This window comes from Azospira sp. (assembly GCF_030247495.1).
Taxonomy (GTDB): domain Bacteria; phylum Pseudomonadota; class Gammaproteobacteria; order Burkholderiales; family Rhodocyclaceae; genus Azospira; species Azospira oryzae.
In genome coordinates this window covers 1-54,875 of record NZ_JAOTRW010000013.1, presented here as the reverse complement: position 1 = coordinate 54,875, position 54,875 = coordinate 1, and the positions used below count along the sequence as shown (strand labels likewise).

Below are 54,875 nucleotides of genomic sequence, written 5' to 3'. Positions count from 1 at the left end.
CTGCCAGACCGCTGCCGATGATGAGTACGTCAAAATGCTGGACCACGATGCGCTTTCTTGGTGTGCGGCTTGCATCCGCGACCGAACTGGACCGCGGGGACCGTAGGGCTGACAACTATAGCACGAGAGGGGCGCCGGGGCTTGTAGGCCGGCCGTTGCCGCATCCGGGCTAGTGGCTCGCGGCGGCTTGCGGGATTTCCCCACGGGGCGGGTGGGTCGTGGCCCGGCGTGGCTTGCGTTATACTTCGGCTGCCTGTGGTGTGCGATGGAGCGCGATGAGGCGCTTTTCCGCCATTACCCCTAATCCTTACAAAGGTATTCATACAGCATGAGCGAACGCGAGATTGACCAAAAGCTGGTCGAGCGGGCGCAATCCGGCGACAAAAAGGCCTTCGAGCTGCTGGTGGCCAAGTACCAGCGCAAGCTGGGCCGCCTCCTGTCCCGATTCATCCGTGACCCGGCCGAGGTGGAAGACGTGGCCCAGGAAGCCTTCATCAAGGCTTACCGGGCCTTGCCTTCCTTCCGCGGCGACAGCGCGTTCTACACCTGGCTGTACCGTATCGGCATCAATACGGCCAAGAACTATCTGGTGGCCCAGGGCCGCCGGGCGCCCACTTCCACCGAGTTCGACTCCGAAGAGGCGGAAACCTTCGATGACGGCGAGCAGCTGCGGGACATCAACACGCCGGAGAACCTGCTGCTCTCCAAGCAGATCGGCGAGACGGTGAATGCGGCCATGGATGCCCTGCCGGAAGAATTGCGTACCGCCATCATGCTGCGGGAGCTTGAAGGCCTGAGCTACGAAGAAATCGCCAAGATCATGGATTGTCCCATCGGCACCATCCGTTCCCGCATCTTCCGGGCCCGGGAGGCGGTGGCGACCAAGCTGCGTCCCCTGCTCGACACCACTCCCGACCGGCGCTGGTAGGCTGTAGCGCTTTCGCCGCCGGATTCCTTCTCCGGTCCGGGGCTCCGTCAGCTGTGATGGCCTGGTGCAAAGGCGGGCAAAATTCCTTTTCCCACATGTTTGAGCTTTCCCCATGATTGAAACCCAAGCAACCGTGACTGCGCTGGAAGGCGACTATGCCCTGGTGGAGGCCGGTCAGGGCGGTTGCGGGCGCTGCCATGAGCAGGGCGGTTGCGGCGGCAACAATGCCTCCCAGCTTTTCTGTCACGGGCCGCGCCACTTTCGCGTACTTAATCCGCTGGGCGTGAAGGTGGGCGAGAAGGTGGTGGTGGGGGTGCCGGACGGTGCCGTCTCCCACAGCGTCCTGGTGCTCTACCTGCTGCCCCTGGCGTTGCTGGTGCTCGGCGCCGTGGCCGGCGCCGCGCTCATGCCCGGGGCCCGGGACGCGGCTGCTGCCGCAGGCGCCCTGTTCGGAGGGCTCCTGGCCTGGTTCCTGGCGCGTCGCCTGCAGGCCAGGGATGTCCAGTCCCCTCGCTTTCAGCCCGTCATCCGCCAACGTCTCTGAGGTATCCCAATGTCCAGGAGTCGCTCTGCCATGAAACGTCTTGTCGTCCTCCTGTATCTCTGCTGCCTTGCAGCAGTCGCCCAGGCCGCCGATAGCCGGGGTCTGCCCGACTTTGCCGACCTGGTGGAAAAATACGGCAATACGGTGGTCAACATCAGCACCACCCAGGTGGTACGGCAGAAGCGGGGAGTCATGCCATTCCCCTTCGACGAGGACGACCCCCTGTTCGATTTCTTCCGCCGCTTCGGGCCTTCCGGCCCCTTCGGCCAGGGGCAGCCCGGCGGCGCCGTGCCCCGGGAGTTCGAGAGCAAGTCCCTGGGGTCCGGCTTCATCATTAGCAGTGACGGCTACGTGCTGACCAACGCCCACGTGGTGGACCAGGCCGACGAAATCACCGTGCGCTTGACCGACAAGCGGGAATTCCGGGCCAAGGTGATCGGCGCCGACAAGCGCACCGATGTGGCCCTGATCAAGATCGAGGCCAGCAACCTGCCCGCGGTCCGCTTCGGTGATCCGGCCGGGCTGAGGGTAGGGGAGTGGGTGGTGGCCATCGGTTCCCCTTTCGGCTTTGACAATTCGGTGACGGCCGGCATCGTCAGCGCCAAGGGGCGCTCCCTGCCCCAGGAGAACTACGTTCCCTTCATCCAGACCGACGTGGCCATCAATCCCGGCAATTCGGGCGGCCCCCTTTTCAACATGAAGGGCGAGGTGGTGGGCATCAATTCCCAGATCTACAGCCGCTCCGGCGGTTACCAGGGAATCGCCTTCGCCATTCCCATCGATGTGGCCATGGACATCCAGGGTCAGCTGCGGGCTTCGGGCAAGGTCAGCCGGGGGCGTATCGGTGTGGTGATCCAGGAAGTGACCAAGGAACTGGCCGATTCCTTCGGCCTGGCCAAGCCCGCCGGCGCCATCGTCAATGCGGTGGAACCGGGTGGTCCGGCGGAAAAGGCCGGGGTCGAGGCGGGCGATGTGATCCTCCGTTTCGACGGCAAGGCTGTGGGCGCTTCCAGTGACCTGCCGCGATTGGTGGGTGCCACCCGACCCGGTTCCCGGGTGTCCCTGCAGGTCTGGCGCAAGGGCGCAGCCCGGGACCTGACCCTGACCGTGGCCGAAATGCCGGCGGACGACAAGGCCGATGGCAAGGCGGCCAAGAAAGGCAAGGCTGTCGAGCCCCAGGTGAATCGCCTGGGCCTGGTGGTGTCGGAGTTGTCGGCCGAGCAGCGGCGCGAGCTGAAGGTGGCCGGCGGCCTGCTGGTCGAGGACGTGCGGGGTGCTGCGGCCCGCTCCGAACTGCGGCCCGGGGACATCATCCTGGCCCTCATCAGCAAGGGCGTTACCAGCGAACTGCGTTCGACGGAGCAGTTCAGCCGGCTGTTGGCCCAGTTCGACAAGGGGGCCAACGTGACCTTGCTCATCCGCCGGGGCGACATGCAGACCTTCGTCACGGTCAAGGGGCTCAATGGTGGCAACTGAGCCGATGCTGCAGACCAGGCCTGTCCTGCAGCTCCTGGGGCGGGTCTATTGCCATCTGTGCCATGACATGGAGGCGGCCCTGGCGCCGATTGCCGACGAATATGGCGCCGCCGTCGAGGTGATCGATGTGGACGAGGACGAGTCCCTGGAGCAGCGCTGGGGCGAACTGGTGCCCGTGTTGCTGCATGGCGGCGAAGAGATTTGCCACTACTTCCTGGACGAGGCAGCAGTCCGTGAAGTTTTGGCCAAAATCCGCTAGAATCCGCGCTTTCCGGCCAAATTCAAAAGGGTGCTGCACAGCACCCTTTTTACCATATGCAACACATCCGCAATTTTTCCATCATCGCCCACATCGACCACGGCAAATCCACCCTGGCCGACCGCATCATCCACCTCTGTGGCGGCCTTTCCGACCGGGAAATGGAAGCCCAGGTGCTCGACTCCATGGACTTGGAGCGGGAGCGCGGCATCACCATCAAGGCCCAGACGGCCGCCCTCAGTTACAAGGCGCGGGACGGCCAGGTCTATAACCTGAACCTGATCGACACCCCGGGGCACGTGGACTTCTCCTATGAAGTCTCCCGCTCCCTCTCCGCCTGCGAAGGCGCCCTGCTGGTGGTGGATGCCTCCCAGGGCGTGGAAGCCCAGACCGTGGCCAACTGCTATACGGCCCTGGACCTGGGGGTGGAGGTGGTGCCGGTGCTGAACAAGATCGACCTGCCGTCGGCCAACCCGGATGGTGCCCGCCAGGAAATCGAGGACGTCATCGGCATCGACGCCACGGACGCCGTCCTGGCTTCGGCCAAGACCGGCCTGGGGGTGGAGGACATCCTGGAAGCGGTGATCGCCAAGATCCCGCCTCCCGTCGGCGACCCCGAGGCGCCGCTGAAGGCCCTGCTGATCGACTCCTGGTTCGACAACTACGTCGGCGTGGTGATGCTGGTCCGTGTCGTGGACGGGGTGCTCAAGCCCAAGGACAAGATTCGCCTGATGTCTACCGGCGCCGTGCATCTGTGCGAACAGGTCGGCGTGTTCACCCCCAAGTCCCTGGCGCGCAACGAACTGCGGGCCGGGCAGGTGGGTTTCATCATTTCCGGCATCAAGGAACTGCATGCCGCCAAGGTGGGCGACACGGTCACCCTGGTGGAGCGTCCCGCCGCCGAGGCGCTGCCCGGCTTCAAGGAAATCAAGCCCCAGGTGTTTGCCGGCCTCTACCCGGTGGAATCCAACCAGTACGACCAGTTGCGCGACTCCCTGGAGAAGCTGCGCCTCAACGATGCTTCCCTGCAGTTCGAGCCGGAAGTTTCCCAGGCCCTGGGCTTCGGCTTCCGCTGCGGCTTCCTCGGCCTGCTGCACATGGAAATCGTGCAGGAGCGCCTGGAGCGGGAATTCGACCAGGACCTGATCACCACCGCGCCCACCGTGGTTTATGAAGTGGTGATGCGGGACGGTTCCGTGGTCCAGGTGGAGAACCCCTCCAAGCTGCCGGAAGTGGGCAAGTTCGATGAAATCCGCGAACCCATCATCACGGCTACCATTTTTGTGCCCCAGGATTATCTGGGCAGCGTCATCACCCTGTGCAACGCCAAGCGCGGCAACCAGGTGGACATGCACTACCACGGCCGCCAGGTGAAGCTGGTCTATGAAATGCCCATGGCCGAAGTGGTGATGGATTTCTTCGACAAGCTGAAGTCCGTCTCCCGGGGTTATGCCTCCCTGGACTACGAGTTCAAGGAATACCGGGCGGCCGACGTGGTCAAGGTGGACATCCTCATCAACAGCGAAAAGGTGGATGCCCTGTCCATCATCGTGCACCGGGCCAACGCCCCCTACCGGGGCCGGGAACTGGCGGCCAAGATGCGCGAGCTGATTCCGCGCCAGATGTACGAAGTGGCCATCCAGGCCGCCATCGGCTCCAACATCATCGCCCGGGAAAACGTCAAGGCCATGCGCAAGGATGTGCTGGCCAAGTGTTACGGCGGCGACATCACCCGGAAGAAGAAGCTGCTGGAGAAGCAGAAGGCCGGCAAGAAGCGCATGAAGCAGGTGGGCAGCGTGGAGATTCCCCAGGAAGCCTTCCTCGCCGTGCTGCGCGTCGATAGCAAGTAAAGGACATCGTCTTGAATTTCGCTCTGATCCTCTTCCTGCTGCTGCTGGCCAGCGGCGCCATCTGGGCCGTGGATTCCCTGTGGCTGGCCAAGCGGCGCCCGGCCGGAGCCAAGGACCCCTGGTGGGTGGAATACGGTGCCGGCTTTTTCCCGGTGATCCTGGTGGTGTTCGGCCTGCGCTCCTTCGTGGTCGAGCCCTTCAAGATTCCCTCGGGCTCCATGATTCCGACCCTGCTGGTGGGCGATTTCATCCTGGTGAACAAATACACCTACGGCATCCGCCTGCCGGTGATCAACAAGAAGATCATCGAGGTGAGCCAGCCCCAGCGCGGCGAAGTCATGGTGTTCCGTTTCCCTGAGGATCCGTCCCTGGATTACATCAAGCGGGTGGTCGGGGTGCCGGGCGACAAGGTGGCTTATCAGAACAAGCGCCTGTCCATCAACGGCAAGCCCCTGGACATCCAGCCCCAGGACGATTTCCTGCATTCGGAGCGGCTGTACTACTCCAAGCAGTACAGCGAAGTCCTGGGGGCGGTGGACCACCGCTTCCTCAACGACGACGATGCGCCGGCCTTCATCCGCGACGCCTCCCAGTTTCCGGGCCGGGAGAATTGTATTTACAATAACGCGGGCGTCATCTGTACGGTGCCGCCGGGACACTACTTCGTCATGGGCGACAACCGGGACAACAGCCGGGATAGCCGGGCCTGGGGTTTCGTCCCCGACGAAAACATCGTCGGCAAGGCTTTTTTCATCTGGTTCAATTTCAACGACCTGAGCCGCATCGGCCGTTTCAACTGAGTTACGGGAGAGCGCAATGCTGAGTAAGCATCAACGGGGGGTGAGTCTTTCCGGGTTGCTGATGTGGAGTGTGATCATCGTTCTCGTCCTGATCACCGGCATGAAGGTGGTGCCGCCGGTGATCGAGTATGTGTCGATCGTCAAGAACATCAAGGCGATGACCGCCGACAGCCAGCTGGCCGGAGCCACGGTGAGCGATATCCGCAAGGCTTTCGACAAGCGGGCCGAGGTCGGCTACATCGACGTCATCAAAGGATCCGATCTCGACATCAGCAAGGACGGCAGCGATCTCGTCATTTCCTTCGCCTATGCCAAAAAAATCCCCCTGGCAGGTCCGGTGAGCTTGTATATCGATTTTCAGGGCAGCAGCAAGGGCAAGGGTGGCTGAAAAAATCCGTTTGACGGCTCCCCAGGCCGCGTTTTCCCGTCGCCTGGGCCATGAATTTGCCGATCCCTCCCTGCTGCGCACGGCGCTGACCCACCGCAGCCACAGTTCGCCCCATAACGAGCGCCTGGAATTTCTCGGCGACAGCATCCTCAACTGCGTCGTCGCCCACCTCCTGTTCGAGCGTTTCCCCCAGCTGCCCGAGGGCGACCTGTCCCGGCTGCGGGCCAATCTGGTGAAGAAGGATACCCTCCACGAACTGGCCCTGGGGCTGGATCTGGGGGAACAGTTGCGGCTCGGAGAAGGGGAGTTGAAGAGCGGCGGCCATACCCGCCCTTCGATCCTGGCCGATGCCCTGGAAGCCCTGTTTGGCGCCGTTTACCTGGATGCGGGCTTCGACCGTGCCAAGGTCGTGGTGGGCAACCTGTTTACGGCCAAGCTGGACGCCATCGCTCCCGATCAGCCGATCAAGGACCCCAAGACCCGTCTGCAGGAATACCTGCAGGCGCGGCGCCAGCCCTTGCCGGTCTATACCCTGGCGGCCACCGACGGCCAGGCCCACCTGCAGCAGTTCAGGGTGCTGTGCGAGGTTGCCTCTGCCGCCCTGCAAACCGAAGGTCAGGGCAGCAGTCGCCGCGCTGCCGAACAGGAGGCCGCCTCGCGGGCTCTGGAGAAACTCAAAGCATGAATACCGAAAAGCAAATCCGTTCCGGCTACGTGGCCATTGTCGGCCGTCCCAACGTGGGCAAGTCCACCCTGCTCAACCGCCTGGTGGGGGAGAAGATTTCCATCGTCTCCCGCAAGGCCCAGACCACCCGCCACCGCATCACCGGCATCCTCACCAACGACGATGCCCAGTTCGTCTTCGTCGACACCCCGGGCTTCCAGACCGAACACACCAACGCCCTCAACCGGGCCATGAACCGGGGCGTGACCCAGACCCTGGCGGATGTGGACGTGGTGCTGTTCGTGGTCGAGGCCGGCCGTTTCGACGCCAAGGACAAGGCCGTGCTCAAGCTGCTGCCGGAAGACCGGCCGGTGATCCTGGTGGTGAACAAGGTGGACAAGATCGCCGAGAAGGAAAAGCTGCTGCCTTTCCTGGCCGCAGTCACCGCCGAGCGCAGTTTCACCGCCGTGGTGCCGGTTTCCGCCACCAAGGGCAAGCAGCTGGAGCAATTGCTGGCCGAAGCCCGCCAGTATCTGCCCCATGAAGAACTGCTGTTTGCCGAGGACGAACTGACCGACCGCAGCGAGCGGTTCCTGGCTTCCGAATACATCCGGGAAAAGCTGTTCCGCCTGCTGGGCGACGAACTGCCGTATTCCACCACGGTGGAAATCGAGAAGTTCGAGGTGGAGGGCAACCTGCGCCGCATCTACGCCGCCATCGTGGTGGACCGGGACGGCCACAAGGCCATCGTCATCGGCAAAGGCGGCGAGACCATCAAGCGCATCGCCACCGAGGCCCGCCAGGACATGGAAAAGCTGTTCGACGGCAAGGTCTACCTGGAAGTGTGGGTCAAGGTGAAGTCCGGCTGGAACGACGACGAGCGCCTGCTGCGCAGCCTGGGCTACGAGTAAGCGTCTTTTCCTCCCCTTCGGGCTTTCGCCATGCAACGGCAAAAGGTAGACGGCCAGCCCGCCTACGTTCTCCACACCTATCCCTTTCGGGAAACCAGTCTCATCGTCGAGGCCTTCACCCGGGATTTCGGCCGGGTGGCCCTGCTGGCCCGGGGCGCCCGACGGCCTCGTTCCGCCATCCGCGGCCTGCTGCTGGGTTTCCAGCCCCTGGAGGTCTCCTGGGCAGGCAAGGGCGAAGTGCTGACCCTGATGAAGGCCGAATGGCAGGGCGGCCAGCCGCTGCTGGCCCGCCACGCCCTTTTTTGCGGCTATTATCTGAACGAGCTGCTGCTGCACCTGCTGCCCCGGGAAGACGCCCACGAAGCCCTCTACGCCGCCTATGCCGAAACCCTGCGCTGCTTTGCCGACGGCGTGCAGGAGGCGGACCTGCGCCGCTTCGAAAAATCCCTGTTGCAGGAACTGGGCTATGGCCTGACCCTGGCCACGGATGCGGAGGGCCGGGCGGTGGAAAGCGCCGGCCACTATGCCTACCAGATCGAGCGGGGGCCGGTACGCTTGTCCCGGCCCGGCGATTCGGCCCTCTCGGTATCGGGCAAGACCCTGCTCGACCTGGCCCACGAGGATTTTTCCGATACCCGTTCCCTGGCCGAGGCCAAGCAGCTGATGCGGGCTTTGATGGCCCATTACCTGGACGGCAAGCAGTTGGAGACCCGGAAGATTTTCCGGGAGTTGCAGGAACTCTGAGGCAGACGCTTCTCGGCGGCTACCCTGAAGTCGACACTTTGCAGCAGGAATATTGAGGTTTAACACCATGAGCATCGAACTCGGCGTCAATATCGACCACGTGGCCACCATCCGCCAGGCCCGCCGCACCTACGAACCGGACCCGGTGTGGGCCGCCGTGGAAGCCCAGCTGGGCGGGGCCGACGGCATCACCGTGCACCTGCGGGAAGACCGCCGCCACATCTGCGACCAGGACGTGGAGCGCCTCAAGCTCACCACCCAGATCAAGCTCAACCTGGAAATGGCGGCCACCGACGAAATGGTGGGCATCGCCTGCCGCCTCAAGCCCGAAATGGCCATGCTGGTGCCCGAAGGCCGCCACGAGGTGACCACCGAAGGCGGTCTCGATGTGGCCGGTCAGGAAGCCCGTCTGAAGGACGTGGTGGCCCGCCTGGCCGATGCCGGCATCGTCACCAGCGTCTTCATCGACGCCGAACTGCCCCAGGTGGAAGCGGCCGCCCGTATCGGCGCCAAGATCTGCGAAATCCACACCGGCCCCTACGCCCATGCCTTCTATAACCAGGGGCGGGATGAGGAAAGCCCGGCCGTGCTGGCCGAGCTGGCCAAGGTGCGGGCGGCCGGCGAGGCCATCCGGGGCCTTAACATGCGCTTCAACGCCGGCCACGCCCTCAACTACTACAACGTCCAGCCCATCGCCGCCCTGGCGGGCATCAAGGAGCTGCACATCGGCCACGCCATCGTCAGCCGCGCCGTCTTCGTCGGCCTGCGGGAAGCGGTACGGGAGATGAAGCAGCTGCTGCTCGGTGCGGCGGGGCGGTAAAGGCGAAGCCACAGAGGGCACAGAGAACACAGAGGGTGAACCGTCTCCGGCGCAAACTCGGTGGGACGACTCATCGCTCAGGTCTCAGCATTCAGGTCAATAAACTATGTGCTTTCGTTTTTCTCGGTGATCTCTGTGTCCTCTGTGGCTAAAAATGGACTCCTCAGTGGCTAAGAAAACATGATCCACGGCATCGGCACCGACATCGTCGCCGTCTCCCGTCTCGGCGAGTTCTATGCCCGCCACGGGGAGCGCAGCCTGGACAAACTGCTGACTCCGGCGGAGCGGGAGGAATTCGCCCGTCTGCCCGAGGCCGGCCAGACCCGTTTCCTGGCCAAGCGCTTCGCCGCCAAGGAAGCCTTCGGCAAGGCCCTGGGTACCGGCATCCGGGCCCCGGTGCTGCTGCCGGCCATCGGCGTCGGCCACGATGCCCTGGGCAAGCCGGTCCTGGAACTGGCTCCGGCCGTTGCCGCCCTGCTGGCCGAGCGCCGGCTGGTGGCCCATCTTTCCCTCAGCGACGAGCAGGATTACGCCGTCGCCTTCGTCATTCTGGAACAAACCCAGCCATGAACGCTCCCCGACAACTGCCCCCGGGCCCGGTGATGATCGACATCCAGGGCCTGGTCCTGACCGATCTGGACCGGGAACGCCTGACCCACCCCCTGGTGGGCGGCCTCATCCTGTTCAGCCGCAATTACGAAAGCCCGGAGCAGCTCAGTGCCCTCTGCGCCGAGGTCAAGGCCCTGCGCAGTCCCCAGTTGCTGATTGCCATCGACCACGAAGGCGGCCGGGTGCAGCGCTGTCGGCCAGGATTCACGGCCATTCCCGCCATGGGCAAGCTGGGCGCCTTGTGGGATGCGGCGCCTGGCGAGGCCATCGCTGCGGCCCAGGACCTGGGCTATGTGCTGGCCGCCGAGCTGCGGGCCCGGGGCGTGGATTTCTCCTTCACCCCGGTGCTGGACCTGGACTACGGCCGCAGCACGGTGATCGGCAGCCGTTCCTTCCACCGCCAGCCGGAAGCCGTGGTGCAACTGGCCGGCGCCCTGATCCAGGGCCTCAGGCAGGCCGGCATGGGCTGCTGCGGCAAGCACTTCCCCGGCCACGGCTGGGTCCAGGCCGACTCCCACGTGGCCATTCCGGTGGATGAGCGGGACTGGGACAAGCTCCTGGCCGACATGGAACCCTTCCGTCGCCTGGCCCTGGATGCGGTCATGCCGGCCCACGTGATTTACCCGGTAGTTGATGAAAAATCTGCCGGATTTTCAAATTACTGGATTAATTATCTGAGAAATAAGTTGAAGTTTGACGGCGTCGTTTTCAGCGACGACCTGTCCATGGAAGGGGCCTCCGTCGCCGGTGATGTGGTGGCCCGGGCCCAGGCCGCCTGGAGCGCCGGCTGCGACATGCTGCTGGTGTGCAATGCGCCGGAAGCGGTGGGCCAGTTGCTGGAGCGCTGGCAGCCGGCCCTGGAGCCGGTCCGGGCCGCCCGGGTGCAGCGCCTGCTGCCCCATAAGCCTGCTCCGGATTGGGCCGGTCTCCAGGCCGATCCGGTCTACCAGCGCGGCGTAGCCGCCGCCGGGCGCCTCGCCTGAAACCCGGCAGCCAGGCGGGAGCATTCACCATGATCCGCCGCCTGCTGCTGCTCCTGCTTCTCTCCCTTGGCTGGAGCCCGCTGTGGGCCCAGTCCCCCACCGTTCCGCCGCCGCCCCTGCTCCTGGCCGAAACCTACACTGGCCAGGAGGACGTGGCCGCCTACTGGGTTAGTGAAAAGCTGGACGGGGTAAGGGCGGTCTGGGATGGCCAGGTGCTGCGCTTTCGCAGCGGCCGCCCGGTGGCGGCGCCGGCCTGGTTTGTCGCGGCACTGCCGGCCACGCCCCTGGATGGGGAATTGTGGGCCGGGCGCGGCCATTTCGAGCGGCTCTCGGCCACGGTGCGGCGGGAGTTGCCGGACGACGCCGAATGGCGGCAGGTGCGCTACATGGTGTTCGAACTGCCGGGCGGGGAGGGCGCTTTCAGCGAGCGGCTGCAGCGCCTGCAAGCGCTGGTGGCCGGCGCCCGGGTGCCCTGGCTGCAGACGGTGGAGCAGTTCCGCCTGGCGAACAGGGCCCAGTTGCTGGCTCGGCTGGAGGAAGTGCGGCGGGGCGGCGGCGAAGGCCTGATGCTGCATCGGGCCGATGCGCCCTATGTCACCGGCCGCAGCGAGGTGCTGCTCAAGGTGAAACCCTGGCTCGATGCGGAGGCCCGGGTGGTGGCCCATCTGCCGGGCAAGGGCCGCTACGCCGGCATGCTGGGGGCGCTGCGGGTGGAGATGCCCGATGGCCGCCGGTTCAGCCTGGGCACCGGCTTTTCCGCCGCAGAGCGGCGTCAGCCGCCGCCCGTGGGGGCCCTGGTCACCTACCGCTACCGGGAGCTGACGGCCACCGGCCTGCCCCGTTTTGCCAGCTACTGGCGCCTGCGGCAGGACTTCTGAAGGCCGGGGGGCTGACAGGCAGGTGGGGCGGGGGCTGCGGCGATGCCATGCCGGAGAATGGCTTGGAATAAGCGCCCCAGGCCTGCATCAGGAAATGGCCGCAACCAGAGGGCAAAGAAAAAGGGCTGCCGCGGCAGCCCTTTTTGCTGGAACCCGGGGAAGGATTACTTCACGCGGTTCTTGTACTCGTCGGTGCGGGTGTCGATTTCGATCTTGTCGCCGATTTCCACAAAGGCGGGAACCATCAGCTCGAAGCCGGTGCCGATCTTGGCGGGCTTCAGCACCTTGCCGGAGGTGTCGCCCTTGACGGCGGGTTCGGTGTAGGTCACTTCGCGCACCACGGAGTTGGGCAGTTCGACGGAGATGGCCTTCTCGTTGTAGAACACCACTTCACAGGCCAGGCCGTCTTCCAGGTACTTCAGGGCGTCGGTCATGTTGTCGGCTTCGATGTCGAACTGGTTGTAGTCGGCATCCATAAAGACGTACATGGGATCGGCGAAGTAGGAGTAGGTCACTTCCTTGCGATCCAGTTGGACCACTTCGAACTTTTCGTCGGCCTTGTACACTGCTTCGCTGGCGGCGCCGGTCAGCAGGTTCTTCATCTTCATCTTGACCACGGCAGCGTTGCGGCCGGACTTGTTGTATTCGGTCTTCTGGATCACCAGGGCTTCGGGGCCCACCATGATCACGTTGCCGGAGCGGAGTTCTTGGGCGGTCTTCATCGTCAATCCTGCGGAAAATAATTTGAGGGTCTGGCCAAGGAAGCGAGGGGGCGCAATAAGTTAAAACGCGACCCGAAAGCCCAAGCCAAAAATAAAGCGCGTGATTATAGCTTGTTTCGGCAAAAACGCGCCAAGGATTCCGCCAGGTCCGGGCGATTTTCCTGCAAATCGCTCCATTGGCGGCTGTGGGCCAGCAAGGCCGGCAGCTGCCGCTCGAATGCGGGCCAGCAGGCCCCGGGGCGGACCGGGTCGAGGCCGTTCCAGGCCCGCCAGAAGGTGCGCAGGGCCTGGGCCGAGGCCGTCTCCAGGCCCTCGCTGTAGGCTTCGAGGAAGGCCTCCAGCTTGGGCTCGTGGGCGTTTTCCTCCTGGGGATAGATCTGCCATACCAGGGGCCGGGCGGCCCATTGGGCGCGGACGAAGGAATCCTCGCCGCGGACGAAGTTGAGGTCGCAGGCCCACAGCAGCCGGTCGTAGTCGGCCTGGGGCAGGAAGTCCATCAGCACCAGGCGCAGGGAGCCCACCTGCAGCCGGTCTCCGGCCCGGGTCAGCCGACCGCCGCTCCAGGCGGTCACTTCCGGCAGGGCCGGCCCCAGGGGCATGAAGCACAGGGTCGGGGAGGGGGCCTGGGCCCAGGCGTCCAGCAGGCTTGCCACGGGGAGGTGGCCGTAGCAGAAGAGGGACACCACCCGTTCGGCCGCCGTGGGGGTGGCGCCGAGGCGCTGCCAGAGCGCCTTTCGGGCCAGGGGATCGGCCTGGAAGTCCTGCCGCTGGCCGATCAGCGCCCGTTCCCGCAGCAGGCCGCCGGTACGGGCGTCGAAACCGGGGAAGAAGAAGTACTTGAGCAGGGGCAGGCGCGGGTGGGGCGAGGCCAGGCCGTGGCAGTGGCTGGCCCAGTCCTCCGCCGTCAGGTATTCCAGGTTGATCCACACCGGTGGCCGGGGCGCCCGGGCCATGGCGGCCAGGTAGTTTTCCGGCAGTTCGCAGGCGAAGGCTTCCACCACCACCTGGGCTGCCTCCACCTGGGCGAAATCGCCGGCCCAGCGCTGCACGGTGACGCCGGCCAGCGTCTGGCAATCCCGTTCCACCTGCAACTCGGGGCAGAGGCGGGCGAAACTGGCCAGGTCGTCCACCCACAGGCGCACCGCAAAGCCGTGCTCCGCCGCCAGTTGCCGGGCCAGGCGCCAGCAGACGCCGATGTCGCCGTAGTTGTCCACGACGGTGCAGAAAATATCCCAGGACAGGCTGGGGCGGGCGGGCGCCAGGGGCGCCGGGGCGGGGGCTTCCATGGGGGCGCATGGTACCATTTCAGCCTTCCCGCCTCGTTGTCACGGACCCTTTTCCCCATGCTTGCCCCGACCCAGACCTTTTCCACCGACTGTACCGATTGTCCCCGCCTGGCCGCCCATCTGGCCGCCATCCGCCAGCGGGACCCGGACTGGCATGCCCGCCCGGTGCCGTCCTTCGGCAGCCTGGAATCCCGCCTGCTGGTGGTGGGCCTGGGCCCTGGGGAGCGGGGTGCCAACCGCACCGGCCGGCCGTTTACCGGCGACATCGCCGGGGAGCTGCTCTATCCCTCCCTGCACAAGTTCGGCTTCGCCACCGAGGCCTGGCCCCTCAATGCGGAAGGCTGGGCCAATGCGGGCCTGGAGCTGAAGGACTGCCGCATCACCAACGCGGTGCGCTGCCTGCCGCCCCAGAACAAGCCCCTGCCGGTGGAAATCCGCCAGTGCAACGACTACCTGGGCCAGGAAATCGCCAGCATGCCCAACCTGCGGGCCATCCTCATCCTCGGCGCCGTGGCCCACCAGGCGGTGCTGCGCACCTTCGGCCTGAAGGTGAAGGACTACCCCTTCGGCCATGCCGTGCGCCATGTGCTGCCCGGCGGCATCGAGACGTTCACCAGCTATCACTGCAGCGGCTACAACACCCGCACCGGGCGCCTCACCACCGAGGGCTTCGAGGCCGTGGTGGGCGCCATCCGCGACAAGCTGGACCGGCTCGGCTGAGGACGCCATGAGCGAGTCTCCGGAAGCAACGGCCCCGGCGGCCGGGCCGGCAACGCCGGCCTTCGACGCCAAGACCTTCCTGGCGACCCTGACGGACCTGCCGGGGGTCTATCGCATGCTCGACGCCGAGGGCAAGGTGCTCTATGTCGGCAAGGCGAAGAACCTGAAGAAGCGCGTTTCGTCCTATTTCCAGCGCACCGTTTCCAGCCCCCGCATCGCCCTCATGGTGAGCCGCATCTGCGGCATCGACACCACCGTGACCCGCTCCGAGGCCGAGGCCCTGCTGCTGGAAAACAACCTCATCAAGAGCCTGGACCCGCCCTTCAACATCCTCTTCCGGGACGACAAGTCCTACCCCTATGTGCAGCTGACCCGGGATCAATTCCCTCGCCTGGCCTTCTTCCGCGGCGCTCCGGACCGCAAGGCCGACTACTACGGCCCCTTCCCGGCGGCCTCGGTGGTACGGGACTCCATCCACCTGCTGCAGAAGACCTTCCACCTGCGCACCTGCGAGGATTCGGTCTTCGCCAACCGCTCCCGGCCCTGTCTGCTGTACCAGATCCACCGCTGCAGCGGTCCCTGTGTCGGCCTTATCTCCGCCGAGGAGTACGCCAAGGACGTGCAGCTGGCCGCCATGTTCCTCAAGGGCAAGCAGCACGAGGTGATCCAGCGCCTGACCGAAGCCATGGAACAGGCCTCCATGGCCCTGGCCTTCGAACAGGCCGCCGTGCTGCGGGACCGCATCCAGGGCCTGCGCCGCATCCAGGAAAAACAGTACGTGGACAGCGGCCGCGACGAGGATGCGGACGTTGTGGTGGCGGTGCAGGAGTCGGGCATGCTCTGCCTCAACCTGGCCATGATCCGCGGCGGCCAGCACCTGGGCGACAAGCCCCTGTTTCCCAAGAATGCGGCGGATTGTGAGCCGGCCGAGGCCATCGCCGCCTTCCTCGACCAGCATTACCGGGAGCATCCCATTCCCGCCCGCATCCTGGTCAATGTGCCGCCGGCGGACGAAGAGGCGGCCGAGAGCCTGGCGGCCCTGGCCGAGCGGCCGGTGCCGATCCAGGAACCGCGCCAGACGGCCCACCGCATGTGGGTGGAAATGGCGGTGCAGAACGCCCGCATCGCCATCGCCTCGCGCCGGGCCACCCTGTCCATGCAGGGGCAGCGCCTGGAAGCCCTGCAGGAAGCCCTGGGCCTGGCGGAGCTGCCGCAGCGCATCGAGTGCTTCGACATCAGCCACACCCAGGGCGAAGCCACCGTGGCCTCCTGCGTGGTGTACCAGGGCAACGGCATGCGCAAGTCCGAATACCGGCGCTACAACATCCGCGACATCCAGAAGGGCGACGACTACGCCGCCATGCGCCAGGCCGTCTCCCGGCGCTACGACAAGGTGGCGGTGGGGGAGGGCGTCTGCCCGGACCTGATCCTCATCGACGGCGGCAAGGGCCAGGTCGGCGTCGCCTACAGCGCCCTGGAGGAACTGGGGCTGGCCCATGTGCCCATGATCGGCGTCGCCAAAGGCGTGGAGCGCAAGGTCGGGCTGGAACAACTGATCTTTCCCGACGGGCGAAAGCCGTTACAATTGCCCTCAACACACCCGGCCTTGCACCTGATCCAGGAAATCCGCGACGAGTCCCACCGTTTCGCCGTTTCCGGACACCGCGCCCAGCGCGGCAAGGCCCGCAGGACTTCGACCCTGGAGGAAATCCCCGGGGTCGGCCCGACCCGGCGCAAGGCCCTGATCGCCCATTTCGGCGGACTCCAGGGCATCGCCGGCGCAAGCGTGGACCGGCTGGCCGAAGTGCCTGGCATCAGTCGGGATCTGGCGGAACGAATCTATTCGGCGTTGCACTGAATGCCCTTCAACATACCTATCCTTCTCACCTGGCTGCGCATCGTCCTGATCCCCCTGCTGATCGGCATCTACTACGTGCCCGAATCCTGGGCCAGCCTGCAGGAGCGCAACCTGATCGCCACCCTGGTCTTCGTCGTGGCCGGCCTCACCGACTGGTTCGACGGCTACCTGGCCCGGGCCCTCAACCAGACTTCGGCCTTCGGCGCCTTCCTCGATCCGGTGGCGGACAAGCTGATGGTGGCCACGGCCCTCATCATGCTGGTGCAGTTGGATCGCACCAACGCGGTCATCGCCGCCGTCATCATCGGCCGGGAAATCACCATTTCCGCCCTGCGCGAGTGGATGGCCCAGATCGGCGCCTCGAAAAGCGTGGCCGTGTCCATGATCGGCAAGATCAAGACCACCGCCCAGATGGCCGCCATTCCCCTGCTGTTGCTGCAGGAGCCGGTGGCCGGCATCGACGTCATGGCTGCCGGTACGTGGTTGATTTATATCGCCGCCGTGCTGACCCTGTGGTCCATGGGCTACTACATGCGCATGGCCTGGCCGCAAATCGTCCAGCACGCGGAAAAATAATTGCCGTCGCAGAACTGTTGACAGGCCCGCGAAAGGCCTTATAATGCGGACCTCGTTGATTGCAGCACTGATCAACACGACGCGGGAATAGCTCAGTTGGTAGAGCGCAACCTTGCCAAGGTTGAGGTCGAGAGTTCGAGACTCTTTTCCCGCTCCAGAATTCAAGGAGAGAGCTGACCGCTTTCTTCAGCAGCAGTAAGAATGTTTCTGGCGCGATAGCAAAGCGGTTATGCACCGGATTGCAAATCCGTGTAGGTCGGTTCGACTCCGGCTCGCGCCTCCAGGTTGAAAAGTAATACGCGGGAGTAGCTCAGTTGGTAGAGCGCAACCTTGCCAAGGTTGAGGTCGAGAGTTCGAGACTCTTCTCCCGCTCCAGTTTCACCAAGGCCGGATCGATGTCCGGCCGGCAGTAAAAAGCTTCATGCGGGAATAGCTCAGTTGGTAGAGCGCAACCTTGCCAAGGTTGAGGTCGAGAGTTCGAGACTCTTTTCCCGCTCCAAATTGAAAAGGGCAGTGCGCAAGCACTGCCCTTTTTGCATTCAGGCTTCCGCCGCAGCTTCTCCCCGGGCCGATTCTCTTCCCGCACTTTCCCGTTGCATCATCTACAGTTAGGTAGACGCGTCGGCGGGAGTCTCCCATGGGCATCAAACCGATCAGCAACGGCAATATGTTCGCCATCGTGGCGCGCACCAATCTGGCCGCCAGATTGGGATTGCAGTCCCAGCCCGCAGCACCGGTCGCCGGCGACAAGGGCGGCAGTCAGAACCCGGCCCAGGCGCCGTCCCCCGTCGTCAACGGGCAAGGGCAGGTGACCGGCAGGATCATCGATACCCAGGCCTGAAAGCCTCGCCGTTTGGCGTTCTGGCTGCCCCGCCCGGCGGGAAGCCGCTATAATCCTGCCTTTCGCATCCGCCCGGGTGGTGAAATTGGTATACACAGCGGACTTAAAATCCGCCGCCGCAAGGCTTACGGGTTCAAGTCCCGTCCCGGGCACCACGACGCCTGGCACCCAATTGATCATCTTTGAACTCTCCTGCGAGCAGGAGCACCGCTTTGAAGGCTGGTTCCGATCCGCCGAGGACTATCAGTCCCAGCAGGAACGGGGCCTGGTCACCTGTCCCCACTGCAATTCCCACCAGATCCGCAAGATCCCGGCCGGCATCCACCTGGCCCAGGGCGGTGAAGGGGCGGCGCCGGCGGCTGAGGCTCCGCCTGCGACCGTGGAGACCTCCCTGTCGCCTCTGACTGCCTATCGCCAGGTGGTGGATTTCCTCATGAGCGTCAGCGACGATGTGGGCTCGGCCTTTGCCGAGGAGGCCCGCAAGATGCACAACGAGGAAGTGCCCCGGCGCTCCATCCGGGGCCAGGCTTCGGACGAGGAATTCGCCGAACTGGAGGAGGAGGGGATCGGCGTCTTCCGCCTGCCCCTGCCGAAAAAGGAAGACCTCAATTGATCGTCACCAATCAGGCCCTGACCATGGCCGTGGTGATTCGCCACGACGGCCAGCAGGTGACCCTGGTGCCCATGCGCAGCGGCAAGCTGACGGCCCAGCGGCTCCTGGCCAGCCAGTTCAACCATGACTGGCAGACTTCCGATTACCCCCTGGAAAAGGCGGTGCAGAGCTTTCTCGCCCACGCCCGGGACCATGGCGCCTCGAAGGAAGTCCTGAACGGCCTGGAGCGCCTGGCCAAGCGGGACCAGGACGTGGTGGCAAGCCTGTTCTAGGGAGCCTCAGCTCTTGCCGCGCAGGATGCGCGGTTTCGGGTCCTGCAGGATCAGGGTGGGGTGGGAGAAGGGCGCCAGTCTTTCCAGGAAGTCCAGCATCTCCAGCACCGGCGAATTGCGGAAGAAGCGGGCCGCCGGCGTGTCCATCCAGATACGGTCGGCGTAGGCGTAAATCTCGTGGGGGGTGTCGCCCCAGCCGTCGCCGTTGCGGTCGAAACCCTGATAGTCGTCCCAGTAGTTGCCCAGCCAGAAGTCGTTCTGCTGGTCCCCCGCATTGCTGGCCATGACCTGCCACAGATTGTTCTCGAAGCGGTTGGCGATGGCGATGTGGCCGCCCCGTTCGCCGTAGAAATTGACCCCGGTGACGTTGTGGGCCAGGCGGTTGCGGTGCAGGACGATGCGGTTGAGGGGATGGGAAGGGGAGTCGGCCATGATGCCGACGGCGCAATGGATGATGTCGTTGTCTTCCACCAGGATGGCCGCCGTCTCCTTCAGGGCGATGCCGGCGCCGGAGGCGTCCATGGCGTGCAGGACCCGGTTGCGGCGCAGGATGGCGCCTTCCGAATTCATGATGACGATGCCGGTGGAGTTGCGCTCCAGCACGTTGTCCTCGATGCGGCTGCGGTTGGCGAAGAGGAAGTTCATGCCGCGCCGGCTGTCCCGGATGGTGTTGCGGCGGAAGTGGTTGCGCGGGGCGTTGGTGATGGTCAGGTCCCGGGTCTGGGCAATGTCGTTATCCTCGATCAGGTTGCCGGCGCTATACCACAGGCGCAGGGCATCGCCCCGGTCGGCCGAATCCACGTTGAAGGAGCGGATGCGGTTGCGGCGCAGGATGTTGTGGTCCGACTGCTTGAGGGAAATGCCGAAGAGGCTGGCCTCGATCACGTTGCCTTCGATCAGGTTGCCGTGGCCTTCGATGCTGATGGCCGCATCCAGCTGGTCGTGGGAATCGCCGCTGCCCACCAGGCGCAGCCCCTTGAGGCTGGCACCGCTGGCCCTGAGACTGAGGATGGTGCCGTGGCCACCGTTGTCGATGGTCACCTTGCCCTTACCGTCCACATGCAGGGGCTTGTCGATGCGTACCGGCCCGGCATAGACGCCCGGTGGCGGCACCAGGACGCCACCGGCGGGAGTGGCGTCGATCCAGGGTTGCAGGGGAGGGAGCGGAGCCGCCGTCGCGGTCGTGGCGGCCAGCAGCAGCGCGGCCAGCCACAGGCAGGGGCAACGGCGGAGGAAGCTCATGCGGCGGGAGGCTCGGCCGGGGGCGGCGCCCACAGGCACTTGCCCTTGCTTTCCTTGTTGATGCCGGCCAGCACCTGCTCGTGGGCGGCCAGTTCTTCGATGCTGGCCCGCAGGACCCGGGTGGGGCGGCGCTGGCCCGTGCTCATGGCGATTTCCGCGGCGGCGGCCGGCGCCTGGCCCAGGTCGATCATCAGGCTTTCCTGACCCCGGGTCATGGCCACATACACTTCGGCCAGAATCTCCGCATCGAGCAAGGCGCCGTGCAGGGTACGGTGGGAGTTGTCCACCTCGTAGCGGTCGCACAGGGCGTTGAGGTTGTTCTTCTTGCCCGGGTGCATCTCCTTGGCCATCTTCAGGGTGTCCACCACCCCGGAGCAGACCTCGCCGACGGGCGGCAGCTTGAGGCGGGCCAGCTCGGCATTGAGGAAGCCCACGTCGAAGGCCGCGTTATGGATCACCAGTTCGGCGCCGCGGATGAAGTCGAGGAACTCGGCGGCGATGGCGGCGAACTTGGGCTTGTCCGCCAGGAATTCCAGGCTGATGCCGTGCACCGCCTGGGCGCCTTCGTCGATGGCCCGTTCCGGGTTGATGTACTTGTGGAAATGGCGGTTGGTGAGACGGCGGTTGACCATCTCCACACCGGCCACTTCGATGATGCGGTGCCCCTGCTTGTGCTCCAGGCCCGTGGTTTCCGTATCTAGAAATATCTGACGCATGACGTTTCCGATGTTAGGCAAGGGCGGCCGGTTTATCTGCCGCCTAGATCAAATCCGTTGAATATGGGGCTTCAGGCGCTCTGGCGCAGATCCTCGATGCCCCGGTTGGCCAGCTCGTCGGCCCGTTCGTTGCCCGGATTGCCGGCATGGCCCTTGACCCAGGTCCACTCCACCTGGAACTGTCTGGCCAGCACGTCCAGCTCCTGCCACAGGTCCGCGTTCTTCACCGGCTTCTTGTCGGCGGTGCGCCAGCCGTTGCGCTTCCAGTTGTGGATCCAGGCGCTGATGCCCTGCTGCACGTACTTGGAGTCGGTGTACAGTTTCACCGGCACCGGCCGCTTCAGGGCCTCCAGGGCGCGGATGACGGCAGTCAGCTCCATGCGGTTGTTGGTGGTGTCCCGTTCGCCGCCCCACAGCTCCTTCTCGTGGGCGCCGGCGCGCATGAAGACGCCCCAGCCGCCCGGCCCCGGATTGCCCTTGCAGGCGCCGTCGGCATAGATTTCCACAGTTGCCTCATTGGCCATTGTCGTTCGCTTCCTTCTGAGTGATGGGCGCCAGGGCCTTGGCCCGCGCCTTGCGTTCTTTCCAGGCGGGCAGCACCAGGCGCATGCCCGGCACCCGCTTCACCGCCCGCAGCAGGTAGGTGCCGCCAGCAAAGCCCCACCAGCGGTCGCCGGCCGGCTCCATGAAGTGGCAGCGCTGCAGCCATTTGCTTTGTTCGAAGGGCGGGGCGTAGCAGCCGAAATTGCCCCGGTCCACCTCGAAGCCCAGCAGGGCCAGCCAGTCCTTCAGGCGCAGCACCGAGAGATAGTTGCCGTTCCAGGGGAAGAGACCCTCCCGCTGGCCCGGCAGGTAGCGGCGCAGGCCCCACAGGGAAAGGGGGTTGAAACCGGCGATGACCACCTGGCCTTCGGGAATCAGCACCCGCTCCACCTCCCGCAGCATCTGGTGCGGGTCCGGCAGGAATTCCAGGACATGGGGCAAAACCACCAGATCGAGGGAGGCACTGGCGAAGGGCAGCTGGCGCAGGTCGCAGCGCACATCCACCAGGCCGGACTCGCCGGCCTTCAGGCGCAGGGGAATGCGGTTGTCCCGCAGGTAGTCCACCTGGGGCAGGCCCAGCTGCAGGGCGTGGAAGCCGAAGATGTCCGCCACCAGGGCATCGATCTTGGCCTGCTCCCATTCGAGTACGTAGCTCCCCTGGGGGGATTGCAGCCAGGCATCGAGTCCGGGAATTGACATGGGAACGCGGTCCGCCAATAGTGCGTGTATGGAAACTAGTCTACCTGCTTGCGCGCCCCTGCGGGGCATCTCGGCCATTCCGGCCTTCAAGGACAACTACATCTGGCTGCTGCAGTGCGGCGACCGGGCCCTGGTGGTGGACCCGGGCGATGCCGCACCGGTGCAGGCAATCCTGGCCCGGGAAGGACTCCGGCTGGAGGCCATCCTGCTCACCCACCACCATGCCGACCACAGCGGTGGCGTTGCCGCCCTGGCAGGCGACGGGGTGCGGGTCCTGGGACCGGCGGCGGAGTCTATCACAGGCGTTGGCGAGCCGCTGCGGGGTGGGGAGCGCCTGGAGTTCGCCGACCTGGGTCTGCAGTTGCAGGTGCTCGCCGTGCCGGGTCATACCCGGGGTCACCTGGCCTATTACGGCCAGTGGGAAGGGGCGCCAGTACTCTTTTGTGGCGACACCCTCTTCGGCGCCGGCTGTGGGCGGCTGTTCGAGGGCACCCCGGCCCAGATGGCCCATTCACTGGGCCTCCTGGCGGCGCTGCCGCCCCAGACCGCGGTTTTCTGCGCCCACGAATACACGGCGGCCAACCTGGACTTCGCCCTGGCGGTGGAACCGGGCAACCGGGCCCTGGCCGAGCGGGTGCGGAAGGTGGCCGCCATGCGCCGGGCTGGGCAGGCCACCGTGCCTCTCTGTCTGGCGGAGGAGCTGGCGACCAATCCTTTCCTGCGCTGCGGCGAGGCGGAAGTGCGGGCCAGTGCCGAAAGGCAGGCGGGCCACGCGCTGGCGGATGAAGTGGCGGTGTTTGCCGCCCTGCGGGAGTGGAAGAACCACTTCTGACCCGGCGCCGGGCGGCGGCAGGTCGGGGGAGGTCAGGCCCGGCTGAGGGCCTCGAGCACCTTGGCGGCGTTGAAGGGCTTGACCACGAAGCCGTTGGCGCCCAGTTCCAGGGCTTCCTGGACGTTTTCCTTGCTGGCGTTGCCGGTGATCATGATCACCGACACCTGGGGGAAGTCCCGCTTGATTGTTTTCAGGGTTTCCAGGCCATTCATTTCCGGCATGATGACGTCGAGGCAGACCACGTCGGGCGTCATGCGCTCCACCATTTCCCGGGCCTGGATGCCGTTGCGGGCCTCGCCCACCACCTGGTAGTCCTCGTTGCGCAGGATGCCGCGCAGCAGGGCGCGCATGACATCGTTGTCATCAACGATGAGAATTTTCGGGTGACGCTGACTCATGGAGCTGGGCAGGGAGCAGGGGCGGTGGACATGCGGCAGACCTGGTTGCGGCCGGCCTGCTTGGCTTGGTAGAGGGCCTGGTCGGCAGCCAGGAGCAGGGCTTCCGGGCTGGTTTCGGGGCTGGCGACGAAGGCCGAGACACCGCAGCTGATGGTCACCTGGCCGTGATGAGAACCGGCATGGGGCATCTTCAGCTGGGCCACGCTGTGGCGCATGCGCTCGGCGACGAAGGCGGCGCCGCCCAGCTTGGTGTCCGGCAGGATGATGGAAAACTCCTCGCCGCCGTAGCGGGCCAGGAGGTCGCCGCCCCGCTCCATGGCCTTGGCCATGGCCGAAGCCACCTTCTTCAGGCATTCGTCACCGGCCTGGTGGCCGTAGGTGTCGTTGAATTTCTTGAAGAAATCCACGTCGCACATGACGATGGCCAGCTCCGTGCCCTGGCGCATGGAGCGGCGCCATTCCCGTTCCAGGGCCTCGTCGAACATGCGGCGGTTGGCCACACCGGTGAGGCCGTCCACGGCGGAGAGGCGCTTCAGCTCCTGGTTGGCCGCATCCAGCTTGCGCGTCAGCACCAGCAGGGAGTGGCGCATCTGCACGATACGCTGCATGGCGCGGATCTTGGCCCGCAGCACCACGTCGCTGACCGGCTTCTGCAGGTAGTCGTCACCGCCGGCGGCGATGCCCTTTTCCAGGTCGGCGTCGCCGCTCATGGCGGTGAGGAAGATGATGGGGGTCCATTCGCCCGGCTTTTCCAGGTCCCGGATGCGCCGGGCCACGGTGTAGCCGTCCATGTCCGGCAGCACCACGTCGAGCAGCACCAGGTCGGGGCGCTCGGACTGGAACAGTTCGATGGCCTGGGCGCCGCAGGACGCCGGAACCGGAATGTTGCCGAGTCTTTCCAGATGGTGGCAAACCACAGCCAGTGAGGTTTTGGCGTCCTCGACGACAAGGGTTTTCATATTGTTTTTGTACGGCCCGGGCGGGTGAGTGGAATCAGTGGTGCATTTTATCCCTTTGGCCTGCTTCCGGGGGGCGCATTCCGTCACGTTCGTCCCGAACCAGGTCCCGGGCCGAGTAAAATGGCGATTCCCGCCTGTCTGCATTTTTTCGGAACCTTCATGACCGACACCCTGTTGCTGATTCTTACCGTCCTCGCCCTGCTGATTCTCGGCGGTCTGGTGCTTCTTCTCCTGCGCAGCCGCGAGCGGCAGGATGCCGCCCTGGCCCTGGTGCCCCAGTTCGCCGCCGTGGACGGCGCCCTGGCCCGGCAGGAGCGGGCCCTGCGCGAGGAACTGGCGGCCATCCGCCAGGAATCTGCCCTGGAAGCCCGGCGCGGCCGGGAGGAACAGAGCGAGGCCCTGGTGCGCCTGACCCAGGCCCTGGGCAGCCAGGTCGGCCAGCTGGGCCAGTTGCAGGCCCAGCAGCTGGAAGTGTTCGCCCAGCAGCTGGCCCGCAGCCGCCAGGAGACCGCCGCCGAATCCCACCAGGGGCGGGAGGCCCAGGCCCAGGGCCTGGCCCGCCTGGCCGAATCCCTCAACGCCCAGGTGGGCCAGTTCGGCCAGACCCAGGGCCAGCACCTGGAAGCCTTCGCCCAGCAGTTGGCCCAGGTTTCCCAGGCCCTGGACCAGCGCTTCGAGCAGCTGCGCCAGGTGGTGGAAGCGCGGCTGGTGGCCCTACAGGCGGATAACGCCGGCAAGCTGGAGGAGATGCGCAAGACCGTGGACGAAAAGCTCCACGCCACCCTGGAGCAGCGCCTGGGCGAATCCTTCAAGCTGGTTTCGGACCGGCTAGAGCAGGTGCATCGGGGCCTGGGGGAAATGCAGACCCTGGCCGCCGGCGTCGGCGACCTGAAAAAGGTGCTGACCAACGTCAAGACCCGGGGCTCCTGGGGCGAAGTGCAGCTGTCCAATCTGCTGGAGCAGATCCTGACGCCGGAGCAGTACGCCACCAACGTCATCACCCGGCCCCGCAGCAACGACCGGGTGGAGTTCGCCATCCGCCTGCCGGGCAAGGGCGACGGTCTGGCCGATGCGCCGGTGTGGCTGCCCATCGACGCCAAGTTCCCCATCGAGGATTACCAGAAGCTGCAGGACGCCCAGGAGCGGGCCGACGCAGCCGGGGTGGAGGAGGCCGCCAAGGCCCTGGAAAACCGCCTCAAGCTGGAAGCCAAGAGCATCCGCGAGAAATACGTGGAGCCGCCCCACACCACGGATTTCGCTCTGCTCTACCTGCCCATCGAAGGCCTCTACGCCGAGGCCCTGCGCCGGCCGGGCCTGGCGGAGATGCTGCAGCGGGAATACCGGGTTTCCCTCTCCGGCCCCACCACCCTGACGGCCATGCTTAACAGCCTGCAGATGGGCTTCCGCACCCTGGCCATCGAAAAGCGCTCCTCCGAGGTGTGGTCGGTGCTGGGGGCGGTGAAGACCGAGTTCGGCAAGTTCGGCGAGGCCCTGGCGGCCACCAAGAAGAAGCTGGAGCAGGCCACCAACAGCATCGGCGCCGCCGAAGTGCGTACCCGCCAGATCGAGCGCAAATTGAAGAGCGTGGAGGCCCTGCCTTCGGGAGAGGCGTCCGGCCTGCTTTCCGGACTGGAGAGCCTGGAAGTGCCCGAGGATAGCCAGGAGTAGGGTAGGCATGGCCGAAAGCCCCGTCCCTGCTGCCTTGCAGGCCGCCTATCGGGCCACCACCTACCGGGTTTGGCTGCCCGAGGGGGCCGTCGATCTGCGGGTGGGCGAGGCGTGCCCCGCCCTGGCGGCCTACGTGGCGGCCAGGGGCGGACGGGCCTGGATGGTGGTGACTGCCAGCAATCCGGCCTCCGAGCCCCTCGGCGAGGCTGCCAATCTGGCCCGGCAGCGGGCCCTGGCCGGGCTGCTGCACAGCCTGGGCCTGCCGGCCCTGGCGGCGGAAAACCTGGCCGACGATGGCCAATGGCCGGCGGAAGCCGGCTTTTTCGTCACGGCGCCGGTCTTGGACCGGGAACTGGCCCTGGCCCTGGGGCGCCACATGGGCCAGAACGCTGTCCTGTTCGGCGTTGCCCAAGGCGATGCCGGCACCCCGGACACCACCCCGGAACTGCTGTGGTGCCGGGAGGTGGCCCCGCCCGGAGCGGCGGGCTAGGCTGGCTCAGCCCTGGTGGCGGCGGATGAAGTCGCGCACCTGGGGATAGATCACTTCGCGCCAGCGGCGGCCGCTGAAAATGCCGTAGTGGCCGACGCCGGGGCAGAGGAAATGGGCCCGCTGGGGCGCCTCCAGGGAAGCGCACAGGTCGTGGGCGGCATGGGTCTGGCCGGGGGCGGAAATGTCGTCCAGTTCCCCCTCCACGGTCATCAGGGCGGTACGGCGGATGGCCGCCGGGTCCACCGTCCGGCCGTGCACCACCAGGCGGCCTTCCGGCAGGTAGTGGTTGAGGAAGACCCGTTCCAGGGTTTCCAGGTAGTACTCGGCCGGCAGGTCCATCACCGCGTTGTATTCGTCGTAGAACTTGCGGTGGGCCTCGGCCGAATCGCCGTCGCCCTCGATCAGGTGGTTGTAGAAGTCCAGGTGGGCGTCCACGTGCCGGTCCTGGTTCATGGAAACGAAGCCGGCGTGCTGCAGGAAGCCCGGATAGACCCGGCGCAGGGCGCCCGGGTACTTGGTCGGCACCCGGGTGATGACCTTGGTCTCGAACCACAGCCGGGTGTGCTTCTTGGCGTAGTCGTTCACCGCCGTGGGATTGATGCTGGTGTCGATGGGGCCGCCCATCATGGTCATGGAGCGGGGCTGGCAGGGATCGTCGTCGGCCGCCAGCAGGGAAATGGCCGCCAGCACCGGCACGGTGGGCTGGCAGACGGAGATGACATGGACCTCCGGCCCCAGGTGGCGGATGAAGTCCTGGATATAGCTGACGTAGTCGTCGAAGCGGAAGGGGCCGTGGGCCAGGGAGACCTGGCGGGCGTCGATCCAGTCGGTGACATAGACGTCGTGGTCCGGCAGCAGGGCCCGCACCGTGTCCCGCAGCAGGGTGGCGTAATGGCCGGAAAGGGGCGCGCAGAGCAGCACCCTGGGCGCCGCCTGGCCGCTCTGGCGGACGAAATGGAGCAGATTGCAGAAGGGCTTGTGCACGGCCACCGCTTCGCTGACGGCCGCCTCCCGGCCCTCCACCGTGGTGCGGTCGAGGCCGAAGGCGGGCTTGTCGTAGCGGCGGATGAGGCGCGCCATCAGCTCGGAACCGGCGGCGATGCGGGCGCTTTCCGGCAGATAGGAGAGGGCGGAGAAGGGGTTGGCGAAGAGCTGCTGGGTGGTTTCGGCCCACAGGCGCAGGGGGGTCAGCAGGGAGTGCTGGAATTCGTGCAGGTCGTAGAGCATGGGGGGCGTAACCTATGATTATTGTCGTACCGGGAATTCCCGGACATGGCCGGATTCTAATGAAAAATCCGTCAGTTGGATGACCGGGCTGGGCGCCGCAGTGAATTAGTCCATGTCCGGGAGGCAACGGAGCGGCTAGAATGGCCGACAAATATCAAGGGGGCCGACATGGCACTGCAAAAGATCGGACGTTTCGAAATCCGGCGCGAACTGGGTAGGGGAGCCCAAAGTGTGGTTTACCTGGCGTATGACCCGCAGCTGGAGCGCGAGATCGCCATCAAAACCTTGCACTTTTCCCGCCCCGACGCGGCCCAGAATGCCGCCCTGCTGGCGGAGGCGCGTACCGTCAGCCAGCTGCGACATGCCAATATCGTACCGATCTTCGAGGCGGGCGAAGAAGACGGCGATCTTTACCTGGTTTTCCAGTATGTACCCGGCAAGAACCTGGCCCAGTACCTGAAGGATGCGGGGGCCCTCTCTCCGGTCAAGGCCGTCACCCTGATGCGCTCCATCCTGGAGGCGGTGGCCTGTGCCCACGAACAGGGCATCATCCACCGGGACCTGAAGCCTTCCAACATCCTCCTGGACGAGGACGGCATTCCCCAGGTCATGGACTTCGGCATTGCCGCCCGCATCGAGGACCTGGACAGCAAGCAGGGCGACTTCACCGGCACCCCGGCCTACATGGCGCCCGAGTACATCGAATCGCGTACGGTGGGAGTGCGGGGCGACATCTTCGCCGCCGGCCTGGTGCTCTACGAGCTGCTGACCGGCCGCCGCGCCATCCAGGGCAGCGATCCCTTCCAGGTGATGCGGCGCATCACCCAGGAGGATCTGCGCCTGCCAAGCGAGGTCAGCCTGGATGAGCGCATCGTGGACGTGCTGTACAAGGCCACGGCGCGCAATCCCCTCAACCGCTACGAATCCGTCGCCCAGTTCCTGCAGGCCCTGGATAGCTACCTGGACCCGGTGGAGGAGGAGGGCGCCGCCACTGGCGGCAAGCAGAGCACCCTGGATTTCCTGCTGCGGCGCATGCGGCACAAGAGCGATTTCCCCGCCCTCTCCGAATCGGTCAGCGCCATCAACAAGATCGCCACTTCCGAGACGGAGAGCATCGCCCGGCTGTCCATGACCATCCTCAAGGACTTCGCCCTCACCAACAAGATCCTGCGCCTGGTCAATTCGGCCTATTACCGGCAGGCCGGCGGCGGCAACATTAGCACCGTGTCCCGGGCGGTGATCGTGCTCGGCTTCGATGCGGTGCGCAATATTGCCATCACCGTGCTCCTCTTCGAGCACCTGCAGAACAAGTCCAATGCGGCCCAGCTCAAGGACGAGTTCCTGCGGGCCAATCTGGCCGGCATCCTGGCCAAGGACATCGGCACCCTGACCAGCACCCGGGATGTGGAGCAGGCCTTCATCTGCGCCATGTTCCACAACCTGGGCCGCCTGCTGTGCCAGTACTACTTCCCCGAGGAAAGCGAGGAAGTGAAGAAGCTCATGGGGCAGAAGGAGATCGGCGAGGAGGCCGCCTCCCTGCAGGTGCTGGGCATGTCCTACGAGGAACTGGGCATCGGCGTCGCCCGTACCTGGGGCTTCCCGCCCCTGATCGTCAACAGCATGCGCAAGCTGCCTGGCGGCAATGTGCGCCTGCCCAGCACCCCGGAGGACAAGCTGCGGGTGCTGGCGGCCTATGCCAACGAGCTGTGCCTGATCATCGCCCAGGCCGGCCCCGATGAGCGGGCCCGGGAACTGAAGAAGCTGGCGGCCCGCTTCGGCGACAGCGTCAAGGTGGAAGAGCGGGACCTGCGCAGCACCATCGAGAAGTCCATCGAACAGGTCAAGGAATTCGCCAGCATCATCCGCCTCAACCTGCAGCAGACCGCCTTCGGCCGGCAACTGCGGGAATGGATGGGGGAGAAGCCGGCCGCCTCGGCCGCCGGCGAGGACGATTCCAGCATGGCCGGCACCATCCTCAGCGAACAGCTGGGCGGCGAGCTGCTGCCCGCCGCGGTGGTGGGCGAGGGGCAGGCGCCGGATTCGGCGACGGCCCAGGCCATCCTCACCGCCGGCATTCAGGACATTTCCAACACCCTGGTGGAGGAATACAAGCTGAACGACATCCTGCGCATCATCCTGGAAACCATGTACCGGGCCATGGGCTTCAAGCGGGTCATCCTGTGCATCAAGGATGCCCGCCACAACACCATGCAGGGCCGTTTCGGCTTCGGTCCGGACGCCACGGAGATCGCCCGGCAGTTCCGCTTTCCCCTGAGCTTTTCGCCGGACATCTTCCACGCCGCCATTTCCAAGGGTGTGGACATCCTCATCAGCGACACCAACGACCCCAAGATCAAGCCCCGCATCCCGGACTGGTTCCGCAAGGTGCTGACCTCGGAAACCTTCGTCCTCTTCCCCCTGACCATCAAGGGCAATCCGGTGGCCATGATCTATGCCGACAAGGACGGTGCCGGAGACATCGTCATCCCGGAAAAGGAGCTGTCCCTGCTGCGCACCCTGCGCAACCAGGCCCTGCTGGCGATCAAGCAGTCCATTTAAGGGGGCGCCCCCCGGATGGCAATAAAAAAGGCCGGGAATTCCCGGCCTTTTCGTTTTCAGCCATGGCTTACCAGAGCTTCCACCAGGGTTCGACCCGGTTCAGGCCCCGGGTGTAATAGACGCTGTTGGGGTAGTTCTTGCGCATCACCCGCTCCGCATCGTCGCGCAGGTCGATCATGCCCATTTCGTCGTAGGCCTTGACCATGATGAAGAGGGCCTCCTCGATGGCCGGGGCGTCCGGGTAGTTCTTGATGGCGCTCTGGGCCCGGTTGGCAGCGGCCACATAGGCCTTGCGCTTCATGTAGTAGCGGGCCACATGCACCTCGTTGGCGGCCATGGCGCTGACCAGGTACTTCATGCGCTGCACCGCATCGGGGGTGTATTTGCTGTCGGGGAAGCGGCTGGAGAGGGTCTTGAAGGCGTCGAAGGACTCGCGCATGCCCTTGGGGTCGCGCTCCGTCTGGTCCTGCATGCTGACGTGGCCCATCATGCCCAGGTCCTCGTTGAAGGTGACCAGGCCTTTCAGGTAGTAGATGTAATCCACATTGGGGTGGTCCGGATGCAGCTTGACGAAGCGGTCGCAGGCGGCGATGGCGGAGGCCGTTTCGCCGGACTTGAAGTAGGCGTAGGCCACTTCGATCTGGGCCTGCTGGGCGTAGCGGCCGTAGGGATAGCGGGATTCCAGCTTCTCGAAATACTTCACGGCCTTGTCCCACGACCCCTCGCTCATGGCCTCCTTGGCCTGGGTGTAGAGCTTGTTGGCGGACCAGCCGGCGGTCTCGTCCTTTTGTTCCGGCAGCAGGCCGCAACCGGAAAGGGAGAGCAAAGCGGCGAAAATCAGAGCTAAAGCCGGTAAACTACGCATGATGAACAGTCCAAAAACGAAAGCCAAGGCGCGCCGAAGTGAGGCGCCCGCCGAAATGAGTGCGGCCGATTATAGCGCAAAGCCCATGTCATCTCCGTCTCCATCCCCCGCTTGCGGCGCCGGGTCGCCCATATTCGTGCCCCTCGATGCCGGCGGCCGCCGCCTGGACCAGGTGCTGGCCGAACTGCTGCCCCAGTATTCGCGCAATCGCCTGCAAACCTGGATCCGGGAAGGCCGGGTCTCCCTCAACGGGCAGCCGGTGCAGGAGCCCAAGCACAAGCTGCTGGGCGGCGAGTTCCTCAACCTGGAGGAAGTCCAGGACGAGAAGCTGGCGGCCGAGACGCCGGAAGACATTCCTTTTCCTGTGGTGTACGAGGATGAAGCCATCCTCATCATCAACAAGCCGGCCGGCCTGGTGGTGCATCCGGGCAGCGGCAACTGGAGCGGCACCCTGCTCAACGCCTTGCTGCACCACACGCCCCAGCTGGCCCAGGTGCCCCGGGCCGGCATCGTGCACCGCCTGGACAAGGACACCTCCGGCCTCATGGTGGTGGCCAAGACCCTGGAGGCCCAGACCGACCTGGTGCGCCAGCTCCAGGCCCGCACCGTGAAGCGGGAATACCGGGCCCTGCTGGTCGGCTATCTCAACCGCAACGGCACGGTGGATGCGCCCATCGGCCGCCATCCCACCCAGCGCACCAAGATGGCCGTGGTCCAGCACAATGGCCGGGAGGCCCGCACCCATTACACGGTGCTGGAGCATTTCGAGCGTTGCACCCTGGTGCAGTGCCGCCTGGAGACGGGCCGCACCCACCAGATCCGGGTGCACATGGCGGCCCTGGGTTTCCCCCTGGTGGGCGATGCGGTTTACAACAAGGGCAAGACCGCCGGGGTCCGTTTCCCCCGCCAGGCGCTCCATGCCTACCGCCTCGGCCTGATCCACCCCCTGACCCGGGAACCCATGCAGTGGGACGCCCCGGTGCCCGACGACATGGCAGCCCTGCTCAAGACGCTGCGCAGCGAATGGGACGAGATCAAGACCCTGCGCCGCCAGCGCCAGGAAGAAGCCTGGGCGGAGGAGTGGGGCGACGACTGGGAGGACGAGGAGGAGGTCGAGGTGCTGGAAGCAGAGGGCGCCGAACTCCTGGAAGACGAAGACTTCGATGACGAAGCCGACGAATAGCCTGCCCGGCTTCGCTCCCGACTGGCCAGCCCCGCCCCGGGTGCGCAGCCTGCAGACCACCCGCAGCGGCGGCGTCAGTCCGGCTCCCTATGCCAGCCTCAATCTGGGGGATCACGTGGGCGATGCGCCGGCCCATGTGGCGGCCAACCGGGCCCTGCTGCGGGCCGGCCTGCCGGGCGAGCCCCTGTGGCTGCAGCAGGTGCACGGCAACCGGGTGGCCGACGCCGATAGCGCCACCACCGGGCGGGAGGCCGACGGGGTGGTGGCCCGGCGCCCCGGCAGCGTCTGCGCCATCATGACTGCCGACTGCCTGCCGGTATTGCTCTGCGACCGGGACGGTACCGTGGTGGGCGCTGCCCATGCCGGCTGGCGCGGCCTGGCGGCCGGTGTCCTGGAAAACACGGTGGCTGCCATGGGGGTGGCCCCGGAGCGGCTCCTGGCCTGGCTCGGGCCGGCCATCGGCCCCCAAGCCTTTGAAGTCGGGCCTGAGGTGAGGGATGCCTTCGAGAAGGCCGATCCACGGGCGTCCCAGGCCTTCGTCCCCGGCGCCTCCACCGGCAAGTATCTGGCCGACATCTACGCTCTGGCCCGCCTGCGCCTGCAGGCAGCCGGCGTCCGTGAGATCCACGGCGGCGGCCTGTGCACGGTCGGCGACGCCGCCAGCTACTTTTCCTACCGTCGCGACCGGGTCTGCGGCCGCATGGCCTCCCTCATCTGGCTGGAGCCCTGAGCCGGGGGCCTTGGTGCGTTGCACCTTGACCGTGGCGAACAACGCTCCCTACACTGCCTCCGCTGCATCATCATAAAAACTACCGGAGGAACAATGAAAAAACTCGTCGCCGCCGCATCCCTGGCCCTGGCCCTGCTGCCCCTGGGGCACAGCGTCGCCCACGCCGCCGATTACAAGTCCGAATACCGCCTGTCCACCGTCCTCGGTCCCGCCTTTCCCTGGGGCAAGGCCGGCGAACGCTGGGCCGAACTGGTCAAGCAGAAGACCGAAGGCCGCATCAACATCAAGCTCTACCCGGGCACCAGCCTGGTGGGCGGCGACCAGACCCGGGAGTTTTCCGCCATCCGCCAGGGGGTCATCGACCTGGCCATCGGCTCCTCCATCAACTGGTCGCCCCAGGTGAAGCAGCTCAACCTGTTCTCCCTGCCGTTCCTCACGCCCGATGAAAAGAGCCTGGATGCCCTGATCAAGGGGCCGGTGGGCAAGGACCTCTTCGCCGTGCTGGAAAAGCAGGGCGTGGTGCCCCTGGCCTACGGCGAGAATGGCTTCCGCGAGCTTTCCAATTCCCGGCACCCCATCCGTACCCCGGCGGACCTGAAGGGCATGAAGATCCGCGTCGTCGGTTCCCCCATTTTCATCGATGCCTTCTCCGCCCTCGGCGCCAATCCCACCCAGATGAGCTGGGCCGATGCCCAGCCGGCCCTGGCCACCAAGGCCGTGGACGGCCAGGAAAATCCCCTCTCCGTGTTCAATGCGGCCAAGCTGCACACCCTGGGCCAGCAACACCTGACCCTGTGGGGCTACATGACGGATCCCCTGATTTTCGTGGTGAACCGCAACGTCTGGAACAACTGGAGCGAAGCGGACCGCAAGGCGGTGCGCGAGGCGGCGGAACAGGCGGCGGCGGAGAACCTGGTGGCGGCGCGCAAGGGCGTCAGCCCCGGCGACGATGCCCTGCTCAAGGACATCGAGAAGAACGGCGTCACCATCACCCGGCTGACGGCCGAGCAGCGCAAGGCCTTCAAGGACCTGACCCGTCCGGTGTACGACAAGTGGGCCGAAACCGTGGGCAAGGATCTGGTGAAAAAGGCCGAGGCCGCCATCGCTGCCGGCAAGTAGGTCCTTTTCCCCTGTGCCTGCAAGATCGCCGGCCCGGGCCGGCGATCTTGTTTTTGACGAGAACAACAAGATGGATGACCAACAGAATCCCCCCTCCCGCCCCACTGCCCGCATCGAACGGGCCCTGGCGGCGGGCTGCATGGCCCTGCTGTGCCTGATCACCTTCGCCAATGTGCTGGTGCGCTACCTGACCAACGCCTCCTTCGCCTTCACCGAGGAGTTTTCCGTTTTCCTGCTGCTGGTTCTGACCCTGCTCGGTTCGGCCGGCGCCTTCGCCGACGGCCGCCACATCCGCATCACCCTGCTGGTGGACAGACTTTCCGCCAACGGACGCCGGCTTTGTTCGGCCCTGGAGTGGCTGGCCAATGTGGCCATGTTCGGCCTCCTGGCCTGGCTGGGTTACGGCATGGCCTACGACGATTTCGAATTCGAGGTCACCTCTCCCGGCCTGGGCCTGCCCCAGTGGTGGTACAGCGCCTGGCTGCCCCTGCTGTCGGCCCTGATCGTGCTGCGCCTGTTCCTATTGCTGTGGCGCCGGCGGGGAGGGCGGGCATGAGCTGGCTGCTCTTTCTTTCCTTCTTCGCCCTGATGCTCCTGGGCGTGCCCCTGGGCACGGCCATGGGCCTGGCGGGCCTGGCGGTGGTGTTCTTCGGCGACCTGGGCCTGATGTCCCTGCCCACCAGCGTCTATACCGGCATCGCCAAATATCCGCTGCTGGCCATTCCGGTCTTCGTGCTGGCCGGGATGATTTTCGAGCGCTCCGGCGTGGCCCTGCGCCTGGTGCGTTTTGCCGTGGCCCTGGTGGGCCAGCGGCGCGGCGGCCTGGCCCTGGCCGCCATTCTGGTGTGCATGGTGCTGGGCGGCATTTCCGGCTCCGGCCCGGCGGATGCGGCGGCGGTGGCCACGGTGATGATTCCCAGCATGGCCCGGGCCGGCTACCCGGCCGCCTTTTCCGCCAGCGTCATTGCTGCGGCCGGCTCCACGGCCATTCTCATCCCGCCTTCCATCGTCTTCATCCTCTACAGCGTCCTGGTGCCCCAGGCCTCGGTGCCGGCCCTCTTCGCCGCCGGCCTGATCCCGGGCCTCCTGGCCGGCCTGGCCCTGATGCTGCCGGCCTGGTGGCTGTCGGTGCGCCACGGCTTCGGCGTCGCCGGCCTGCAGGACGGAGAGGCGCGCCAGTCCTTCTGGTCGGCCCTGAAGGAGGCCAGCTGGGGCCTGCTGGCCCCGGTGATCATTCTCGGCGGCATGCGTTCCGGCGCCTTCACGCCGACGGAAGCGGCGGTGGTGGCGGTGTTCTACGGCCTGTTCGTCGGCCTGGTGATCTACCGCACCCTCAACTGGAAGAACATCTACGAAGTGCTGGTGGAGTCGGCGGAGGTTTCCGCCGTGGTCATGCTCATCATCGCCCTGGCCAGCGTCTTCGCCTGGGCCGGCAGCACCCTGGGCACCTTCGAGGCCCTGGGCGGCTGGCTGGTGGGGCTTTCCGGCAACGAGACGGCCATCCTGCTGGCGGTGACCCTGTTGTTGCTGATCGCCGGCATGTTCCTCGACGCCGTTTCCATCCTCTTCATTTTCATGCCCTTCCTGCTGCCGGTGATCCTGCACTTTGGCTGGGACCCGGTGTGGTTCGGCGTCATCCTCACCATGAACGTGGCCATCGGCCAGTTCACGCCGCCCATGGCCATCAACCTGATGGTCACCAGCCGCATTGCCGGCATCCGCATCGAGGATACGGTGCCCTGGGTGCTGTGGATGGTGGGCGCCATGCTCTCGGCCCTGCTGCTGGTGACCTTTGTTCCCGAACTGGCCACCGGCATTCCCCGATATCTGGGGTATCAATAAGATTCGGCGGAGGGGAGGGCGTATAATCCGCCCCTCCCCGAATTTTCCCCACCTTCTTCCCTTGCCTGGAAAACCATGAGTACCCTTGGCTGGATCATCACCGCCAGCTTCCTCGGCGGCGCCCTCAGCGTCATTGCCGCCGGTCTGGTGACCTTCACCCTGGGGGCAGGCAGCGTCTCCCACCTGATTTCCTACGCCATCGGCGCCCTGCTGGGGGCGGTGTTCCTGGAAATCCTGCCCCATGCCCTGGAACATGGCGATCCCCACACCATGGCGGCCACCATCCTGGGCGGCATCCTGATTTTCTTCGTCCTGGAAAAACTGGTGCTGTGGCGCCACTGCCACGACCATCACTGCGAAGCCCACGACGCCCATCCGCCGGCCCACGACCACGGCCGTTCCGGCCTGCTGATCCTGATCGGCGACACCTTCCACAATTTCGTGGACGGCATCCTCATCGCCGCCGCCTTCCTGGAAGACACCCAGCTGGGCATCGTCACCGCCCTGGCCATCATCGCCCACGAAATTCCCCAGGAGCTGGGTGATTTCCTGGTGCTGCTGCATTCCGGCTATTCCCGGGCCAAGGCCCTGGCCTTCAACCTGCTGTCCAGCCTGGCCACCCTGGTGGGGGCCCTGCTGGCCTACTTCGCCCTGTCGTCCCTGCAGGAGTGGGTGCCGTCCCTGCTCGGCCTGGCTGCTGCCAGCATGCTCTATGTGGCCGTGGCCGACCTCATTCCCGGCCTGCACAAGCGGCCCGAACTCAAGGCCACCCTGCAGCAGGTGTCACTGATCGGCCTGGGCATCCTTTCCATCTGGCTGGCCCGGGAGCTGATCGCCGGCCACGCCTGAGGCGGACGGCTGCCCGGCCAGGGCCTCCTGGCGCTTTGCCTCCTGCAACTCCTGCCAGGCCCGGCGCTGCCGCCTGACCTTGGAGCCGCCCAGATAGAGGATGAGGGCGGTGGGCAGCAGCCCGTAGAAAAAGAAGGTTGCGACTCCCGCCACGATGCTGGCCTCGGTGAGGGCCATCATGAAAATGACGTAGAGCCAGCCAATGGCGATGATGTACATGGGCGCCATTATAGCGGGCCCGGCCATCGCTTCCCGGCCCGCTGCAACCAATCCTTCATCTGTCTGTAAGTCGCCTGTCAGCGCGGGGGCTTAACTTCTCCCGGAAGCCCTCCCGCGATCCTCGCTATCCCCTGGTCATTGACAGGGATCAGGCAGCCAAGCAGAATCAAACGCTCCTTCCCCGTCCTCCGCGCGCCGAGCCATTCCGCGCCCCTCAGGAGTTTCATACAAGATGGTCAGCCAGCCGGAAAACCTCCTTCCTGCGATGCAAAATTTCGTTTCTGCCGGACAGACCCTGGCCCAGAATTTCTTCGCCTTCCTGGCGAAACAACCCGGCATGACGCCGCCGCCCGCCGGCACCCTGCCGCCCCTCAAGCTGCCCAGCCCCGAGGAAATGCAGGCCCTGCACCAGGAATACCTGAAGCAGCATGCCGCCCTGTGGGCCGCCATGCTGGCCAAACGCCAGGGCCAGGAACCCGGCTTCGCCGTCCAGCCGGAGCCGGGCGACCGCCGCTTCAATGCCCCCGAGTGGTCGGAAACGCCGATGTTCGATTACATCCGCCAGGCCTACCTGCTCAATTCCAGCTTCCTGCGCCAGGTGGTCGAAGCGGTGCCGGAGGAGGACGACAAGGCCAAGAACCGCCTGCGCTTCATGGCCCGCCAGTACATCGACGCCCTCTCTCCCGCCAATTTCGCCGCCACCAATCCGGAATTCATCAAGCAGGCCGTGGAAAGCAAGGGCCAGAGCATCACCGCCGGCATCCAGAACCTGATCGCCGACATGGAGAAGGGCCGTATCTCCATGACCGACGAAAGCGTCTTCGAAGTCGGCAAGAACATTGCCACCAGCGCCGGCCAGGTGATCTTTGAAAACGAGCTGATGCAGCTGATCCAGTACGAGCCCCTGACGCCCAAGGTGGCCAAGCGGCCCCTGCTGATCGTGCCGCCCTGCATCAACAAGTTCTACATCCTCGACCTGCAGCCGGAGAATTCCCTGGTCCGCTATGCGGTGGAGCAGGGCAACACGGTGTTCCTCGTTTCCTGGCGCAACCCCAAGGCCGACCTGGAGAAATACACCTGGGAGGACTACCTGGAGAAGGCTGCCATCACCGCCATCGAGGTCGTGCGCAGCGTCTGCAAGGTGGACCAGATCAACGCCCTGGGCTTCTGCGTCGGCGGCACCATCCTCTCCAGCGCCCTGGCGGTGCTGGCCGCCCGCGGCGAGGACCCGGTGGCCAGCCTGACCCTGCTCACCACCCTGCTGGATTTTTCCGACACGGGCGAGATCGGCCTGCTCATCGACGACAACTTCCTCGCCCTGAAGGAAAGCCAGATCGGCCAGGGCGGCCTGCTGTCGGCCAAGGAGCTGTCCTCCACCTTCTCCGCCCTGCGCGCCAACGACCTGGTGTGGAACTACGTCGCCAACAACTACCTGAAGGGCAAGAAGCCGGACGCCTTCGACCTGCTGTATTGGAACTGCGATAGCACCAATCTGCCGGGTCCCTTCGCCTGCTGGTACATGCGCAACCTGTACCAGAACAACAGCCTGCGCATCCCGGGCAAGCTGGAAATGTGCGGCGTGCGCGTGGATCTGGGCCGGGTGGCCATGCCCAGCTACATCCTGGCAGCCCGGGAAGACCACATCGTGCCCTGGCAGACCGCCTACCAATCCACCCGCCTGCTGGGCGGCCCGTCCCGCTTCGTTCTCGGCGCCTCCGGCCATATCGCCGGCGTCGTCAATCCGGCCGCCAAGAACAAGCGCAGTTTCTGGAGCGGCAGCGACCAGAAGCTGGATGCGGATTCCTGGCTGGCCGCCGCCACCGAACACAAGGGCAGCTGGTGGTCCGACTGGAGCGCCTGGCTGCAGCAGTTCGCCGGCGGCGAGGTGGCGGCCCGCAGCAAGCTGGGCAATGCCCGCTACAAGCCGCTGGAACCGGCCCCCGGCCGTTACGTCAAGGAAAAGGCCGTCTGAGGCGGCCTGACACCTACATCTGATACAACCGCAGGAAATGCAGCGGGGCGGGGGAGGGGGCTCCCGTCCTGACAACTTTTACCCCATGACTACAAGGAAGGATGAGCTATGAGCAAAGTTGCACTCGTCACCGGCGCCCTGGGCGGCCTGGGTACCGCCATCAGCCAGGCCCTGGCCAAGGAAGGCTACAAGGTCGTTGCCGCCTACCACCCCGAATTCGACAAAAAGGAAGAGTGGCTGGCCGAGCAGGAAGCAGCCGGTTTCAAGGACTTCGTCCTGGTGCCGGGCGACGTTTCCGATTATGAGTCCGCCAAGGCCATGATCGCCGAAGCCGAAGCCAAGGTCGGCCCCATCGACATCCTGGTGAACAACGCCGGCATCACCCGCGACAAGTTCTTCGTCAAGATGGACAAGGGGCAGTGGGATGCGGTCATCAACACCAACCTGAACAGCCTGTTCAACGTCACCCACCACGTCGCCGCCAAGATGGGCGAGCGGGGCTGGGGCCGCATCGTGAACATTTCCTCCGTGAACGGCGTCAAGGGTCAGGCTGGCCAGACCAACTATTCCGCCGCCAAGGCCGGCGTCATCGGCTTCACCAAGGCCCTGGCCCAGGAATTCGCCGCCAAGGGCGTCACCGTGAACGCCATCGCCCCGGGCTACGTGGCCACCAAGATGGTGACCGCCATCCGCGAGGACATCCTCAAGGGCATCATCGACTCCGTGCCCATGAAGCGCCTGGCCAAGCCCGAGGAAATCGGCGCCGCCGTGGTGTACCTGACCTCCGAACTGGCCGGCTTCGTCACCGGTGCCACCCTCAACATCAACGGCGGCCTGTACTACCAGTAATCGTCTGGCCGCAAGGCTGCACCTGGAGCCCCGCCCCGGCGGGGCTTGTTTTTTCTGTATAATCCGCCAGATAGCCGATCCGGGCCGCCCGGGTTGAATATAAAAATATCGGCCAGACCTCTTTTTGGCACTCAACGCACCGGAGCCCGCCCCATGACGGAACCAGCCCGCCTCATCAAGAAGTATCCCAACCGCCGACTCTACGACACCAAAACCAGTGCCTACATCACCCTGGCGGATGTGAAGGAACTGGTGCTGCGCTTCGAAGACTTCAAGGTGGTGGATGCCAAGAGCGGCGAGGACCTGACCCGCAGCATCCTGCTGCAGATCATCCTGGAAGAGGAATCCGGCGGCATGCCCCTGTTCTCCTCCGAACTGCTGGCCCAGATCATCCGTTACTACGGCAATGCCATGCAGGGCATGCTGGGCAAGTACCTGGAAACCAACATCAAGGCCTTCGCCGACGTGCAGGCCAAGCTGCAGGAGCAGTCCCGCTCCCTCTACGGCGAAGCCAACCAGGTTCAGGCCCAGACGGACCTGTGGGCCCAGTTCCTGAATTTCCAGGGGCCGGCCATGCAAAGCATGATGTCCGCCTATGTGGACCAGAGCAAGAAGATGTTCCAGCAGATGCAGGACCAACTGCAGAGCCAGACCCGCAACATGTTCACCGGCTTCCAGTTCCCCGGCGCCCAGCCGGACGACCGGAAGGGCGAGTGAATCGATCAAGGAAAGCAAGCTTAAGTGTCATCCGGCAATACTCCCACCCGTAGCCCCCTGCAAACCCCGACTGTCGGCTTCGTCAGTCTGGGTTGCCCCAAAGCCTCTTCCGATGCGGAGCGCATCCTGACCCAGCTGCGGGCAGAAGGCTATGAAATCTCCTCCTCCTACGACGGCGCCGACCTGGTCATCGTCAATACCTGCGGCTTCATCGACGCCGCGGTGGAGGAATCCCTGGACGCCATCGGCGAGGCCCTCACCGAAAACGGCAAGGTCATCGTCACCGGCTGTCTGGGCGCCAAGGGCGACATCGTCCAGAGCACCCACCCGTCCGTGCTGGCCGTCACCGGCCCCCACGCGGCGGAGGAGGTGATGGGCCATGTGCACAGCCACCTGCCCAAGCCCCACGACCCCTTCATGGACCTGGTGCCGGAGGCCGGCATCCGCCTGACGCCCCAGCATTTCGCCTACCTGAAGATTTCCGAAGGCTGCAACCACAGTTGCACCTTCTGCATCATTCCCAGCCTGCGCGGCCCCCTGGTGTCCCGCCCCATCGGCGACGTGCTGCAGGAAGCCAAGGCCCTGGCCGAGGCCGGCGTCAAGGAACTGCTGGTCATTTCCCAGGACACCAGCGCCTACGGCGTGGATCTGAAATACCGCACCGGCTTCGTCGGCGGCCGCCCGGTCAAGACCCGACTCAAGGAACTGTGCGAGGCCCTGGCCGAGTTCGGCATCTGGGTGCGCCTGCACTACGTCTATCCCTATCCCAGCGTGGATGACCTGATCCCCCTGATGGCCGAGGGCAAGATCCTGCCCTACCTGGATGTACCTTTCCAGCACGCCAGCCCGCGCATCCTCAAGGCCATGAAGCGCCCGGCCAGCGCCGAGAACAACCTGGAGCGGATCCGTGCCTGGCGCGCCATCTGCCCGGACATCACCATCCGTTCCACCTTCATCGCCGGCTTCCCCGGCGAGACCGAGGCCGAATTCGAGGAGCTGCTGCAGTTCCTGGAAGAGGCCCGTCTGGACCGGGTCGGCTGCTTCGCCTATTCCCCGGTGGACGGTGCCACTGCCAACGACCTGCCCGGCGCCCTGCCGGACGAGGTGCGGGAGGAACGTCGCCGCTACGTCATGGAGCTGCAGGAAGACATTTCCGCCGATCTCCTGGCCGCCAAGATCGACAAGGAAATCACGGTCCTGGTGGACGCAGTGGACGAAGAGGGCGCCATCGCCCGCTCCAGCGCCGATGCGCCGGAAATCGACGGCGTCGTCTATCTGGACGGCGTCTTCGACGTGGAGCCGGGCGACTTCGTCAAGGTCCGGGTGGTGGACAGCGACGCCCACGACCTTTACGCCGAGCGGGTGTGAAACCTAGGATCGGGCTCGCCCTCGGCAGCGGCTCCGCCCGGGGCTGGGCCCACATCGGCGTCATCCGCGCCCTGCGGGATGCCGGCATCGAGCCCGACATCATCTGCGGTTCCTCCATCGGCGCCTTCGTCGGTGCCGCCACCGCCTGCGGCGACCTGGACAAGCTGGAGCACTGGGTGCGCAGCCTGTCCTGGAAGGAAGTCCTGGGCTTCTTCGACGTGGGCCTCAACGGCGGCCTGATCAAGGGCGAAAAGCTCCTCGATTTCTTCACCCGGCACTTCACCGACCGGGATTTCCACGATCTGCCCCTGCCTTTCGCCTGCGTCGCCACCGACCTGGGCAGCGGCCGGGAAATCTGGCTCAAGGAAGGCAGCGTGGCCCATGCGGTGCGGGCCTCCATCGCGCTGCCTGGCCTGTTCGCCCCGATACCCCGGGATGGCGGCTTTCTGGTGGATGGGGGACTGGTCAATCCGGTGCCGGTGTCCCTGTGCCGGGCCATGGGAGCCGATATCGTCATCGCCGTGGACCTGGGCTCCGACATGCTGGGCCGGCGCCTGCGCAACCGGGGCGAGACGCCGCCTTCCGTGGACGGCTGGCGCGGCACCCTGAAGCGCTGGCTGGGGGTGGAGGAGGGCGGCAACAGCCCGTCCATGCTCGACGTCATGGCCAGCAGCATCAACATCATGCAGGTGCGTATCGCCCGCAGCCGGCTTGCCGGCGAACCCGCCGACACCCTGATTTCCCCCCGGGTGGCCGATCTGGGCCTGCTGGATTTTCACCGCGCCGACGAGGCCATCGCCGAAGGCCGGGTGGCCACCGAACTGATGCTGCCCATGTTGCGCAGCGTCCTGGAAATGCCGGCATGAACGACCTGCAGCAGCAACTGGCCGCCATCGTCGGCCCGGCCCACGTGCTGACCGGAGAGGCCGAGTTGGCGCCCTATCTGACCGACTGGCGCGGCCGCTACCGGGGCCGTGCCCTGGCCCTGGTCAGGCCCGGTTCGACGGACGAGGTTACCACCGTGGTGCGGGCCTGCGCCGCCGCCGGCGTGCCCATGGTGCCCCAGGGCGGCAATACCAGCCTGTGCGGGGCCGCCACGCCGGACCAGGGCGGGCGCTCGGTGCTGGTCAATCTCTCCCGCCTCAACCGCATCCGCCAGATCGATGCCGCCAACAATGCCATCACGGTGGAAGCCGGCTGCCTCCTGGCCCAGGTGCAGGAAGCGGCCGCCGCGGCAGGGCGCCTCTTTCCCCTGGCCCTGGCCTCGGAAGGCTCGTGCCAGATCGGCGGCAATCTCTCCACCAATGCGGGCGGGGTCCAGGTGCTGCGCTACGGCAACACCCGGGAACTGACCCTGGGGCTGGAAGTGGTGCTGCCCGACGGGCGCCTGTGGAACGGTCTCACCGCCCTGCGCAAGGACAACACGGGTTACGACCTGAAGGACCTATTCATCGGCGCCGAAGGCACCCTGGGCATCATCACCGCCGCCGTGCTCAAGCTTTTTCCCCGTCCCCGGGCGGTGGTCACGGCCTGGCTGGCGGTGGCCGACGGGGCCGCCGCCATTGCCCTGCTGGGGCGGGCCCAGGCCCGCTTCGATGCCCGTTTGACGGCCTTCGAGCTGATTTCACGGCAGTCCCTCGATCTGGTGCTGCAGCATATTCCCGGCAGTCGCCAGCCCCTGGCGGCTCCGGCCCCCTGGCAGGTCTTGCTGGAGCTTGCCGACGGCGGCGCATGGGCGGACCTGCAGGCCGACCTGGAAGATTTCATCGGCGGGGAAATGGCGGATGGACGGGTCCAGGACGGAGTGCTGGCCCAGAGCGAAACCCAGGCGCGGCAGTTGTGGGCCCTGCGGGAAAATATCTCCGAGGCCCAGAAAATCGAGGGCCTCAGCATCAAGCACGACATCTCGGTACCCGTCTCCCGCATCCCGGAATTTCTCGACCTGGCCGGAACGGCGCTGGCCGCCGCCTTTCCCGGCGTGCGGGTGGTGGCCTTCGGCCATGCCGGGGACGGCAACCTGCATTACAACCTGTCCAAGGCGCAACGCCAGGACAACGACGCCTTCATCGCCGCCACGCCCCAGGCCAACCGCATCGTGCACGACCTGGTGGCCCGCCTGGGCGGTTCCATCTCGGCGGAGCACGGCATCGGCCAGTTGAAGCGGGAGGAGTTGGTGCGTTACAAGGACCCGGTGGGGCTGGATTTGATGCGCTGCATCAAGTCCAGTCTGGATCCCCGGGGCCTGATGAATCCGGGAAAAATACTCTGATTCAGCTACGGTAACCGGCCGCTGGCCGCACCCGCTGCATTTCCACGATAAGCAACCGCACCCTGCTGCGGATGCGCTCCAGGCAAAGGCTTATTTCCCGTTGGTCGTGCTGCACCCGGGCAATCTTGTGCCGCAGGTGATGGATGTTGGCCAGGTATTGACGGTCGATGTTGCCGACAACGGCAGAGAGGGGATGGGGTTGCATGGGAGTCCTCCCGGGCTTGGGTGAATCCCATTATGCTGCACCGCACCAGCCACTGGAATCGGCCAAAGGTGCTAAATCCGCCCGGCCTATGCCCAAGATCATATGACTGGGGCACGGGGCAAGACGGGGGACATTGCGTCCCCCACCAAAGACTCAGTGCAGCGTCGGCGGATTGGCGGAGAACAACTCGGCCACGGCGGCTGCATCGAAGCGGTATTCCCGGTTGCAGATGTCGTCCCGGATGAGGATTTCGCCGTGCTCCTGCAGGATGGATTCGGCCTCTTCCCGTCCGACGGCCCGCAGCATGCTGCGCACCTTTTCCCAGTCCTCGGGGCAGGAGTAGGTCACGCTCCGGGGCGGATAGAGGCGCAGGGTTTCCTCGGCAAAGACCCGGGACAGCAGCACTTCCGTTTCCAGGCCCAGCAGTTCTTCCGGGCGCAGGGTGGCGGCCAGCTGCTGCAGGCGGTTCCAGCCGTCTGCGTCCTTGTCGTGGGCGCCCGGCAGGGTTTGCAGGAAGAGGCCGGTGACGCCCTGCTCGGAAGCCGCCAGATAGAGGCGGGAGGGCTGCTGTTCGGACTGCTGCAGGTAATGCTCGAAGACCTCGGCGATGGTATTGCCTTCCAGGGGCACGAAGCTCTGGTACGGGTCCTTGGCCTGGGGCAGGTCCAGGGTCAGCATCAGCTGGCCATGGCCCCACAGGCGCTCCAGGGGCAGGTCGCCGGCTGCCAGGCCGTCGGCCCGGGCCATGCCACGGAATTCCAGGTTTTCGTTGCAGTCGATCACCAGCAGAGAAAGGGGGCCGTCGCCCCGCAGCTGGAAGGTCAGCCGGCCCGGCTGCTTCAGCTGGGCCGCAATGATGGTGGTGACGGCGGTCATCTCGCCCAGCAGGCGGGCCACCGCCTCCGGATAGCCGCGGCTGGCCTGCATGGCCTGCCAGGAGGGACCGAGGCGGACGATGGCGCCGCGGATGTCCAGGTCTTCGAAAAGCAGGCGTTGTACGGAATCTTGCATGGGACGGGGAGGCCTTATGACTTGAAGGTTTGGGCGAAGCGTTCCGCATCGAAACCCACGCTGACCTGGTCGCCGTGTTCGATGAGGGGGCGCTTGATCAGGCTCGGATACTCACCCATGAGGGCGATGGCCTTGGTCTCATCCACGTCGGCCCGCTGCGCCTCGCTGAGTTTCTTCCACATCAGGCCCCGGGTGTTGAGCAGGACCTGCCAGCCGGCCTTGCGGCACCACTCGGGCAGCTTGCCTGCCGCCACGCCGGCCTTCTTGTAGTCGATGAATTCGTAGGCGACACCGTTGGCTTCCAGCCAGACGAAGGCCTTCTTCATGGTGTCGCAGTTCTTGATGCCGTATACCTTGAGCATGGCAACTTCCTAATTCAAAACGCCATTTTACCGCTTCAGCTTGGCGAAGGCGGCGGCCATGGCGTTCTGGCCGGCGGGCTGGGCATCTTCCCGCTGGCGGGCCTTGGCGGTCATGGGGGCGCCGGCCGGCTTGCCGCCGCCGGTGCTCTTGCCGAAGGCATCGTCCAGCCGCATGGTGAGGGCGATGCGCTTGCGGGCCATGTCCACTTCCAGCACCTTGACCTTGACGATGTCGCCGGCCTTGACCACCTCGTGGGGGTCCTTGACGAACTTGGTGGACAGGGCGGAAACGTGCACCAGGCCGTCCTGGTGCACGCCGATGTCCACGAAGGCGCCGAAGGCGGCCACGTTGGTGACCACGCCTTCCAGGATCATGCCGGGCTGCAGGTCGCGCATTTCCTCGACACCGTCCTTGAAGACGGCGGTCTTGAACTCGGGGCGGGGATCCCGGCCCGGCTTTTCCAGTTCCTTGAGGATGTCCTGCACCGTCGGCAGGCCGAACTTCTCGTCGGTGTATTTGACGGGCTGCAGGCTCTTCACCAGGCGGGCGTCGCCGATCACTTCCTTGATGCCCTTCTTGATGTCGGCCAGGATGCGCTCCACCACCGGATAGGCTTCCGGGTGCACGGCGGAGGCATCCAGGGGGTTGTCGCTGCTGGGCACCCGCAGGAAGCCGGCGGCCTGCTCGAAGGTCTTGTCGCCCAGGCGGGGCACGTTCTTCAGGGCCAGTCGGTTGGGGAAGGGGCCGTGCTGGTCCCGGTAGGCGACGATGTTGGCCGCCAGGGTCTGGTTGAGGCCGGAAATGCGGGCCAGCAGCGGAATGGAGGCGGTGTTCACATCGACGCCGACGGCGTTCACGCAGTCTTCCACCACCCCGTCCAGGGCCCGGGCCAGCTTGGTCTGGGAGACGTCATGCTGGTACTGGCCGACACCGATGGACTTGGGCTCGATTTTTACCAGTTCGGCCAGGGGGTCCTGCAGGCGGCGGGCGATGGAGACGGCGCCGCGCAGGGAAACGTCCAGTTCCGGGAATTCCCGGGCCGCGAATTCGGAGGCGGAATAGACCGAGGCGCCGGCTTCGGACACCACCACCTTGGCCAGGGCCATGTGGGGCGAGGCGATGCGGATCAGGTCGGCGGCCAGCTTGTCCGTTTCCCGGGAAGCGGTGCCGTTGCCGATGGCGATCAGGTTCACATTGTGTTTCTGGGCCAGCACGGCCAGGGTGTGCAGGGAGCCTTCCCAGTCGCGCCGGGGCTCGTGGGGATAGATGGTGGCGGTGTCCAGCAGCTTGCCGGTCTGGTCCACCACGGCCACCTTGACCCCGGTACGCAGGCCCGGATCCAGGCCCATGGTGGCTTTCTGGCCGGCCGGGGCCGCCAGCAGGAGGTCCTTCAGGTTGCGGCCGAAGACGCGGATGGCTTCTTCCTCGGCCTTTTCCCGCAACACGGTCATCAGTTCGGTTTCCAGGTGCAGGGCCATCTTCACCCGCCAGGCCCAGCGCACCGTGTCGGCCAGCCACTTGTCGGCGGGACGGCCCTGGTCCTTGATGCCGAAGCGCTTGGCGATGCGCAGTTCGCAGGGATTGGGGCCGAGGGGCTTGTTCTCCTCGTCCAGTTCGGAATCGAGCACCAGGGCCAGGGAAATGGCGCCCTCGTTGCGGCCGCGGAAGAGGGCCAGGGCCCGGTGGGAGGGAATGTCGCTGATGGCTTCCGAGTATTCGAAATAGTCGCGGAACTTGGCGCCGGCTTCTTCCTGGCCAGCGATCAGGGTGGACTTGAGGATGCCATGTTCGTCCAGGTAGGTGCGCAGGCTGCCCAGCAGCTCCGCGTCCTCGGCGAACTGCTCCATGAGGATCTGGCGGGCGCCGTCCAGCACGGCCTTGGTGTCGGCAAAACCGGCTTCGGCGTTGAAGTATTTTTCCGCCTCGCTTTCCGGCACCAGGGTCGGATCGGCCAGCAGGGCATCGGCCAGCGGCTGCAGGCCGGCTTCCCGGGCTATCTGGGCCTTGGTGCGGCGCTTCTGCTTGTAGGGCAGGTAGAGGTCTTCCAGGCGCTGCTTGGTGTCCGCCATGTCCACGGCGGCCTTCAGCTCGGGGGTCAGCTTGCCCTGTTCGTCGATGCTGGCGAGGACGGCGGCGCGGCGGTCTTCCAGTTCCCGCAGATAGGTCAGGCGCTCTTCCAGGTTGCGCAGCTGGGTGTCGTCCAGGCCGCCGGTGACTTCCTTCCGGTAGCGGGCGATGAAGGGCACGGTGGCGCCTTCGTCCAGCAGGGCCACGGCGGCCATGACCTGTTGCGGGCGGGCGCCCAGTTCCTCGGCGATGCGATGTTCGATGGGAGGCAGCATGAGACTCGGGGGAAAGGGGAAAAAGAGGGCGAACTATGCACCAAAGCCGCCGCATAAGACAAGGCAGCGGGGCCCGCTCGGGGATATGGCATATAAGTGCCGGCGCAACTGAGGTAAGATGACACCTTTCCCGTTCTGTCGGGCTGAGAATGAATGCTGGCGCGGTTTTTCAGCGACAGCCCCAATTCTTCCTTGTCTGGCGGGACTTGGCGGCTGCCATGCCCCGGAACCCAACGCCGAGACACCCTTTTTGACCAAGCAAAACGGCATTTCCTCGCGACAGTTCGTCTATGTCGTCATCGCCTTGCTGGCCTTGGCGGGCTTTTGCGCCTTGCTGGGTCTGGAACTGAACCATTCCTACGACACGGAAATGGCCTTTGCCCGGCGCAATGTGGAAAACCTAGCGGACAGCCTGGAAGGCCGCACCCGGGGCGCTGTGGAGAAGATCGACCTGGTGCTGCTGGAAGTCCAGTATTCCATGCAGCAGCGCCTGGCCAAGGGCCCCGTTTCGCCCCAGGCCGTCAATGCGGAACTGGCCCGGCTGCTCTCCCGCATTCCCGAGTCCCAGAGCCTGCGGGTGGCCGACGCCACCGGCACCTTCCGCTACGACGCCAGCGGCAAGATATCCAGCCAGAGCATCGGCGACCGGGCCTATTTCCAGCGCAACAAGAACGATCCCAAGGCGGGCCTGGTCTTTTCCGAGCCGATTTTCGCCCGCATCACCCAGAACTGGGTCATCACCCTCAGCCGCAGCCTGCGGGACAAGGACGGGCGCTTCCTCGGCCTGGTCCAGGCCGCCGTCAATGCGGACAGCCTGCAGCAGCACTTCCAGACCCTGAACGTGGGGGAGGGTGGCGTGGTGGCCCTGTACGACGCCGAACTGCGCCTCATCGCCCGCACCCCGCCCCTGCCCAACCGGCTGGGCAAGAGCATCCTCAACACGGAAATCAGCGACAACATCCGCAGCCGGGAGAAGGGGGCCTTCGAGGCCCTCTCGCATCAGGACGGCATTCGCCGCGTGTTCGGCTTTCGGCGCCTGGAAAACCTGCCCTTCGTGGTTTTCGTCGGCCTCTCCCGGGACGAGGTGCTGTCCGAGTGGTATCGCAAGCTCACCTATTACGGCGCCACTGCCGTGGTGCTGGCCCTGGCCCTGCTGGGCCTGATCCTGGTGTGGCAGCGCAGTTACGTGCGGGCGGTGTCCATGGCCCACACCATGACCAATGCCTACGACGAAAGCTCCTCCCGCATCCGGGCCCTGCTGGACAGCATTCCCGACCTGGCCTGGATCAAGGACAACGCCTTCCGCTTCCACGCCGTCAACGAGGCCTACGCCCGCATGTGCGGCAAGCCGGCTGAGGAAATCGTCGGCAAGACCGTGTTCCAGGTCTGGCCCGAAGCCCTGGCGCGGACCTTCCAGAATCACGACGAAGCCGTGCTGGCCAGCGGCAAGCCGGGCCACTTCGAAGTCCTGGTAACCAATGGGGAAGGGCAGCCGCGTACCCTGGACTACATCCGGGTGCCGGTGCACAACGAGGAGGGCGAGGTCGTCGGCATGGCCGGCATCGCCCGGGACATCACGGAGCGCAAGGAAGCCGAAGCCCGCATCCGCCATCTGGCGGAGCACGACGCCCTGACCGACCTGCCCAACCGCAGCCTGCTCAGTTCCCGCATGGCCGATGCCATCAACCGCTCGGTCGGCAGCCAGGCGCCCATGGCCCTGCTGCTCCTGGATCTGGACCATTTCAAGAACATCAACGATTCCCTCGGCCATGAGGTCGGCGACAAGCTGCTCCAACTGGCGGCGGAGCGCCTGCGCCACACCCTGGACGCGGCGGACACCCTGAGCCGTTCCGGCGGCGACGAATTCGCCATCCTCCTCACCGAATGCAGCGGCGCCCCCATGATCGGGCGCATCGCCCAGCGCCTGCTGGAAACCATGGCCCAGCCCTTCAATGTGGACGGGCACGAACTGGTGCTGTCAGCCTCCGTCGGCATCAGCATGTATCCCCACGACGGCACCGATCTCGGCGCCCTGCTGAAGAACGCCGATGCCGCCATGTATTCGGCCAAGGCTGCCGGTCGCAATACCTACCAGTTCTTCACGCCGGAAATGAACGCCCGGGTATTCGAACGCCTGTCCCTGGAAAACAGCCTGCGCAAGGCCCTGCCGCGCCAGGAACTGATGCTCTACTACCAGCCCCAATACCGGGTCGGCGGCGGCGATCCCATCGGTTTCGAGGCCCTCTTGCGCTGGCGCCATCCCGAACTGGGCCTGGTGCCGCCGGCCCGCTTCATTCCCATCGCCGAGGAAACCAACCTGATCCTGCCCATCGGCGAATGGGTCCTGGCCGAGGCCTGCCGGCAGCAGATGGCCTGGCAGAGGGCAGGGCAGCCGGCCACCACGGTGGCAGTGAATCTTTCCCCGGTGCAGTTCCGGCAGCGCAATCTGGTCTCCTTGGTGCAGCGGGTGCTGGCCGAAACGGGCCTGCCGGCCGCCCAGCTGGAGCTGGAAATCACCGAAAGCCTGCTCATGGACGACACCGAACGGGCCGTCGAGGTGCTGCACGAACTGAAGTCCCTGGGCATCCGTCTGTCCCTGGACGATTTCGGCACCGGCTATTCCAGCCTCAGCTACCTGAAGCGTTTCCCCCTGGACAAGATCAAGATCGACCAGTCCTTCGTGCGCGACATGATCAAGGATTCGGGCGACGCCGCCATCATCCAGGCCATCATCGCCATTGCCGCCAAGCTGGAACTGGGCGTCATTGCCGAAGGGGTGGAAAACCAGTCCCAGCTGGACTACCTGGCCCTGCACCAGTGCGGCGAAGTCCAGGGTTATCTGTTCAGCCCGCCGGTACCGGCCGCCGAGGTTTGCCGCTTCTTCAATTCGGCCACCCGGGCCCCGGCGCCAATGGCATAATCGGTCGGAACAACCGTCAATTCAGCCAACCAACAACGATTCCAAGAGGAGCGAGCCCATGCAAGTACAAACCCATCTGTTCGGCACCATCGAAGTGGATCCCGACACCGTCATTTCCTTCCCGGCCGGCCTGACGGGTTTCGAATCCAGCGTGCGCTACAAGCTGGTGCATGAGGCAGCAGAAGGGGAGCCGGTCAGCTTCACCCTGCAGTCGGTGGACAATCCTTCCGTGGCTTTCCAGATCATCGATCCGACCGCCATCGGTTTCCAGTACGAACTGGAACTGTCCGATGCCGAACGCGTCGCCCTCAAGGTCGATCAACCCGAAGACGTAGCCGTGATGCTGCTGCTGTTCAAACAGGAGACGGCCAAGCAACTGGGCGCCAACGTGCGCGCACCGCTGCTGATCAACGTCAAGACCCGGCTCGGTCTGCAGAAGGTGATCGGCAACTGCCGTCCCCGTATCACCGTCAGCAACCTCAGCTCCGCGGTGGGCTGATCCCGAAAGAGGCCTGCGGGCCTCTTTTCTTTCATACATATTATTTTACATAATACAAATTATGCGATTCATAGATTGACCTGGAGAGAAGGAAACCGGAGTCCGCCCCACTAATTGCTAGATGCTTTCCTAGTGAAAACAGCGAATTTCAAAATAATACTGCTCTTGGCCACCTGCACCAAAGAATTAGTGGCGGTCATTGTCTGTCTGGTCATTCGAAGCCAGCCTTTAGTGTATTCAGCGGTCCACCCTTAGACTCATTGCTAACTCTGTTGTACATATGCACTGCTGACTACTTGGGTTAATGAAACGAAGGCTTCACCTACAAGACTCAGCCACCAAGAGGTTTCCTGCTTTTTCTACGTGGTTTAGCAACTTCGCTCTCGCCTGCCGGTGTGGGGTTCAACTGCTGACGCTCCTTCTCCAGGGAACTGACTTTCTCCTGACAAGCCTTTAGGTCTCGTTCCATCAAGGTCTTCTGGACTTCGCCTTCTGCCATGGCTGCTTGCAAGGATTGCGTCTGCTCGGTCTGCCGCTGATAGATCGCCCGCATTTCCTGAAGCGTGCCTTCGGCTATTCCTGCAACTTGACGGGCTTCTGCGAGTTCCTTCTGAAGGAGTCCCGCTTCGCTCCGATGCCGTTCTGCGGCTTCCATCTGATTTTTACGGAGTTGTGCTAATTCCGTCTGGAGCTTAGCGGATGCTGTTCGTTCGCGGTCAATCTCCAGCATCGCTCGTTTCTCGCCAGCCTCGTGACGTTCTTCTGATTTTTGCAGGGCTTGGCGCAGCTTTTCTAGTTCCACCGCAAAATCTCGCCGGGATTCGGCCAGCGCAGCCTCGAGGACCATTTGTTGACGTACGGCTGCCGCCAACTGTTCCGCCAAAGATGCCTTACCAGCTTGCTCTGCTGCCAGGTCGCGTTCCAATTGCAGGGCACGCTCCGTAGCCACCTGAATCGTGTGGTGAGCCAGCCCTAATTCTGCCAGTGCTGTAGCCCGGTCGGATTCCGCCGCTGCTTTCCCATTTTGGGCTTCTAGGACCGCGGCTTGCGCTTCGTTGCGGAAACCAGCCAGTCCGTCCTGGGCAGCCGCTTGGGCCTGTGTCCACAGGCTGGCCACAAGATCGCCGGCGGCTGCTTTCACGGCCTCAGGCAGATCGGGGTGCTCAATGCGAACTCGGCTTTTCTCGCGCAAGTCCTCCCAGAAATTCGCCAGAGCTTCCGCGGGGGCTGACATGCTGCCCTTCCGGACATACTGATACAGTTTGTTGGCGGTTGGCGTGATGCCATACCGGAAGAAAAGGACAGTGCACACTTCGCGGTACAGATCCTGCGTTTCAGGCGTCCGCTCGCGGAGGGCTTCGACGTCGGCGTGGATTTGGGCTTCGGTGCTAATCTTGATGACTCCTATGACTGTCGTCAGGCAACAATACCCAGCCAATCTTTAATAATACAACGTATAACGTTGTATATATTGCACAATCGGCATTTTATTTGACATTACGACTATAATGTCGAATTATTGCGACGTGATGGCGTTGAGGAAATACTGAGACCTTAATCCACGTTTTCAGGCCGAAAATGACTGATACCGCGCTCGCGCCGATTCCTGTTGAGCAGATTCTGTTGCCAGCTGACCTCGACGGCAGCCAAGGACGTAATCGTGCCGTTGGTTGGGTCGCTCAGATTGCCGCCTCCAATGATCTGCAGGCCATTCACGCCTGGTTGGCGCGTTTCATCGAAACCAAGACGACGTTCGACAACTACCGGAAGGAAGCTGAGCGCTTATTGCTGTGGTCAACGCTCCAATTGGGCAAACCCCTCTCCTCCCTGACCCATGAGGATTTCCTGGTGTACCAGCAATTCCTCTTGGATCCCCAACCGCGTGAAAAATGGGTAGCTGGCGGTGGTCGCAAGCATCCTCGGGATGATCCTCGTTGGCGGCCGTTCTATGGGCCGCTCTCGACGGCCAGTCAACGCCAGGCCATGATCATCTTGAATGTGATGTTTTCCTGGTTGGTCGATGCTGGCTACCTGGCCGGCAATCCCTTGTCCTTATCGCGGCACCGGGCACGTCGGGCCAAACCCCGAATTACACGCTATCTCGACCCAGACCTTTGGCAGGAATTGAAAGTCTTCATTGATAGCATGCCCCGAGAAACCGATCGCCAACGGGCCCACTATTTTCGCGTACGGTGGCTATTCACCCTCCTCTATCTAGGCGGCCTTCGGATCTCGGAAGTCGCTGAAAACACCATGGGCAGTTTCTTTTGCCGGCGCGACCGCGAGGGCGATGAGCGCTGGTGGCTGGAGGTTCTGGGCAAAGGCGACAAGGAACGCTTGGTGCCGGCGACCAGTGAATTGATGGTTGAACTGGCCCGTTATCGGCGTGAGATAGGCTTGGCGCCCTTCCCTAGCCCTAATGAGGATACCCCCTTGCTGCTGCCGATTGGAAAATCGCGGGATCCATTGACCCGGGCGGCGCTGCATTCGATCGTCAAGAAGATTTTCGAGGGAGCAGCGGAGCGCTTGCGTCAGCGAGGTGATGAGTATGTCGTCCGAGCGAATTTACTTGAGCGCGCATCGGCACACTGGTTGCGTCATACTGCCGGTTCGCATATGGCTGATCAGCAGATCGACTTGCGCCTGGTCCGAGACAATCTGGGCCACGAATCGTTGAGTACGACAAGCCAATACCTTCATGTGGACGATGACCGGCGGCACAAAGAAACGGAAGAAAAGCATCGCATACGATGGTAAAGGCGATAGCTGATTTTGGGCCATCCGATGACTATCTATCGCGCCGATCCTAGATACTACTTCCGCGTCGACGCCTATAAAATTATGTGCCCCGTACCCGCTGCCCCGGATGACGCACTAGAGATTGGCAGGGCACTTTACTCGCCAAGGGCGCGCTACCGGACCGCTCGTTAGCGGTCTTTCAATATCTGCTGCATGGTTGTTCGGGGCATCAACGCATTCTCTACATCAGGGTGCCTGGGGTTCTCTATTGAGCACGCCATGTATTGACAGCAGTCGGTCGAAAAATTCTGCAACGCATTGTTGAGCGAGCGGCCCAATCTTGCGCTGCTCGAAGTCGACGTCCAAAAACTCGTGCCCGCCGAACCGGTAGACCTCATATCCCGCCAGTCGCAGCCGACGATCTTCCGCAACCATCTCGGCATAGCGCTGCGCATTTGCGATAAAACGATCCGGCATCAGGGGATCGGGTTCGGCATAGTGCTGGCGGCCATCGATCTCGATCACGATGCGCATGCCCTGCTCCAGCATCAGCAGGAAATCCATGCGCTGACGCGCTAGGAATTGCTCGTCGCCGCGCTGCCGGCGGGTGTAGAGGGTCGGCCGGGATTCATACGAAATCCTCGAAAATCGCTTTTAACCGACGGATTTGATTTAGAAATTTTTGGCGTCAACTACTTCAACTGGTGGCGCCAGCCAGGCCTGTGGCTCAACAGCGGCG

The 54,875-nt window shown here is 64.8% G+C and carries 57 protein-coding genes and 5 tRNA genes (1 of these 62 running past the window's edge); 44 read left to right on the top strand and 18 right to left on the bottom strand.

Annotated elements, in window-relative coordinates:
* Positions 1-46, bottom strand: partial view of an L-aspartate oxidase gene (gene nadB, locus OEL49_RS17070; protein WP_152089213.1) — the start only. 1,532 nt of this gene lie to the left of the window's left edge; only the first 46 of its 1,578 coding nucleotides appear in the window; its start codon is at positions 44-46; the stop codon falls past the left edge of the window.
* Positions 47-328: 282 nt separating this feature from the next.
* Here nadB and rpoE point away from each other — a divergent pair, with 282 nt between their 5' ends.
* From rpoE to OEL49_RS17000, 14 genes are all read left to right on the top strand, one after another.
* The gene (gene rpoE / locus OEL49_RS17065; protein ID WP_014237505.1) at positions 329-928 is read left to right on the top strand and encodes an RNA polymerase sigma factor RpoE; all 600 of its coding nucleotides are present in this window, start codon (positions 329-331) and stop codon (positions 926-928) included.
* Between the two features lie 112 nt (positions 929-1,040).
* A complete protein-coding gene (locus OEL49_RS17060) occupies positions 1,041-1,472 on the top strand; it encodes a SoxR reducing system RseC family protein (RefSeq protein WP_205229995.1) in 432 nt (143 codons plus the stop codon).
* Between the two features lie 30 nt (positions 1,473-1,502).
* Positions 1,503-2,948: a DegQ family serine endoprotease gene (locus OEL49_RS17055; protein ID WP_287875909.1), complete on the top strand. Its 1,446-nt coding sequence runs from the start codon at positions 1,503-1,505 to the stop codon at positions 2,946-2,948.
* Positions 2,949-2,952: 4 nt separating this feature from the next.
* Positions 2,953-3,207 carry a glutaredoxin family protein gene (locus OEL49_RS17050; protein WP_043798165.1) on the top strand — a complete coding sequence of 85 codons (255 nt, stop codon included), beginning with the start codon at positions 2,953-2,955 and terminating at the stop codon, positions 3,205-3,207.
* A gap of 56 nt (positions 3,208-3,263) precedes the next feature.
* Complete coding sequence (gene lepA / locus OEL49_RS17045; protein ID WP_014237509.1) at positions 3,264-5,057, top strand: translation elongation factor 4; 1,794 nt, start codon at positions 3,264-3,266, stop codon at positions 5,055-5,057.
* Positions 5,058-5,068: 11 nt separating this feature from the next.
* Positions 5,069-5,857 (top strand): signal peptidase I, encoded by a 789-nt coding sequence (lepB, locus tag OEL49_RS17040; RefSeq protein ID WP_014237510.1) that lies wholly within the window; start codon positions 5,069-5,071, stop codon positions 5,855-5,857.
* Between the two features lie 16 nt (positions 5,858-5,873).
* Entirely contained in the window at positions 5,874-6,245 is a 372-nt protein-coding gene (locus tag OEL49_RS17035; protein ID WP_014237511.1) for a DUF4845 domain-containing protein, read from the top strand.
* On the top strand, positions 6,238-6,930 hold the full coding sequence (gene rnc, locus OEL49_RS17030; protein WP_205229993.1) for a ribonuclease III: 693 nt from the start codon (positions 6,238-6,240) through the stop codon (positions 6,928-6,930). Before OEL49_RS17035 ends, rnc begins: the two co-directional genes overlap by 8 nt.
* Positions 6,927-7,820, top strand: coding sequence for a GTPase Era (gene era / locus OEL49_RS17025; protein ID WP_014237513.1), 894 nt, complete (start codon positions 6,927-6,929; stop codon positions 7,818-7,820). Before rnc ends, era begins: the two co-directional genes overlap by 4 nt.
* A 30-nt stretch (positions 7,821-7,850) precedes the next feature.
* A complete protein-coding gene (gene recO, locus OEL49_RS17020) occupies positions 7,851-8,564 on the top strand; it encodes a DNA repair protein RecO (protein WP_287875879.1) in 714 nt (237 codons plus the stop codon).
* 67 nt (positions 8,565-8,631) lie between these two features.
* Complete coding sequence (locus tag OEL49_RS17015; protein WP_205229992.1) at positions 8,632-9,384, top strand: pyridoxine 5'-phosphate synthase; 753 nt, start codon at positions 8,632-8,634, stop codon at positions 9,382-9,384.
* A 180-nt stretch (positions 9,385-9,564) separates the two neighbouring features.
* On the top strand, positions 9,565-9,954 hold the full coding sequence (acpS, locus tag OEL49_RS17010; protein WP_014237516.1) for a holo-ACP synthase: 390 nt from the start codon (positions 9,565-9,567) through the stop codon (positions 9,952-9,954).
* On the top strand, positions 9,951-10,976 hold the full coding sequence (nagZ, locus tag OEL49_RS17005; protein WP_205229991.1) for a beta-N-acetylhexosaminidase: 1,026 nt from the start codon (positions 9,951-9,953) through the stop codon (positions 10,974-10,976). The genes acpS and nagZ overlap by 4 nt, the downstream gene beginning before the upstream one ends.
* A gap of 29 nt (positions 10,977-11,005) precedes the next feature.
* On the top strand, positions 11,006-11,854 hold the full coding sequence (locus OEL49_RS17000) for a DNA ligase (RefSeq protein ID WP_205229990.1): 849 nt from the start codon (positions 11,006-11,008) through the stop codon (positions 11,852-11,854).
* A gap of 164 nt (positions 11,855-12,018) precedes the next feature.
* On the opposite strand, the gene efp is transcribed toward OEL49_RS17000, so the two are convergent.
* Complete coding sequence (gene efp, locus OEL49_RS16995) at positions 12,019-12,576, bottom strand: elongation factor P (protein ID WP_014237519.1); 558 nt, start codon at positions 12,574-12,576, stop codon at positions 12,019-12,021.
* A gap of 104 nt (positions 12,577-12,680) precedes the next feature.
* Positions 12,681-13,862: an elongation factor P maturation arginine rhamnosyltransferase EarP gene (gene earP / locus OEL49_RS16990; RefSeq protein ID WP_205229989.1), complete on the bottom strand. Its 1,182-nt coding sequence runs from the start codon at positions 13,860-13,862 to the stop codon at positions 12,681-12,683.
* A 57-nt stretch (positions 13,863-13,919) separates the two neighbouring features.
* Here earP and OEL49_RS16985 point away from each other — a divergent pair, with 57 nt between their 5' ends.
* The 11 genes from OEL49_RS16985 (at position 13,920) to OEL49_RS16935 (ending at position 18,742) form a co-directional block, all read left to right on the top strand.
* Positions 13,920-14,582 carry a uracil-DNA glycosylase gene (locus OEL49_RS16985; RefSeq protein WP_205229988.1) on the top strand — a complete coding sequence of 221 codons (663 nt, stop codon included), beginning with the start codon at positions 13,920-13,922 and terminating at the stop codon, positions 14,580-14,582.
* 7 nt (positions 14,583-14,589) lie between these two features.
* Positions 14,590-16,440, top strand: a complete 1,851-nt coding sequence (gene uvrC / locus OEL49_RS16980; protein ID WP_205229987.1) for an excinuclease ABC subunit UvrC — start codon at positions 14,590-14,592, stop codon at positions 16,438-16,440.
* Positions 16,441-17,016 carry a CDP-diacylglycerol--glycerol-3-phosphate 3-phosphatidyltransferase gene (gene pgsA / locus OEL49_RS16975; RefSeq protein ID WP_014237523.1) on the top strand — a complete coding sequence of 192 codons (576 nt, stop codon included), beginning with the start codon at positions 16,441-16,443 and terminating at the stop codon, positions 17,014-17,016. It begins immediately after the preceding gene.
* Positions 17,017-17,097: 81 nt separating this feature from the next.
* Positions 17,098-17,173, top strand: a tRNA-Gly gene (locus OEL49_RS16970).
* A 52-nt stretch (positions 17,174-17,225) separates the two neighbouring features.
* Positions 17,226-17,299, top strand: a tRNA-Cys gene (locus tag OEL49_RS16965).
* Positions 17,300-17,315: 16 nt separating this feature from the next.
* A tRNA-Gly gene (locus tag OEL49_RS16960) sits at positions 17,316-17,391 on the top strand.
* A 48-nt stretch (positions 17,392-17,439) separates the two neighbouring features.
* A tRNA-Gly gene (locus tag OEL49_RS16955) sits at positions 17,440-17,515 on the top strand.
* Positions 17,516-17,653: 138 nt separating this feature from the next.
* On the top strand, positions 17,654-17,857 hold the full coding sequence (locus OEL49_RS16950; protein WP_014237524.1) for a hypothetical protein: 204 nt from the start codon (positions 17,654-17,656) through the stop codon (positions 17,855-17,857).
* A gap of 70 nt (positions 17,858-17,927) precedes the next feature.
* Positions 17,928-18,012, top strand: a tRNA-Leu gene (locus OEL49_RS16945).
* 17 nt (positions 18,013-18,029) lie between these two features.
* Positions 18,030-18,470 (top strand): DUF1178 family protein, encoded by a 441-nt coding sequence (locus OEL49_RS16940; protein WP_287875870.1) that lies wholly within the window; start codon positions 18,030-18,032, stop codon positions 18,468-18,470.
* On the top strand, positions 18,467-18,742 hold the full coding sequence (locus OEL49_RS16935) for a DUF2795 domain-containing protein (RefSeq protein ID WP_014237526.1): 276 nt from the start codon (positions 18,467-18,469) through the stop codon (positions 18,740-18,742). Before OEL49_RS16940 ends, OEL49_RS16935 begins: the two co-directional genes overlap by 4 nt.
* Before the next feature lie 6 nt (positions 18,743-18,748).
* Here OEL49_RS16935 and nosD read toward each other — a convergent pair whose 3' ends face one another.
* The 4 genes from nosD to OEL49_RS16915 form a co-directional block, all read right to left on the bottom strand.
* Entirely contained in the window at positions 18,749-19,984 is a 1,236-nt protein-coding gene (nosD, locus tag OEL49_RS16930; RefSeq protein WP_287875867.1) for a nitrous oxide reductase family maturation protein NosD, read from the bottom strand.
* Positions 19,981-20,700 carry a DNA polymerase III subunit epsilon gene (gene dnaQ / locus OEL49_RS16925; RefSeq protein ID WP_130458502.1) on the bottom strand — a complete coding sequence of 240 codons (720 nt, stop codon included), beginning with the start codon at positions 20,698-20,700 and terminating at the stop codon, positions 19,981-19,983. Before dnaQ ends, nosD begins: the two co-directional genes overlap by 4 nt.
* A 71-nt stretch (positions 20,701-20,771) precedes the next feature.
* The gene (rnhA, locus tag OEL49_RS16920) at positions 20,772-21,224 is read right to left on the bottom strand and encodes a ribonuclease HI (RefSeq protein WP_014237529.1); all 453 of its coding nucleotides are present in this window, start codon (positions 21,222-21,224) and stop codon (positions 20,772-20,774) included.
* The gene (locus OEL49_RS16915; protein WP_152089199.1) at positions 21,214-21,942 is read right to left on the bottom strand and encodes a class I SAM-dependent methyltransferase; all 729 of its coding nucleotides are present in this window, start codon (positions 21,940-21,942) and stop codon (positions 21,214-21,216) included. Before OEL49_RS16915 ends, rnhA begins: the two co-directional genes overlap by 11 nt.
* Positions 21,943-21,970: 28 nt before the next feature.
* Here OEL49_RS16915 and gloB point away from each other — a divergent pair, with 28 nt between their 5' ends.
* Positions 21,971-22,774, top strand: coding sequence for a hydroxyacylglutathione hydrolase (gloB, locus tag OEL49_RS16910; RefSeq protein WP_287875862.1), 804 nt, complete (start codon positions 21,971-21,973; stop codon positions 22,772-22,774).
* A 32-nt stretch (positions 22,775-22,806) separates the two neighbouring features.
* Here the strand turns inward: gloB and OEL49_RS16905 are convergent, their stop codons facing one another.
* Together OEL49_RS16905 and OEL49_RS16900 are read right to left on the bottom strand one after the other, a co-directional pair.
* Positions 22,807-23,172 (bottom strand): response regulator transcription factor, encoded by a 366-nt coding sequence (locus tag OEL49_RS16905; RefSeq protein ID WP_287875859.1) that lies wholly within the window; start codon positions 23,170-23,172, stop codon positions 22,807-22,809.
* Complete coding sequence (locus OEL49_RS16900; protein WP_014237533.1) at positions 23,169-24,131, bottom strand: diguanylate cyclase domain-containing protein; 963 nt, start codon at positions 24,129-24,131, stop codon at positions 23,169-23,171. Before OEL49_RS16900 ends, OEL49_RS16905 begins: the two co-directional genes overlap by 4 nt.
* 159 nt (positions 24,132-24,290) lie before the next feature.
* On the opposite strand from OEL49_RS16900, the gene rmuC reads away from it, so the two are divergent.
* A complete protein-coding gene (gene rmuC / locus OEL49_RS16895; RefSeq protein WP_205230689.1) occupies positions 24,291-25,799 on the top strand; it encodes a DNA recombination protein RmuC in 1,509 nt (502 codons plus the stop codon).
* A 7-nt stretch (positions 25,800-25,806) separates the two neighbouring features.
* A complete protein-coding gene (locus OEL49_RS16890) occupies positions 25,807-26,289 on the top strand; it encodes a DUF3293 domain-containing protein (protein ID WP_152089197.1) in 483 nt (160 codons plus the stop codon).
* Between the two features lie 6 nt (positions 26,290-26,295).
* Here OEL49_RS16890 and OEL49_RS16885 read toward each other — a convergent pair whose 3' ends face one another.
* Complete coding sequence (locus OEL49_RS16885; RefSeq protein ID WP_287875854.1) at positions 26,296-27,516, bottom strand: polyhydroxyalkanoate depolymerase; 1,221 nt, start codon at positions 27,514-27,516, stop codon at positions 26,296-26,298.
* Positions 27,517-27,684: 168 nt separating this feature from the next.
* Between OEL49_RS16885 and OEL49_RS16880 the strand changes: the two genes are divergently transcribed.
* Positions 27,685-30,075 (top strand): serine/threonine protein kinase, encoded by a 2,391-nt coding sequence (locus OEL49_RS16880; RefSeq protein ID WP_287875851.1) that lies wholly within the window; start codon positions 27,685-27,687, stop codon positions 30,073-30,075.
* A gap of 67 nt (positions 30,076-30,142) precedes the next feature.
* On the opposite strand, the gene OEL49_RS16875 is transcribed toward OEL49_RS16880, so the two are convergent.
* The gene (locus OEL49_RS16875) at positions 30,143-30,940 is read right to left on the bottom strand and encodes an outer membrane protein assembly factor BamD (RefSeq protein WP_014237563.1); all 798 of its coding nucleotides are present in this window, start codon (positions 30,938-30,940) and stop codon (positions 30,143-30,145) included.
* A gap of 136 nt (positions 30,941-31,076) precedes the next feature.
* Between OEL49_RS16875 and rluD the strand changes: the two genes are divergently transcribed.
* From rluD to OEL49_RS16845, 6 genes are all read left to right on the top strand, one after another.
* Positions 31,077-32,123, top strand: coding sequence for a 23S rRNA pseudouridine(1911/1915/1917) synthase RluD (gene rluD / locus OEL49_RS16870; protein WP_412784070.1), 1,047 nt, complete (start codon positions 31,077-31,079; stop codon positions 32,121-32,123).
* Complete coding sequence (gene pgeF / locus OEL49_RS16865; protein ID WP_014237565.1) at positions 32,104-32,853, top strand: peptidoglycan editing factor PgeF; 750 nt, start codon at positions 32,104-32,106, stop codon at positions 32,851-32,853. The genes rluD and pgeF overlap by 20 nt, the downstream gene beginning before the upstream one ends.
* 93 nt (positions 32,854-32,946) lie before the next feature.
* Positions 32,947-33,972 carry a DctP family TRAP transporter solute-binding subunit gene (locus OEL49_RS16860; RefSeq protein ID WP_014237566.1) on the top strand — a complete coding sequence of 342 codons (1,026 nt, stop codon included), beginning with the start codon at positions 32,947-32,949 and terminating at the stop codon, positions 33,970-33,972.
* 70 nt (positions 33,973-34,042) lie between these two features.
* On the top strand, positions 34,043-34,528 hold the full coding sequence (locus OEL49_RS16855; protein WP_014237567.1) for a TRAP transporter small permease: 486 nt from the start codon (positions 34,043-34,045) through the stop codon (positions 34,526-34,528).
* A complete protein-coding gene (locus OEL49_RS16850) occupies positions 34,525-35,814 on the top strand; it encodes a TRAP transporter large permease (RefSeq protein WP_014237568.1) in 1,290 nt (429 codons plus the stop codon). Before OEL49_RS16855 ends, OEL49_RS16850 begins: the two co-directional genes overlap by 4 nt.
* A 75-nt stretch (positions 35,815-35,889) precedes the next feature.
* Complete coding sequence (locus OEL49_RS16845; protein ID WP_014237569.1) at positions 35,890-36,663, top strand: ZIP family metal transporter; 774 nt, start codon at positions 35,890-35,892, stop codon at positions 36,661-36,663.
* On the opposite strand, the gene OEL49_RS16840 is transcribed toward OEL49_RS16845, so the two are convergent.
* Entirely contained in the window at positions 36,598-36,891 is a 294-nt protein-coding gene (locus OEL49_RS16840) for a hypothetical protein (RefSeq protein ID WP_202946033.1), read from the bottom strand. The genes OEL49_RS16845 and OEL49_RS16840 overlap by 66 nt on opposite strands.
* Positions 36,892-37,114: 223 nt before the next feature.
* Between OEL49_RS16840 and phaC the strand changes: the two genes are divergently transcribed.
* The 6 genes from phaC to OEL49_RS16810 all read left to right on the top strand — a co-directional run bounded on the left by phaC (position 37,115) and on the right by OEL49_RS16810 (position 44,057).
* Positions 37,115-38,854 carry a class I poly(R)-hydroxyalkanoic acid synthase gene (phaC, locus tag OEL49_RS16835; RefSeq protein ID WP_414635392.1) on the top strand — a complete coding sequence of 580 codons (1,740 nt, stop codon included), beginning with the start codon at positions 37,115-37,117 and terminating at the stop codon, positions 38,852-38,854.
* A 108-nt stretch (positions 38,855-38,962) separates the two neighbouring features.
* Entirely contained in the window at positions 38,963-39,703 is a 741-nt protein-coding gene (locus OEL49_RS16830; protein ID WP_287875844.1) for a beta-ketoacyl-ACP reductase, read from the top strand.
* Positions 39,704-39,856: 153 nt separating this feature from the next.
* Positions 39,857-40,420, top strand: a complete 564-nt coding sequence (gene phaR / locus OEL49_RS16825) for a polyhydroxyalkanoate synthesis repressor PhaR (protein ID WP_014237573.1) — start codon at positions 39,857-39,859, stop codon at positions 40,418-40,420.
* Between the two features lie 24 nt (positions 40,421-40,444).
* A complete protein-coding gene (gene rimO, locus OEL49_RS16820) occupies positions 40,445-41,788 on the top strand; it encodes a 30S ribosomal protein S12 methylthiotransferase RimO (protein ID WP_014237574.1) in 1,344 nt (447 codons plus the stop codon).
* Positions 41,785-42,654, top strand: a complete 870-nt coding sequence (gene rssA / locus OEL49_RS16815) for a patatin-like phospholipase RssA (protein ID WP_130458513.1) — start codon at positions 41,785-41,787, stop codon at positions 42,652-42,654. Before rimO ends, rssA begins: the two co-directional genes overlap by 4 nt.
* Complete coding sequence (locus tag OEL49_RS16810) at positions 42,651-44,057, top strand: FAD-binding oxidoreductase (RefSeq protein ID WP_287875840.1); 1,407 nt, start codon at positions 42,651-42,653, stop codon at positions 44,055-44,057. The genes rssA and OEL49_RS16810 overlap by 4 nt, the downstream gene beginning before the upstream one ends.
* Before the next feature lies 1 nt (position 44,058).
* Here the strand turns inward: OEL49_RS16810 and OEL49_RS16805 are convergent, their stop codons facing one another.
* From OEL49_RS16805 to OEL49_RS16790, 4 genes are all read right to left on the bottom strand, one after another.
* Complete coding sequence (locus OEL49_RS16805; RefSeq protein ID WP_287875838.1) at positions 44,059-44,262, bottom strand: hypothetical protein; 204 nt, start codon at positions 44,260-44,262, stop codon at positions 44,059-44,061.
* A gap of 153 nt (positions 44,263-44,415) precedes the next feature.
* Positions 44,416-45,273 (bottom strand): Hsp33 family molecular chaperone HslO, encoded by an 858-nt coding sequence (locus OEL49_RS16800; protein ID WP_014237578.1) that lies wholly within the window; start codon positions 45,271-45,273, stop codon positions 44,416-44,418.
* A 14-nt stretch (positions 45,274-45,287) separates the two neighbouring features.
* Positions 45,288-45,635 carry an arsenate reductase gene (locus OEL49_RS16795; protein WP_014237579.1) on the bottom strand — a complete coding sequence of 116 codons (348 nt, stop codon included), beginning with the start codon at positions 45,633-45,635 and terminating at the stop codon, positions 45,288-45,290.
* A gap of 27 nt (positions 45,636-45,662) precedes the next feature.
* Positions 45,663-47,978, bottom strand: coding sequence for a Tex family protein (locus tag OEL49_RS16790; protein ID WP_014237580.1), 2,316 nt, complete (start codon positions 47,976-47,978; stop codon positions 45,663-45,665).
* A gap of 250 nt (positions 47,979-48,228) precedes the next feature.
* Between OEL49_RS16790 and OEL49_RS16785 the strand changes: the two genes are divergently transcribed.
* Both OEL49_RS16785 and fliW read left to right on the top strand, forming a co-directional pair.
* Positions 48,229-50,898 (top strand): bifunctional diguanylate cyclase/phosphodiesterase, encoded by a 2,670-nt coding sequence (locus OEL49_RS16785; protein ID WP_014237581.1) that lies wholly within the window; start codon positions 48,229-48,231, stop codon positions 50,896-50,898.
* Between the two features lie 58 nt (positions 50,899-50,956).
* Positions 50,957-51,397 (top strand): flagellar assembly protein FliW, encoded by a 441-nt coding sequence (gene fliW, locus OEL49_RS16780; RefSeq protein WP_014237582.1) that lies wholly within the window; start codon positions 50,957-50,959, stop codon positions 51,395-51,397.
* Between the two features lie 331 nt (positions 51,398-51,728).
* Here fliW and OEL49_RS16775 read toward each other — a convergent pair whose 3' ends face one another.
* Positions 51,729-52,709, bottom strand: a complete 981-nt coding sequence (locus OEL49_RS16775) for a DNA-binding protein (RefSeq protein ID WP_157870638.1) — start codon at positions 52,707-52,709, stop codon at positions 51,729-51,731.
* A gap of 266 nt (positions 52,710-52,975) precedes the next feature.
* Here OEL49_RS16775 and OEL49_RS16770 point away from each other — a divergent pair, with 266 nt between their 5' ends.
* Positions 52,976-54,154 carry a tyrosine-type recombinase/integrase gene (locus OEL49_RS16770; protein WP_014237655.1) on the top strand — a complete coding sequence of 393 codons (1,179 nt, stop codon included), beginning with the start codon at positions 52,976-52,978 and terminating at the stop codon, positions 54,152-54,154.
* Positions 54,155-54,382: 228 nt separating this feature from the next.
* Here the strand turns inward: OEL49_RS16770 and OEL49_RS16765 are convergent, their stop codons facing one another.
* A complete protein-coding gene (locus OEL49_RS16765; protein ID WP_043798269.1) occupies positions 54,383-54,700 on the bottom strand; it encodes a hypothetical protein in 318 nt (105 codons plus the stop codon).
* Positions 54,701-54,875: the final 175 nt, after the last annotated feature.

What these genes read in the sequence shown, in the direction of transcription:
- rpoE (WP_014237505.1), top strand. Translation starts at nt 329, where the DNA reads ATGAGCGAACGCGAGATTGACCAAAAGCTGGTCGAGCGGGCGCAATCC.
- OEL49_RS17060 (WP_205229995.1), top strand. Translation starts at nt 1,041, where the DNA reads ATGATTGAAACCCAAGCAACCGTGACTGCGCTGGAAGGCGACTATGCC.
- OEL49_RS17055 (WP_287875909.1), top strand. Translation starts at nt 1,503, where the DNA reads ATGAAACGTCTTGTCGTCCTCCTGTATCTCTGCTGCCTTGCAGCAGTC.
- OEL49_RS17050 (WP_043798165.1), top strand. Translation starts at nt 2,953, where the DNA reads ATGCTGCAGACCAGGCCTGTCCTGCAGCTCCTGGGGCGGGTCTATTGC.
- lepA (WP_014237509.1), top strand. Translation starts at nt 3,264, where the DNA reads ATGCAACACATCCGCAATTTTTCCATCATCGCCCACATCGACCACGGC.
- OEL49_RS17035 (WP_014237511.1), top strand. Translation starts at nt 5,874, where the DNA reads ATGCTGAGTAAGCATCAACGGGGGGTGAGTCTTTCCGGGTTGCTGATG.
- era (WP_014237513.1), top strand. Translation starts at nt 6,927, where the DNA reads ATGAATACCGAAAAGCAAATCCGTTCCGGCTACGTGGCCATTGTCGGC.
- recO (WP_287875879.1), top strand. Translation starts at nt 7,851, where the DNA reads ATGCAACGGCAAAAGGTAGACGGCCAGCCCGCCTACGTTCTCCACACC.
- OEL49_RS17015 (WP_205229992.1), top strand. Translation starts at nt 8,632, where the DNA reads ATGAGCATCGAACTCGGCGTCAATATCGACCACGTGGCCACCATCCGC.
- acpS (WP_014237516.1), top strand. Translation starts at nt 9,565, where the DNA reads ATGATCCACGGCATCGGCACCGACATCGTCGCCGTCTCCCGTCTCGGC.
- nagZ (WP_205229991.1), top strand. Translation starts at nt 9,951, where the DNA reads ATGAACGCTCCCCGACAACTGCCCCCGGGCCCGGTGATGATCGACATC.
- OEL49_RS17000 (WP_205229990.1), top strand. Translation starts at nt 11,006, where the DNA reads ATGATCCGCCGCCTGCTGCTGCTCCTGCTTCTCTCCCTTGGCTGGAGC.
- efp (WP_014237519.1), bottom strand. Translation starts at nt 12,576, where the DNA reads ATGAAGACCGCCCAAGAACTCCGCTCCGGCAACGTGATCATGGTGGGC.
- earP (WP_205229989.1), bottom strand. Translation starts at nt 13,862, where the DNA reads ATGGAAGCCCCCGCCCCGGCGCCCCTGGCGCCCGCCCGCCCCAGCCTG.
- OEL49_RS16985 (WP_205229988.1), top strand. Translation starts at nt 13,920, where the DNA reads ATGCTTGCCCCGACCCAGACCTTTTCCACCGACTGTACCGATTGTCCC.
- uvrC (WP_205229987.1), top strand. Translation starts at nt 14,590, where the DNA reads ATGAGCGAGTCTCCGGAAGCAACGGCCCCGGCGGCCGGGCCGGCAACG.
- pgsA (WP_014237523.1), top strand. Translation starts at nt 16,441, where the DNA reads ATGCCCTTCAACATACCTATCCTTCTCACCTGGCTGCGCATCGTCCTG.
- OEL49_RS16950 (WP_014237524.1), top strand. Translation starts at nt 17,654, where the DNA reads ATGGGCATCAAACCGATCAGCAACGGCAATATGTTCGCCATCGTGGCG.
- nosD (WP_287875867.1), bottom strand. Translation starts at nt 19,984, where the DNA reads ATGAGCTTCCTCCGCCGTTGCCCCTGCCTGTGGCTGGCCGCGCTGCTG.
- dnaQ (WP_130458502.1), bottom strand. Translation starts at nt 20,700, where the DNA reads ATGCGTCAGATATTTCTAGATACGGAAACCACGGGCCTGGAGCACAAG.
- rnhA (WP_014237529.1), bottom strand. Translation starts at nt 21,224, where the DNA reads ATGGCCAATGAGGCAACTGTGGAAATCTATGCCGACGGCGCCTGCAAG.
- OEL49_RS16915 (WP_152089199.1), bottom strand. Translation starts at nt 21,942, where the DNA reads ATGTCAATTCCCGGACTCGATGCCTGGCTGCAATCCCCCCAGGGGAGC.
- gloB (WP_287875862.1), top strand. Translation starts at nt 21,971, where the DNA reads ATGGAAACTAGTCTACCTGCTTGCGCGCCCCTGCGGGGCATCTCGGCC.
- OEL49_RS16905 (WP_287875859.1), bottom strand. Translation starts at nt 23,172, where the DNA reads ATGAGTCAGCGTCACCCGAAAATTCTCATCGTTGATGACAACGATGTC.
- OEL49_RS16900 (WP_014237533.1), bottom strand. Translation starts at nt 24,131, where the DNA reads ATGAAAACCCTTGTCGTCGAGGACGCCAAAACCTCACTGGCTGTGGTT.
- rmuC (WP_205230689.1), top strand. Translation starts at nt 24,291, where the DNA reads ATGACCGACACCCTGTTGCTGATTCTTACCGTCCTCGCCCTGCTGATT.
- OEL49_RS16890 (WP_152089197.1), top strand. Translation starts at nt 25,807, where the DNA reads ATGGCCGAAAGCCCCGTCCCTGCTGCCTTGCAGGCCGCCTATCGGGCC.
- OEL49_RS16885 (WP_287875854.1), bottom strand. Translation starts at nt 27,516, where the DNA reads ATGCTCTACGACCTGCACGAATTCCAGCACTCCCTGCTGACCCCCCTG.
- OEL49_RS16880 (WP_287875851.1), top strand. Translation starts at nt 27,685, where the DNA reads ATGGCACTGCAAAAGATCGGACGTTTCGAAATCCGGCGCGAACTGGGT.
- OEL49_RS16875 (WP_014237563.1), bottom strand. Translation starts at nt 30,940, where the DNA reads ATGCGTAGTTTACCGGCTTTAGCTCTGATTTTCGCCGCTTTGCTCTCC.
- pgeF (WP_014237565.1), top strand. Translation starts at nt 32,104, where the DNA reads ATGACGAAGCCGACGAATAGCCTGCCCGGCTTCGCTCCCGACTGGCCA.
- OEL49_RS16860 (WP_014237566.1), top strand. Translation starts at nt 32,947, where the DNA reads ATGAAAAAACTCGTCGCCGCCGCATCCCTGGCCCTGGCCCTGCTGCCC.
- OEL49_RS16855 (WP_014237567.1), top strand. Translation starts at nt 34,043, where the DNA reads ATGGATGACCAACAGAATCCCCCCTCCCGCCCCACTGCCCGCATCGAA.
- OEL49_RS16850 (WP_014237568.1), top strand. Translation starts at nt 34,525, where the DNA reads ATGAGCTGGCTGCTCTTTCTTTCCTTCTTCGCCCTGATGCTCCTGGGC.
- OEL49_RS16845 (WP_014237569.1), top strand. Translation starts at nt 35,890, where the DNA reads ATGAGTACCCTTGGCTGGATCATCACCGCCAGCTTCCTCGGCGGCGCC.
- OEL49_RS16840 (WP_202946033.1), bottom strand. Translation starts at nt 36,891, where the DNA reads ATGGCGCCCATGTACATCATCGCCATTGGCTGGCTCTACGTCATTTTC.
- phaC (WP_414635392.1), top strand. Translation starts at nt 37,115, where the DNA reads ATGGTCAGCCAGCCGGAAAACCTCCTTCCTGCGATGCAAAATTTCGTT.
- OEL49_RS16830 (WP_287875844.1), top strand. Translation starts at nt 38,963, where the DNA reads ATGAGCAAAGTTGCACTCGTCACCGGCGCCCTGGGCGGCCTGGGTACC.
- phaR (WP_014237573.1), top strand. Translation starts at nt 39,857, where the DNA reads ATGACGGAACCAGCCCGCCTCATCAAGAAGTATCCCAACCGCCGACTC.
- OEL49_RS16810 (WP_287875840.1), top strand. Translation starts at nt 42,651, where the DNA reads ATGAACGACCTGCAGCAGCAACTGGCCGCCATCGTCGGCCCGGCCCAC.
- OEL49_RS16805 (WP_287875838.1), bottom strand. Translation starts at nt 44,262, where the DNA reads ATGCAACCCCATCCCCTCTCTGCCGTTGTCGGCAACATCGACCGTCAA.
- OEL49_RS16800 (WP_014237578.1), bottom strand. Translation starts at nt 45,273, where the DNA reads ATGCAAGATTCCGTACAACGCCTGCTTTTCGAAGACCTGGACATCCGC.
- OEL49_RS16795 (WP_014237579.1), bottom strand. Translation starts at nt 45,635, where the DNA reads ATGCTCAAGGTATACGGCATCAAGAACTGCGACACCATGAAGAAGGCC.
- OEL49_RS16790 (WP_014237580.1), bottom strand. Translation starts at nt 47,978, where the DNA reads ATGCTGCCTCCCATCGAACATCGCATCGCCGAGGAACTGGGCGCCCGC.
- fliW (WP_014237582.1), top strand. Translation starts at nt 50,957, where the DNA reads ATGCAAGTACAAACCCATCTGTTCGGCACCATCGAAGTGGATCCCGAC.
- OEL49_RS16770 (WP_014237655.1), top strand. Translation starts at nt 52,976, where the DNA reads ATGACTGATACCGCGCTCGCGCCGATTCCTGTTGAGCAGATTCTGTTG.
- OEL49_RS16765 (WP_043798269.1), bottom strand. Translation starts at nt 54,700, where the DNA reads ATGGATTTCCTGCTGATGCTGGAGCAGGGCATGCGCATCGTGATCGAG.